Consider the following 57,671-nt stretch of genomic DNA (forward strand, 5'->3'; position numbering starts at 1 on the left):
GTACAACTCGCATCTGGAGTACCTGCTGCAGTACATGGCGTAAAAGTAATGGCTCCTGTTGTGGTATTTACACTCCAAACGCCTTCTCCTGGTGCTACTAAATCATCACCGGGAGTTGATGTTCCTACCAATTGAACACTTGTAGGATCTATAACTCCATCTGGATCGCTATCTATACCACTTCCATTATCGATAAAAGGATCAAAAGTAGCTGCTGTACCTGTAGGTAAACCTGTAATCAGATCGTTGTTTGCAATGGGAGGTTGATTTACATAAGTAACCGTTATTTGAGCAGTATCCTGTTCATTGTTATCAAGGTCAATCAACGCATAGTCGATAGGATCCGGATCGCCTATAAGGGCAGCATCCGGAACAAAAGTTATCGTTCCATCGCCATTGTATGTCCACACTCCCTGATTTGGAACGGTAAGGCTATTCTGTACACCGGGGCTACCTGCATCTAAATCTAAATCGACATCACTAGATGTCGGAGTAGTACCATCTGCTAGCGCATCGTTATTAATAATATTTAAGGTAACTGAAGCTTCAGGGGTATTATCTAAACTTTCGTCATTGTTGGCTGTAGGTTCAGGATTCAGGTCATATGTAATGCTTACTGTAGCAGGTGCTATAGCTTCATTACCATCATCATCATCTACAGTATAGGTAATATCTGTAGGATTGCCCGTAAAACCATCATTTGGATCAAAGCTAAGCAAACCCGTTACTTCATTATACGACCAGACCCCCTCTTCTTCTACAGTAAAACTTATAATGTCATTATTTAAATTGCGGATAATATTTATTACGGTATAGTTTGGCCCTACAGGTGGTATTATAAGATCAACTGTTGCCGTATCAATGGTACCGTCTGCATCAGTATCGTTACTGGTAATAGGGAGATTAACAGTAGTCCCGGGTTGATTTCCTGTACTCAAATCATCATTCGCTATTGGATCCTGTTCTTGATAGGTAACCGTAACTTGCGCACTAGCCTGTGCGTTAGAATCCAGATCAATTAACGTATACGGTATAGGATCGGGATCACCCACTAAATTTGATGTATCAGGAACAAATTCAATCGTTCCGTTAGCGGGATTATAAGTCCAGGTACCTTGATTTACTACTGTTATCGAATTTTGAATTCCGGCTATATTTGGATCTAAATCCACATTAACATCTGTAGGAGCTGGCGTAGTACCATCGGCTAATTCATCATTATTAATGATATTTAGTATAACCGTACTGTTAAACGCATTATTCAAGAGTTCATCATTATTGGCGATGGGGGGATCATCATCATAAGTTATCCGTACTTCTGCCGCATTAGAAATATTACCATCATCATCTAATACGGTATACGTTATAGGACTTGGATTGCCGGTAAAACCATTTTGCGGAGTGAAGGTTAATTGACGAGTCCCCTGATCATAGAACCAAACACCTTCATCTTGTATGGTAAATCCGATATCATCACCATTACCATTGGTTTGTATAGCCGTACTAGTCGTACCAGGATTGGCAATTAAATTCACTCGATTCGGATTAACAATTCCGTCTGGATCAAAATCATTGGCAGTAATAGGCAAACTTACGGCAGATCCGGGATTGTTACCTTCACTTACATCATTAATAGCCACTGGAGATTGTTGATAGGTAACGGTTACCAAAGCAGTATCGGTTAAATTGTTATCAAGATCTCTAAGTTCATAAGTAATAGGGGTGGGATTCGTAGTAAATCCAGGTTCGGGATCAAAAGTAATTTCTCCTGTAGATTCGTCAAATAACCAAGTTCCTTCGTTGGGAACGGTAAATCCAATGGTGTTACTATTGCTCCCGATAACCGGAGTGTTCGCTCCTGCAGGAACCGTAAGATCAATGCTTACATCGTTGGGAACCGGGGTATTACCATCTGCTAACACATCGTTATTGATAATATTTAGAACTGTATTAGCATTTGGTGCAGTAGGTGTCAAATTAGTATCATCATTTGCAGTAGGTGCAACAAAAGTATAGGTAATATCGATAGATGCACTACTAGCAGAAATAGTGCCTTCATTATCCCTTATCGTATACGTTATATCTGTAGGGTTACCTGTAAATCCAGGTTCAGGAGAGAAGGTAACACTTCCTGTATCGTCATCATAAGACCATGAACCCTGATTTTCAACAGTAAATCCTATAAGATCGTTATCTAAGTTTCTAATTTCGTTAGTTATAGTTTCTCCAGGAGGTACAATCAAATTAACACGTTCTGGATCCAAAGAGCCATCAGGATCACTATCGTTTGTTAGAATGGCAACAGTAACATTGTCTCCTTGCGTATTATTCAAATCTTCATCATCACGAACCTCGGGGGGGCTATTAGGTGTTATTGTTACCTCAGCAGTATCCTGATCATCTTCACCAGGATCATTATTATTAGGAGTAGAATCACTATCAAATTCGTTGCTCGCTGTAATTTGAGCAGAATTTTCGTATGGTCCTGTAGTATTTACTGTTGCATCAAAAGTTAAATCCAATGTATTTCCGTTGGGAATATTCAAATTGCTCCAGGTAATCGTTAAATTACCAGCATTGTATACCCCCGAGTTACTTACTGTCCCTGGCACTAGGGTATATCCTGCCGGAAGAACATCTACAACAGCCACCCCAGAAGCATCTGCAGTATTGCTTGCATCGTTATTAAAAACTGAAAGCGTAAAGGTAACAGTCTCACCAACTCTTGCAGCTGTTGGCGATACAGCTTTACTCAGTTCTAGGTCTACAATGGCGTTAATCTGAATGGTTACGCTGTCACGTCTGGGATCGCAGGTTCCATTTCTAATGGTCCATTCAAATACATAGGTTCCGGCGACGGTACCACTCACTTGGGTATTAGGATCTGTAGCATCTATAAAATTAGCTGTTGTGGGTCCTGAAATCTGTGTCCAGGCACCTTCTGCAGGAGCAGATGCCGGAGTAGCATCAAGTATAACAGGAGAAAACTCTGGAATCGTTTGATCAGGCCCCGCTTCAGCCGTAATCGGATCAGATTGAATGACAACTTCCATAACGTCTGATGACGTACAGCCCCCACCTACGGCTGTCCAGGTAAACTCAAAAGTTCCCGGACTCAGATCTAACACCGGACTTTGAGGGTTGTTGGGTGAAGTAATGTTTGGTCCGGCTGGGCCGGCAGTCTGTGTCCAAGTTCCGGTACCACTTGTTAACGGTACGGCATTTAAATTGGTTTCCGTTTCATCACAAAGCTCCTGGTCTGGACCTGCGTTGGCTTCTGAAGGAGGCGCCCCGGTAAACGTAATAGTGACCGTATCAGATTGTGGATCACATGTAGATCCTGGTGATCCGGGAAAAGGCCCTCCGTTAGAAACTGTCCAGGTGAGTACGTACACATCATCAACCCCATCATTCCCTACATCACCAGGAACATTGGATAAAGTAGTCTGTGGATTGTTGGGACTATCGATAACCACTGCGCCACCAGAAGGGTCATCGCTTGGATTTGCGAAGGACCACTGCCCTATTCCTACCGTAGGTGGTCTTGCGTCTAATTGAACGTCTTCTTGACATGCATTAGGTTGGTCATCTCCTGCATCAACCGGTGTAGGTGCCGCAAATACTTCTATTCGCATAATATCTGCCTCTTGTCCGCAATTATCCACTTCAAAATTCCATTGTAGGATATAAATTCCCGGAACGCTTAGACCAGTTACATTGGTATCTCTTTGATTAGGGTTGTCTATATTCGCAACGCCAACACTACCCGAGGGTTGATCTAAAAAGCTCCAGGTCGCTGTTAATCCAGGGTCTGGTGGAGGGGAATTTCCATTTAATGTGGCTGTAGTGGTATCGCCATTACACAAAATTTGATCATCACCTGCATTGGGGGTTGTAGTGGGGCCAGATCTTACTATTACTTCAACATCATCTTGCGTAGAGCCACATGGCGGACCACTATAATCTGTAGTAAATCTATAAATATAAGTACCCGGATCTACAGAAGCACTTGCAGTAGAACTGTTTGCAGGGGATTGTTGAGGATCAAAAGGTGAGGGAACTGATGGAGGATTTCCATCAACAGATACTAGGGACCATGTCCCTGTTGAGCCTCTAGTCGCTTCTAAAAGAATATTGGTGGCTCTACACAAATCTTGATCGGGCCCTGCATTGGCTTCAGAAAATACATTGAATGTCACAGTATCTGTAGTAGACGGACAAGTACCTGAAGCACTTACTGTCCACCTGAAAGTATATGCCCCTGTAATTAAACCGTTTACCTGAGTACCAGGATCATTGGGATCTACAATAGTTGGTGAATTGGGAGCTCCTGGTTCTAATGTCCAAACCCCAGTTGAAGGAGCCGTTATTGCATCTGCATTTAATGTAGCTGAATTGCCGGCACACACATCATTAACCGTACCTGCCTCTGCAGGCGATGCAGGGGTACCTATTTGTATAACAAAAGTATCTGAAACCTCAGTACAGGCTTCTGCGGTAACCGTCCATTGAAATTCGTAAGTTCCTTCTGTAAGATTTGAGAATGTAGCAGTAGGACTATTGATATTATCTATAGTGAAATTGGCGTTTCCCCGGACTAAACTCCAAGTACCTTGACCGCCTGGCGAAGGATCATTGGCAGCAGCGGTATAAGTAGTCGTACATTGAATACCAGCTGGATCGGGACCTGCATCGGCCGTAGCCACATTAGCAATAGTAATTATAACTGTATCTGTGGTAGAAGGACAGCTATTAGTAACGGGAGGTGCATAGGATATTTCCCATTGAAATTCATAAGTACCTGGTACCAGATTGTTAACAATAGTACCTGGATCTGAAGCATCTACAAAATTCGCTGTTGACGGACCAGTAATCTGAGTCCATTGTCCTTGCTCGGTTGATGCATTAAATGAGTTTGCAGCAAGTGTAGTTTCATCTATAGAAGTATCTGTTATACATTGATCAGGACCAGCATTGGCTTGTGTGGGAGCTTGATCTGAATTCGTAACAATATCAACGGTATCTGTGGTAGGAGTAGCACAATTTAGATTAATTTTATCAATGGTCCAGGTAAGCGTATACGTTGTGCCATCTGCGGTAAAACCGCTAGCCGTTGCATTAGGATCATTTACATCAGAAAAAGTGATCCCATCAGGACTCGACCATGTTCCTATTTGATCTTCTGGTGGGGTATTGGCAGCCAATTGTACGCTTGAACCAGTACATACGGTTTGGTCGGGTCCTGCATTTGCTGCTACATTTAATGTTGTAGCTACATTTACTATAACATCGTCAAAATTTACATTATTATCAGGATCAAAAGGACAAATAGGTTCATTATTTACAACATATCTAAATACATACTGTCCTGCAATAAGACCAGTTACGTCGGGTCTGGGAATTGCGGGGTTTGAGATAGTTGCGGTATTAGGACCGCTTACCTGCGACCAGGTGGTGGTATGAAAATTTTGGGTATTTCCTGTAAGAGTTGTATTGTCTATGCCACAATCGAGATTTTGATCGGTTCCTACATTTGCCGGCGGATCTGCATTTCTTGTGATAGTTACATTAATCTGATCTGTAGCCTCCTGACAAGCCGCTAAATTTTGACCATTCTGCCGACTTCTAAATACAAACGTATAGGTGCCATCAATAAGTAAATCTATATTGAGGTTACCACCGCTAAGGTTTTCAAAATTAGTAGGATACGAGGGAAAATCTGGGTTCGTTGGACCACTCACGATCCTATATTGATTAGAACCTCCACCTGTGGTTGTGTAAGGAATATCAATATTAGTATCATCACAATCTGCAACGATGTTATTTCCATTGTTTGCAGTAATAGTAATAGGATTGGTGTTATATCGAATACGAATATTAGATGCGCTACTGGTACAACCTGTAGCAGTATTTGTAATAGTGTATCTGAAACGATAAGGCCCTCCTGTACTACTCAAACCGCTAATCTGAGTAGTATAACTATCATTCGGATCTATAGTCACTGTAGTACCTTGAGTTTGTTCCCATAACACAGTTTCATTAGCGAATTGCGGCGTAGACCCCACCAATGTGGTTTGAGTGACATTTGGATCACAAAAGAAGATATTATTATCCTCTACAGAAGCAGTAGTTACATCTTGAGTGGCCGCAGGTACTTCAACAGTAATGGTATCACTACCCGAAACACAGGGTCCCGTTACCTCCCAACGAAAAATATACGTACCTTCTCGTAAATTACGTATTGACGTAACGTTATTGTTCGGATTGGCTATTTGTGGCGTACTAGGACCACTCACAAAACTCCACGTTCCTTGTTGACCACTACCACCTATATTACGACCTCCAAAAGAACCGTTAACGTTTACTGTTTGTGATACAGTATAACAGTTTGATAATGTTATCGTATCTGGACCTGCGTCTACAGGGTCTGCGCCACCGAAATTAGTTACTGTTATTTCATCAAAACTACTACAGGAATTCCCTGGATTGTCGATCGTCCATCGCAATATAGTATTACCTGCTCTATCGTCACGTAATCTAATCGATGTAGAGGCAGAATTAGGAAAATCTATAGTAACTCCTGCGGCATTACTACTTTCAATACTCCAACTACCACTTTCACCAGGATTAGAAGGATTATTGGCGGTAATCACTATAGAACCAGAATCATCAGGACAACTAGCTATGTCTCCAGAAGAAATCTGCGCTTGCGTAATAGGGTTAACTGTTAGTGTTTTGGTTTGCGATGCTTCAATACCATCGCCACAGACTGCCGAATAACGAAAAGAGTAGGTATTCCCACCTTGTAGACCAAAAACTTGGGGTGTGGGTATATTGGGATTGTCAATTACGACAGACGGCCCGGCAGTTTGCGTCCATTGTACAGTACCAATTATGGGAGTAACCGGCTCGCCATCCAGGTTGTATGGTGTGCCTTCGCAAATTGTTTCGTTAAGACGAGTAATGGTCACCGAACAATTTTGTGCTACAACAGTATTCGTACTTAGTATTATAAAAAAGAAACCTAGAATTGCGATTTTCTTGTATATCGTCAAAAAAGTAGGGTTGTCTAAATGACCTGGGTAAGATTGTTTCATACACTATGATTCAAAAACTAGTAAAAATTATTCATAAAGAAACAAATTGATCCCCTTATCATTTAAAAATTGGGATATACAGTTTGTTCCTTTAAAAAGTTAAATCGGCAGGGGTTTCGCTTTTGACTATCAAAGTGTTTAACACTACATCAAATTTAACATTTATTTTGTAATTGTAAATAAGGTAAAACCATAATAATTAAACGGTTTAAACCATGTAGGAATAGTCTTTTCACTATTCTTACATAATGCCAACGAATCTAAAAGGTTAGGAAGAAATATTCTCAACATATCAATTAAAAGAAGTTAGTATATTCGACAAAAGAACTAAATATTCGACTAAGTGTTATTTTTATAAGTTTCAAAAATGAATATTCGGTATACTACTTGATTTTGAAATTAGTGAATAGTAATTTTCTAATAGTTATATCCTTTAGTAGTGGCCATACAACAGCCTTTTTTCATTATTTACAAAATATTCCTCGCCTAAAAAAGTGAAACCCTAGTCGAGAGATTAAGTATTGCATGGTAATTGTCTTTACGAAAAGAAATATCGATAAGAAATTGTTCAATTAAAAAATCAATTAGTTAACGATAGTTTATTCGTATTAAATCTTTGCAATTCGATTGCAAGTTTCTAGGGTTTTGTTTCGTAAAGCGATAGCAACTTTACTAGGTTTACCTCTATCAAACTTATAATAATCATTTGGTTTTATTCTATAGGTTCTGCCTAATCAGCACTATCCTGTAATTGTAGATCAGACCTTTCATAAATAACGAAACCATCTTGAGTAGGAAGTTGCTTTTTAAGCATCCAATACGTTTTTGCCGTTCGCAATGAAGCTCCTTTATTATCATCAAGAAAATCTCTTATATATTGATTGAACATATTAGGTTTAGCAATTTTACTTTTAAAACTTGGATCCCTCTTTTGTTTTTCAAATACTTTCCATTGTAGTATTGCTTCATTAAGCGTTTTACCTATATTCCTTTTTACCCAACTCATAAAATCACCATGGCAATTAAATGTGTTCCCTATTTGACTTTTCATAAAATTGCGAAAATTGGGCCCAAAAGATACATTGTCGGTAATTACCGTATCCAAAGTTAATTCTGCTTTGGCCCAGTTAAATATTGAAGTAGGCTTGATTTTTACCTTAGTAGGTTTAAGCTCTCCTCTATTATCCAAAGCATACATAATTCTGTCCCGTAATTGAAATTTAGTCCCCGATGATGGTAAATTAGAACGCTTACAAATTTCAACCATTTCTTTCTTTAGCCAATACCAACTATTAAATTCGGTTGCAGAGGTGATATCTTCAAATCTAGGTCTGTTGCTCATGATACTATTTTGAATAAAAAATTGATATCAACAATCTTAGTAAAGATTCGGAAGGATATAAAAATCAGAATCACTTTGCTTCGAAAATCAAGAAACAACTTATCTTTTTGTCTTAACTCTTGGCTCTAAAAGTTTGAGTGTCTATTCCACAATACCCTAAATAGAGCATCCAAAGGAATTACATCAAACTTTATTGACAATGAGAGTTACCACTTTATAATTTTACCTGCGAAGCGCCGCATGAATATTAATAGGTTCAAAATTGTAACGATGTTCATTATTTTCTCCGTTTGAAGCGGCGTATAATTTTCTAAAATAATCTACCGCGCCTACAGAATAATTAATTTTTTCGATCCATTGGTTAAAATAATCTTCTTTTCTATCGGTCGTAGCATAATCAAATACCTTTGATTTCAATTTTTCTAGAGCAACATCAGAAAAAACGGGTCGTGTAGGAAACATCTTTTTGTCTTTTTCTTTTATCTCAAGAAAATTAGTGATCCACTGTACATCAGAATCATATTGTTCAATCAATTTATCTTCTAAAGAATGATACATTTCTTTCTCAAAAATAATTCTAAGTGTACTACGGTTACCAATTAAATCTTCTGTTTTAAAAATAGTACTTCCACCGCTAGGTAAATGGTATTGCCCATCGTTATTACTATTTTCTAATACAATGGTAAAAGGAAGTCCATTAGTACTTTGTATCTCATATTCGCTGTCGCTAACCGATCGAAGAGAAATTAGATCGTTTTGTGCTTGCACACCTGTAAAACAGATGGCAAATAATAGTATAAGTAAATACTTTTTTGTATTTTCTATGTTCATTGCCTGCATAATGTAACGTATAATAGGTTAATTTTTTGGGTGCTTAAAATTATAATTTCGTATGTTATTTTCAAAGTTTTCTATGATCTGATTTAAAAAAACAATTTTTTAGACCATGACGTATATGACAAAAAACATGCCATTTGGTATAACTACGAGGAGAAAATTGATAAATTGCTACGACATTCCTTTCATGGTTAATAATGTAGTTGTCCAAACGATAACAGAAGACAAAAAGATGCCTATACAATTTGCGGCAAAAGCTTTTCTTCTTTTAATACCGAATAGGTAAGCTGCGATGCTTCCTGCATATACTCCAGTGCCAGGAAGAGGAATCATTACAAAAAGAAGCAACCCCCAAAATCCGTATTTTCTAATTTTATCACCAGATCCTACTTTAGCTCTTCTAGCAACGAATAATGCGGATTTTTTGTAAAAATGCCATCGTAGCAAATAGGTATTTATCTTTTCTAAAAAGAAAATCATAATGGGAAAAACCATGAGGTTGGCCAGAAAACAAACTACAAAAACCAGGTAAATATTAACTCCATTAAACATACCATAAGGAATACCAACTTTGGCCTCGCCAAATGGTGATATACTCCATAGCATGGCTATAATAATTTCCTTAATCACTAGCTTACTTTTTTAAAAGACTGCAAAGTTACGGTTATATATTAGGTAATCGATATTTTTGACCATAAAAACTGTAAAAAAGTTTCATCTAATCATTTTATACGTATACTATTTATAGAACTTTTTAATCAAAACTTTCAAACATTTAGTCGCTAGCTATTTTAGGAGCTAACCATAAATACCCCACAGATAGTAAAAATACTACAAACAATGGTAGCGTATTAACTGGCTTTACACTGTATTTTTTATTAGTTAATACTTGCGATGAGGAATTAAATTGTCTTTTATTTTCTTGTAAGCGTTGTTTACTCCTACTGGCTTGCCAATATGAGCTATCGGTTACAAAAAAATGGGAAACTATAGTTGTATCTTGTTTAATCGATAACGTATTCCAACCAGAAGCTATGGGGTAGGTAATACCGGTATATACCTCGGGAATATCTATATTCTGCCTTAACGGAACTTGATAATTGCTATTTATTTCTACCACAGGTTCTTCTGTACTGGTTCTCATAGTAAAGTCAACGGGATGATTTTTGCGAGCAACTCGTTTTATGTCTTCAAACTTTGCGAGAGATGCTTCTCTCTTACTCACTTCTTCGATACTACGAGACCATATATTTTGATACGCTACCGTTTCCCCTTTTAATAGTAATTCATACGTATTTTCTAAGATTGTGGTCGCTATTCTCCCTTTGCCTATTTGTTTATACGCTGTAATCGTAAGATTTTGTACGTCTTTGTGAATAACCTGATTTCTAAAACTGTTGGTAAACACATATTTATATTTGGAAACCTCAATTTTGGGTTCGGTCTTTAGTTGAACAGTTGTTTTTTTATCCTCATCAAAATTGAAAGTTAAAGGATTCAAAGGTATGTTGTAAAAATTACGGTTTGGTTGAATAAATAGTCCAAGTCCTTGGTTTCTAATAGCATTTTTGATACTTTGTAATGATCTTTCTCCTAAATTTTGAAGCGTGGCAGCATCAATAATCAATAGATCGAAAGGTTTAAGAAGTTGTTCTGAAAAATTGCCAATACTTTTTTTTTCGGTATTGAAAAATTCAAATTTGTATCTCCCTTTGGTAATCTGACTTTTTACTGAAACCTGATGCCCACTTTCCGCTAAAAAATTTTTAAGATATTTTGTTTCAAAGGTTGGAAAACGATTAACAATGAGAATATGAAAAGAAATAGGAGCTTCGATAACTAGCGGTACAGGATCTTTGGAAATTACATAACCTGTAGTATCTTTTTCTATCAACGAAAAGAGATACCTTCCTTTTACCCTAGGTTTCATTTTAAACTGAAATTCCTGTGTATCCAAATCATTTAAAAGAATTGAATCTATAATCGATCCCCACGGACCTTCAAAAAATAGTTGATGCCCCTTTGTAGGTTTGCTGTATTTACCTTTAAAAATTGATTCTGCACCAACTTTTTGCTTAGCATCATATAAAAACGACGTAACACCCTGCAAATCTTGTCCCCCCATAAAACTAACTGTCGCATCATCAAATCGCCAAAAATCAAAAGGTGCTATACCATACCCTAGTATAAAAACAGAATCCATGGCTACCTGATCATCCAAAACAGGATGATTAACATCGTACTTAATAATTTTTAAGCGAGGATGTACGCTTTGTAGACTATCTAGTTGCTTCTGATCATATCCTTTGGTTAGTACTGCAACATATGCCTCAACATATGGCATCAAAACTGCAGGACGTAATGCGATTAAAACAAGCATAGTGACTGCCAGAAGCGATACCAACATTCGAATCCAAAATGTTCGAGCAGGTTTATGATGATACTCTTTGAAGATACAAAAACCTAAGAGTAGACATCCACCAAGAATCACATACCAAGTATGTTGACTATTTATAAAAGTAAGTGTATCAATCATAAATTTCAAGTTCTTTTACGACTAACTCATTTATACTACTTGTTACACTCGCTCTTTTCGAAGCCTTATATGTTGCTTTAGGAAGTGCTTCAAAAAGGCCTCTCTGCACGATGGTTAAGCTGGTAACTGGTACTTTTTTAATTTCAGTGATTTGTTTTAAAAGTTGTAAGGTTTTTAAATACTTACCCGGCATTTCAATGGCATGAATAGCAAGTTCATTTGCAGCCTGTTCAAAAAGATTTTTATCGCGTTCTGTTATGCTTTCATTGCCAGCTATTAACTCTTCAAGGCGTAGCATAGCCTTTTTTATAAAAACGTACTCATCTGGCTTTGTTAATTCTTCTGTCTTTCTAAAACTTTTTACTTCTTTTATTTTACCCGTTAATCTTTGATCCTCCTTAATTGGAGGAGGATCAAAGCCAATACGATGTACATAAATACGAGCGCTATTTTTAATATCCTGTATAAGTTTGAGCGCATTATACTGATATGATAAGGATTTTTTAGGTTGGTAAAGCCTCAAATACAGCTCTGCATCCCACATTTGATTTAACGCCTGTCGCAACTTACTCTTTAGCGATTGTGTAAATAGTGTGGCTTCCTCTGGATCTCCATGATTGTGCAGGTATTCATGCAAAACATCTTTTTTCTTGGCTTCGTCATTTTCTTCGGCAACCAAATTGTGTTCATTGTCATGATCATGTTTATGCGTATATGCCTCTAAAGAATAGTCATGGTCGTGATCGTGATCATCGTCGTGCTGATGTTCTTCTTCAAGCGTTTCAGAACGTTCGGGTGATGATTTGTTGGACTCAGTTTCATCTCCCATGAACTGTGCATATTTGAGACGTAGTACTTTTTGATCGAAGCCCAATTCGTTACTCCTTGATTTAAACTCCTGAACTAATAATTTGGACTCTGTTTCCAGCAGTTTTTCAGTATCTATAATAAGTTGTCGTTGACTTCGAAAGTAGTCTGGCATTAGATCAACACCCATAGTCCCTTCTACTGCAAAGCGATCTGAAAGTGTATCCTTAATTACTGCAAAAAAAGTTTCACTTCTTGCTATATTAGGTTCTGGTTGCTTTTGGTCAAAAACCTCTATGTAAAAATATAATTCATCGCCGGGTTCCATTTTCATATGGTCCAGGTTTAAGTTTTTAAAAAGGTTTTGTGTTTTTCCACCCACCACTACTCCGGTATCAAAGTTTAACTGTTCTTCTCTAAATTTTACAGATTCTCCTGATCCTTTACTTACGGTTGCTACAATTCGTGCCTTAGCCACACCAAAATCATCTGTAATTGATGCTTTAAATGATAAACTTTTGTTTTCAGAAAATGAAAAAGAAGAAAATTGCTTTATACCACTAATCTCAATCACAGGGACTTGATCTTTGACAACCTCTATCGCATATAATTTTGAGATAAAAGAAGCTCCGTTATTACTTATAAATTTAAAATTATAAAAGCCAGAAGACTCAGCTATCGAGCTGATTGTATAACTGCTATCGATAAAGCGCATAGCATAACTTTCATCCAAACGTTCTAGAATAACATCTTTAACAAGAGTATCAAATCGTATTTGCCACAATAATTCTGACCCTTCGAGTACCTTACTATCCATTTTTGAAGTTTGAAACGGAGGTACATTGGTGTATCGGGGGTATTTAATCGTGAGTTGCTGCTTTTCGATTTGCGGTGCAGTTGCTTCAAGCTGAGTAGTATCGGTAGGCACAAAAACGATTTGCTCTATAAAGGGATCAGGCAATGATGTTTTATCAGAAACGTGTATGTGATACAAGTAGTGTATCGCAAAACCTGTTAGTATTAGTACTGTCATAATCATTACCCCACGCATTAAACGCCCCGGAGTTTTTAATATATCGAATTCTTCATTTAACTTTTTCGATATTTTATATTGTTGAAGTTTTGCAATATCTGATAAATCCTCTTGTTGAAGTAATACGAGATTAGAACTATACTCTACTCCATCAAAATGTCGATCAACATAGCTAACTACTTTTTTAAAACTGAGCTTATAAGGCTTGAACCACAATGTAAAACATACGAAAACACTTATGAAAGTTAGTACAACAAGTAGGAAATTCTGAAATACAAAAAATATAAAAACCGAAGCTCCTACAGCATACAACACCCCTTCAATCCAAAGTTTTAATTTCCAATTTCTCTTAAATCGGGTAAGTACTGTTTTTCCAGAAACCATCATTGTTTTCTCAGTTTAGCAGTGATACGTTCCACTATAAACAGAAAAACAAACACTACCCAAAACCATTTGGATATATCCATGGTAATACTAGTATCGTTCTTAATTTTGGATGTACCATAAACCGGTTGCAGTTCTTCTATGGCGATAGTGCGTTTATCGTGTTGTACAACTTTATTTTCTATATCCTGATGTAGCTCGAACACATCTAACAATTGTTCAGCAAAGTTCTCTTCAACTATATTTGCGGCAGTAAGCAACTTTGAGAGATAAAATTGTGTGTTTGTGAACCCCGGTTCTATAGTACGAGATGCAAATTCGTCTGGTCGATAAATGATTACTTTTTTTGCTTTTTCTGGTAGCTTTTCTTTACTTAACCAAAACATCAAGTCGGCCTTTGAAAGATCGATAGTGTCACTTTGCTTTATGGATCGCATAGCAATCGGGATCTTTACATATTTTGATAGGGCTTTTAGGGATGCATGTATATAGGTTGACTGATTTGGTAAGTGGTCTGGATCATAAAGCAATACATCGATCTGCTTTTTTGAAAAAAGCGGCAATAGCTCTTGTTTTTCTTCAGACGGAATAGCAATGCTATCTTTTGTTGCGTTGATTTGGTACTTAAAATCTGTTTTGGATTTGAATTCTTTTTCAAAAGTAAGCAGTTGACCATTACTATACTGCGATAACAATTCAATTTTGTTATCGTGTGCTGTGGCTTTAACAACCTTCTTTTTCAGTTTTGTAGGAGATATAGGTATCCAGGTACTATTTTTATGTATTCTAGGTCGAATTCCCCGTACACCAGAAAGAAAAGCATTGGTAAATACAACAATGCTATCGGTATGCAAGGTTTCCATTTCTTTGGCAAGTTGCCAATACCATTCAGTTTCGAAATATTCTTTATTTGCACCGCTAATAGGCATATTACTCTGATAAAGTTTACTAAAATCTTCAGTTTTTAATTTTGGTAGACCAGATGTGAGAAGTCTTATTGGCTCTTGGGTTGTAACCGTATCTAAAATAGTGCGTACTCGCTCGTTACCCAAAACACTAGATTCTACAATATAAGTAATAGGGTCATTTTCTATTTTAGTTTTGAGCCGAGGGGATGCCAAAATCAAAGCTAGTAAACCAACTAATGCCGCTCTCAATAACAATAAGAACCATTCATGAAGCTGAATATGTCTGGATTTTCTTGAGGTAGTTTCATTAAAGAGTTTTATACTTCCTATCTTGATCGTTTTACCTTTTTTTTTACTCCATAGATGTATGAACACTGGTAGTATGATCCCAAGTAACGCCCATAGATATATAGAATTAAGAAAAATCATGCTACATCAATTCACTTCTTCTTTGTAGAAAAAATTGTAGTCCTTCACCTATATTTTCATCTAATCTGAATAAGTGATATGCGATATTACTATCTGCAAGCCTATGTTTTGTTTGTTTAATCATACGCTCTAGAGCCTGTAAATATTCTTTTTTTGCCGATTTTGCATCTACTCGAAGCTTTACACCGGTTTCAAGGTCTTCAAAAGTTATTAATCCCTTATGGCTAAAATTTAATTCTTTTTCACCCATAAGATGAAATACAACAACCTCATTTTTAGATGTTTTCAATTGCTTTAAGAAAGAACTAATTTCATCATCACGCTCATACAAGTCTGAAATAAAAAAAATCAATTCTTTTTGATTACGCTGACGAAAATGTCGAAATTCGTTGGACTGTGATGGCCATTTCCCTTTGCCTTCTATATGAATCAAACTTTGTAATAGTCGATTGTAATAGTGTGTATGCGCTTTTGGATACATGTTGTGTAATTGTAAATCATTAAGTGCATACAGCCCTAACATATCCCCTTGATTTTTTGAGATATACCCCAAAGCAGCGATGATCACTTTTGCAATATCTAACTTTGAAACTCCGTTTTCTGTATGAAGCATCGAGGCACTGGTATCCAAAATAAACGTAACGGCAATATTGGATTCAATCTCTGATTGTTTCAGGTAATACTTGCCTGATCTCGCCAACATTTTCCAATCCAGCAATCGTAAATCATCTCCTGGTTGGTAACTGCGATATTGATCAAATTGCATTCCCGAACCTAAGGTATAGCTATGCTGCCTTCCAGATAAATATCCCTCTACGACTATTTTTGCGATTAATGCCAGTCCAGATACCGTTTTAAGATACTCTGGAGTCATAAATTGATGATATTTTTCTCGTTTCAAGGTCGACTTCAGTTTGTATTAAAAATTGTTTTTATCAACTGTTGTGTTACATTATCAGTGGTTATACCTTCAGCTTCTGCCCTAAAATTTAGAATAATTCTATGTCTTAATACCGGTAAGGCTACATGTTTTAGATCTTCTGGCGTTACAGCTAATCGTGCATGAAGCAGGGCTCTAGCTTTTGCAGTTAGTATCATAGCCTGTCCTGCTCTTGGACCCGCACCCCAGCTCACCCATTCTTTAACATATGGATCTGTTGATGTTTCTGGACGGGTATCTCGTACCAGGTTACTTACGAGCTCGATAAGATGATCACTAATTGGAACTTCTCTTACCAAATCTTGCAGACGTATTATATTTTCTTCACTAATTACTTTGGACAGGCTGACTTTTTGTGTCCCCGTCGTCTTTTTTAATACTGTAGTTTCTTCAGATGCTGTTGGATATTTTATTTTGATATATAACAAAAATCGATCTTGTTGCGCTTCCGGAAGAACAAAAGTTCCTGACTGTTCAATAGGGTTTTGGGTAGCAAGAATAAAAAAGGGGCGGTCTAAAACATAGGTTTTTCCTGAATACGTAACTTCAAACTCTTGCATCGCTTCAAGTAAAGCTGCCTGGGTTTTGGGCGGTGTACGATTAATCTCGTCGGCGAGGATGATGTTCGCAAAAATCGGTCCTTTGTTAAACTTAAAAAACTTCTTTCCCGTACTATGATCTTCTTCTAATATTTCTGTTCCAATAATATCTGACGGCATCAAATCTGGAGTAAATTGTATGCGCTTAAATTTCAAATCAATTGCGTGAGCTAAGGTTCGAATCAATAGTGTTTTTGCTAGTCCCGGAACTCCCTCAAGAAGTGCATGACCCCCAGCAAGAAAAGTAATCAATAATTGTTCTATAGTCTCTTCTTGCCCAATAATAACCTTACCTATTTCTTTCTTTAAACCCTCTAGTTTTTTGGTTAGTATTGTTACTTCTTGATCTATACTCGCGAGTTCTTTACTCATATTTTTGTATTTATAGAACTGATTTTCAAGTTTCTCAGCTTGCTAAAAAAGTTTAAATTAGTTCATGATGTTAATGCATACATCACTATGTTTACTCCAAAACGTGTGTTATCGATTTTATACCATCTTTTATTTCGAAAATCATAATCCCATTCGCATCCGTAATCTTTATTGCTGAATAAAACACCAATTCTATTATTAACCTCTATAGCCTTTAGATAATTGTGCACAATATCATCTCCCCAACCGTTCAGCTCTTGAGAAGTAGTCGGTGGACCCTCTTCAAACTCAAAAAAAATGGTGTAAATTTCATGATCATTCGGAATTTTTTTCAAAGTGCCCTGACCAAATATATCTTCCATTTGTCGTACAAATGATTTTGAAAACAAACCATCAATATCATGGTTGCAGTCATCAGCAAATACGAAACCTCCATTATTTACGTATTTTTCAAAATTCTCACGTTCTTTCTTTGTAAATTCTACCAGTTTATGTCCCGAGATGTAACAAAACGGACTTTCAAATATTTCATCACTACTAAGCGGAATTATTTTTTCTTGAGTATTTACCGGTAGTGTAGTATATTCAACAAGAGAATTTAAAAGATTAGAAGGCATTCTTTGATCTACATCCCAATCCCCCGACTCGTATTGTAACCTGGTAAAAAAGAACTTATTCATTAGTATTGCAGCTTACCAATTTTCTCTTAAAAAATTCCTGTCATAAAACCAATATTATATCCATTACAGTTGATCAGAAGGTACTATCTGTATTTGATATATCAATATCCCTATTCATAAAAGATAGTATATACTATACGGCATCAGACAAACTAGTGAACGTAAAATCTCTAACCTTCATATAGGGTATCAAGTTACCATTTACACGTACCTGTTTACCTAAAGTTTCGAGATTATTAAGCATTATAATAGGACTCTCGTTGAACCTGAAATTTTTAACAGGATACTTTATTTGTCCGTTTTCGATATAAAAAGTACCATCTCTGGTCAATCCAGTATATAGCAGAGTCTGCGGATCAACGGTTCGAATATACCAAAGGCGAGTAACCAAAATACCTTTTTTGGTATCTTTAATAAGATCATCTAGAGAAGCATCTCCACCCTTCATAATAAAACCATTGGGAGAAGGAACAGCTGCTACTTTTTTTTGTTTTGCCCAATATCGATCATAAGCCAAATTTTTAACCTTTCCATTCTCTATCCAGGTAGTTTTTTTAAGAGGTTGCCCTTGCCCATTCCAGGTTCTTGTAGGAACTTCAGGGTGCAAAGGATCAGACCAGATGGTTACGCGTTCATCAACAATCTTTTCGCCCATTTTGGTTCCTCCGCCTTCTTTAGACATGAAACTTCGACCTTCGTCTGCAGTACGCGCGTTAAATGCTCGTGCCATGTTTCTAAGTAAGCCAACAGAGGCTGCAGGCTCTAAAATTACGGTATATTTACCGGGTTCGATGGCCTTTGCCTTTTTTGATAATATAGCTTTATCTATGGCAACTTTTGAAGCTTTTGCTGCATCAAATTTGCTCACATCGTTAAAATCTCTAGATACCCATCCAGAACCCGTACCATCATTACTTCTCATGGTAACTGTAAAATTCATATTAGTAGCCCGATTGTAAGCAAAGAGTCCGTTTGAGTTTAACATAGCTCTAAAACCAGAAGAATCGTCAAAAAATCCAGCCGCAGTAATATCATTGGCTACAGCAGGTGCTATGCTATTGCTCGCTACGCTAGCTCGATATTCTGGTGTTATGTTTGCGGTTTCTTTACTATAGGTGATAGATTCGTCGTACAGTTGTGGTCCCATGGGATCCATAAATTCAGGATTCTCGGGCGAAAGCTTGGCAAGCTCTTCTGCTCGCTTAACAACTTTTTCTAAAGATGCATCATCAAATTCATCGATAGTTGCCGTACCTGATTTCTTTCCAAAATTAGATTGTACCACTAATGTTTGATTAGATCTATGTCCGGCAGTAGAGACTGTGTTTCTAGCATAACGAATATTACCACTTTCGCTACCGCTTAGGTTAATTTCGCAAGCATCAGCAGTAGAAAAGCTAAGTGCTTTTTCCATAATTTGCCTTGCTTCTTCTTTTGTATATATTGCCATGATTTTTTGATATTTTGAAATGAAACCCTATTTAAATATTTCTACCCGTATTGATCACGTTAACGCCGTTAAACCGGGTAGTAGAACTTCCGTGAGAGACAGCACTTACTTGAGAAGGCTGACCTTTTCCGTCAAAGAAGGATCCAAAAAGTCTATAATCACTTTCGTCACATATTTTGGAACACGAATTCCAAAACTCTTGCGTATTAGACTGATAGGCGACATCATCTAGCATACCTACAATCTTACCGTTTTTTATTTCGTAAAATACTGTTCCGCCAAACTGAAAATTATAGCGTTGCTGGTCAATAGAGTAAGAACCTCTTCCTGCGATATAAATTCCTTTTTCAACATCTTTAATCATGTCATTGATCGTATATTTTTCTTTACCTGGCTCTAGGGAAACATTAGGCATACGTTGAAATTGTACGTCGTTCCAACTTTGAGAATAACAACAACCATGAGATTCTTTTTGATCAATCATATGTACTTGATCACGTATTGCCTGGTAATTTGTTAAAATTCCGTTACGAACAAGATCCCATTTTTTGGTTTTTACACCTTCATCATCATAACCTACAGCGCCAAGAGATCCTATTTGTGTTTTATCGGCAACCAGATTTACAATATCACTTCCGTATTTGAAATCTTTAGATTTCCATTTGTCTAAAGTTGCAAAACTGGTTCCTGCAAAATTTGCCTCATACCCCAATACTCTATCAAGTTCTAGGGGATGCCCGACCGATTCGTGAATGGTTAATCCTAAATGATTCGGTTCGAGAACAAGATCATACTTACCAGCCTCGACAGATTTAGCTGATAGCCGTTCTTTGGCTTGTTTGGCTGCCATTGTAGCATCTTCTATAATGTCGTAGCTATTTCTATATAGTGACAATCCTTCAGGACCTTGTAATTTTTCTGAAGCTAATCCATCCATATATTCGTAACCCATCCCCATAGGCGCACTCATCGCTTGTCGGGATTTAAATTTGTTTGATGCTCGATCAATAGCTGTAACCGTAAATGTGGGCCATATACGATGTACATCCTGATCGATATAGGATCCATCTGTAGAAGCGAAATATTTTTGCTCATTTACCATGAACAATGCAGAATTCACAAAATTTGCTCCGTTTTTCAATGCTGCGGCATTCGCCGAAAGTAATAAATCCACCTTTTCAGAAACTGGAACTTCTTTAAAATCTTTTTTTATAGGAGTTTTCCAGGTTACTTCGCCATGTGATTGTACCGGTGCAAGCTTTACAGGAACTTTTTGAATTTTAGAATTAGCCTTGGCAATGGCTATTGCCTGTTCAGTTGCTTTTTTAATGCCCTTTTCAGTTACATTATTTGTCGATGCAAATCCCCAAGTGCCATTGGCAATGACTCGAATCCCAATTCCAAAGGATTCTGTATTTACCACATTTTGAACTTTATCTTCTCGGGTAAATACGTATTGATTTAAGTACCTGCCTATACGGGCATCGGCATAAGATGCACCCATGGTTTTTGCAGTATTTAAGGCGATATCTGCCAAACTTTTTTTGACCGCTACATCCATTCCCGGATGAAGCAGTGTTTCTACTGGAATTTCATTTCCCAATAATAAGGAGGGCATCATTAACGCACCCGATCCTAATCCTGCATACTTGACAAAGTCTCTTCGTTTCATATAAGTCTCGTATTTGATTGAATGAAAATAATTATAAAATCGATAATGATCATCTTAAAAATGATATCACTTCTTCTAGATAAAGCTAATGCTCGTGATACGTAAAGTATATAATGATTTCGATTTGGATTAAAAATAGAAAAATTATATGAATTCAGCAGTACACCCTACTTCAGAAAAATAAAATACCCATCATTCCTAAAGTTAGTTTTTTTTACAAATCTGAATCATACAACACACTGACTTTAAGTAGTATACGTTAATTTTCAATCATAAAATTGAGGTAAAACCAAAATAAATATAAAAATAGACCAATCTTCTTGTTCATATTACTTTATACGTTATTACAAAAAGCTTTCAGAACGCAGGCTATGCAAGAATTTTGAAGCTTTCTGGAAAAAGATGGCAACGGCACATCTTTACCTTATTTTTATATTCATTTTGAGATAAAACCTAATGTTTTTAAAGTTTTGTTAATTTTTTAGGTACATCGCAGCACTTCGAACGTCAAGATTTATAAGGTGTAAGTGCAAAACAACATTTTTTGACAAACTGAAAAAAATGTAAACCAGTTCATAACCCGATGCTACAAATTTGTGAACCTTATTAAAGATCACAGTATTTTTATGCAAATTTTTTCAGATTATACTTCCATTATATTCCTTCCGGTTACAAACTGTAAGTAGAACAATCCCGTATACCGCGTACGTTTATCTATCTACAATAAACTTTTTTTATGTTTTATATAATACATATAAATAAAAATATATAAAAAACTCTTCTCACTTTTGTCCAAAATTTAGAAAATTATGAAACTAGAAAAACCACTTCATAAAAAAGTAAAGAAAACAGTTACCAAAACAACGATCTCAGCTTTTGTAGGACTAAGTATAGTAGGTACTTTTCTAATCTTATCATATATAAATAATCATTTATTTATGGATAAGCTGTTAGTTGCCAGTTTTATACTGTTATGCATATTGGGACTAAAAATTTTAAACGAATCTAATTTTAAATAATGATCAAAATGGAAGTAATGACAAAAAAAGAGCAGCACGTTAAACTTATTGAAGGTACATTTACCCCTTCTGAAGCGGCAGATATTCTAATTTCTATGATAACCAAAAAGATCAACTTTCACAAACTTCAAAGACTTAGTGCTTTAGAGCAATATTGTGATGATGCTACGGTTCATTTAGACGATCGTATTGCGCAATTAAAACGAGCCGAAGAAGAAACGAAAGAATTGATCGTAAATGCGCGAAAAGAAGGTTATCAACTAAAAATTAATGGATCAGTCGAAATCGAGCTCGTGAAAAACGAAGATATTTAGAAATCATTCGTATTGTCGATACGCAAAAATTCAATTTTAAAGTAAGCTGTTAGTTACTAGTTTAAGGATGACAGACGCTTTAGTTTTTTTGAAAATGATAACTTTTTCGACATTTTTTTTACGCAACGATTTTACGTATTAATTATTGACCCTTACCACAATACATGGATTTACATTTATTGATTGATAATCTTACCAACCCTGCACTTCTTTTTTTCTTTTTAGGAATACTATCGGTAAGATTTAAAAGTGACTTAGAAATACCCCCCAACTCTTCCAAATTTATATCCCTTTACCTACTTTTATCTATCGGTTTTAAAGGAGGACAAGAACTATCGCACAGCGACCTTGATTTAGAAATTGTTTGGTCGCTGCTTTTCGGAATTTTATTGGCGCTAATTGTACCTATTTACTCTTATTTTATTTTGAGAAGAAAATTTAGCGTTTACAATGCAGGAGCTATTGCTGCAGCATATGGATCGGTAAGTGCGGTTACTTTTGTTACTGCGATTTCATTTTTAGAAATTGAACAAATAGATTTTGGAGGTCATATGGTGGCGGTCATGGCTTTGATGGAAGCACCTTCTATAATGGTGGGAGTTCTTTTGATGTCTATTTATAATAAAGACAAAGCCAACAAAATAGCGATGAGCAAAGTAGTAAAACATTCACTTACTAATGGTAGTGTTTTATTAATTTTAGGAAGCCTGGTAATAGGGTTTATGGCAAGTGATCAACAAGCTGAAGGTATTAAACCTTTTACAACAGATATCTTTAAAGGTTTTCTTGCTGTATTTTTATTAGATATGGGAATAACAAGCGGTAAAAAACTATCTGCGCTTCTAAAAAAAGGATGGTTTGCACTACTTTTCGCGATTATCATCCCACTTGTAAACGGTACTCTTGTGGCTTTTATAAGTTCTTCGTTTACCGAAAGTATTGGAAATCGTTTCCTTTTTGCGATCTTGGCTGCTAGTGCTTCGTATATTGCTGTTCCCGCTGCTATGCGAATAGCTGCGCCAAAAGCAAATCCGGGACTTTATTTACCTATGGCTTTAGCGATTACGTTTCCGTTTAATATCACATTGGGCATGCCTATTTATCTGTATCTTATACAAAACTTTTGATAGAATAGGTGTACACTTTATTTAAACATATATAATGATCATTTAAATTAAATATTTATATCAAAACTCTCGATTATTAATGCTATTATAATAATCGAGAGTTTTAATTATGCCGGACTGAAAATGATCTTTCTGGTAGGCTAAGTAAAGTCAAAAAAAGTAAGTTATGAGGACTTAGTAATGCCACGAAAGTAGCATTGAAAAAACGCAACGAAGACAGGTACATTAACTGCTTATGTAATCTTCAAAATTGTTTTTCATAATGGTTTCTTTTTCGAGCTCAAGATGATCGAGAAAGGCACTAGCAGCAAGTGAAAATTTCTTATTCTTGAGCCAGATAAGATTCCAGTTCGTCTTTATAGGAAATCCCTTTACTGGAATGATTTGTAATCTGCCGGCACTCAATTCATTTCTAATACCTATAAGGGGCATGATAGAGTATCCTAGCCCGGCCAAAACTGCTTGTTTTACAGCCTCATTCGAGGTAAGCTCCATTTTTTTTCGAACGGGTAAGTTATTCTTTTCAATAAATTTTTCCATCGTATGCCGGGTTCCCGATCCCTGTTCTCTATAAATCAATGGCAATTTTGTAAAAATCGATTTATCATACATTTTTTTTGTAAACTGTTCTTTCGAGTTACCCACCAGGTATAATCGATTTTCTATTAGTTGGGTTTTTTCTATTTGCAAATTTGTAGGTAATACAGATACCAAAGAAAAATCTACATTATTTTGTTCCAGACTTTCCAAAACTTTCGCTTTATTGGTTACATCCAATATCAAATCTATTCCCTCGTGCTTTTTGATAAAATCAGACAAAAAATATGGCATTACATATTTACCAGTAGAAACTACAGAGATTTTAAGTACACCCGATAACTGCCCCTGGTACGCCATGGTTTTGTAATTAATTTCTTTCACTTCTTCTAATATACGTTGAGCAGCCACCGCAATCTCCTTCCCAAAATCTGTTATGTATAATTTTCTCCCAATAACCTCGGTTAGTGGTATAGGAAACTGATCTTGAAAATTTCTTAATTGAATAGATACAGCAGGTTGCGTAAGATGCAACTCTTCTGAAGCTTTTGTGATACTTTGTTTCTCTGCTATTTTCAGAAATATCTGTAATTGATGTAATGTATAATGCATAATTTTTTATTATGTAAATCATAATAAAGATAAATAAAAATAAATGAATATACTTTACTAATTTTATAAAAGATCAATGAGTTTTAAAGAAAATTATACAGAATCTGATTAGCAACCAATTCTTTGTATTGAGGAAAATCTCGATACGTATAAACTCTGATCATCAAATTATAAAAGTAAGTGGTATGCAAATTAGCTTAAAAATTTTCTTAGGGGTTAGCGTGTTCATTCTATACTCAAATTGCGCGGTTATAAGACCGGGAGAAGCAGGTGTTAAACAAACACTTGGTAAATTTTCTAATAAAGTGGCAACACAAGGAACAATAATTTATAACCCGCTTACAAGTAAAGTAATTAAAGAATCAACACAAACCAACAATATTAAACTCATATTAAGTCTGCCCAGTAAGGAAGGATTAAGTGTCAATTCAGAAATTTCAATCTTATATCGTTTACAACAAGATAAAATACCGTCTGTTTTAGAAAACTTAGGACAAGGGTACGAATCTATAATCACAAGCGTATTTCGATCTGCTTCATCAGACGTGTGTGCACAATTTTATGCAAAAGATATGCATTCGGGCATGCGTGCAAAAATAGAAGAAGAGATTAAAATGAAGATGGAAGAAAATCTAAAAAAACAAGCAGACGGTATCGAACTTATTGCAGTCCTAATGAAAAGTATACAATTACCCAGGGGATTAGCTAATTCTATCGAGCGAAAATTACAAGCTGAGCAAGACGCTATGCGAATGGAATTTGTTATACAACAAGCAAAATTAGAGGCCGATAGAAAGATCATTGATGCACAAGGAGAACGTGATGCTCAAAAAATATTGGCCGAGGGATTAACACAAGAAATTATAAAAATACGAAGTATAGAAGCTTTTAATGAACTGTCTAAATCACAAAATAGCAAGATAATTATTACTGATGGAAAGACACCTTTCTTAATTAACACCGATGAATAATAGCATAGTAATCTTAAACATAAGCACATGGAACTATTGATAGAACAAGCGCAGCAATTTCAAAAAAGAAAAATAACTCATATGAGTACTAGCGATAGAGTTTCTGCCTCTAGAGAAGCTAAATCCCTGGTTCTTAAAATCAACGAAATCTATAAAAAAAATAAAGATCCTCAACTTATGGAGGTTATGAAATCCATAACACAAAAAAAACGTAAAATCGAAAAAAAATTGAAAGGATTTATAAATAATCTGTAAAGAGGTATTTATGTAAATTCATGAATACTTCGATGATACAATGTGAACTAAAAACTTGAAATGTACCGTAACAACAACATTGATACGCATCAAAAATGATCGGAGCCAAATTCATTTTACGCTAAACAAACAAAAAAAATAGAGTGACTACATACGTTCTTAATTATGTAATCGAATATTCGTAAAGACTCATAATTTTAGGGACACCCCGAACTTGTATTAAGGACTCAATTCACAGCGTAGTAAATATTAAGTATCCATGAGATGTTGAAATAAATTCAGTATGACACGATTTCAGCGTTAGTATTTACAACGGGGATACTCAATTTTTTTAATTAATTTTTGATTGTCCGTTAATGCACCAAAAATTTAAATGAGAAATCATCCTGAATTCATTTCAGGATCTCATTACATTTATTTTCAGTACATTGAGATGAGAAGCTGAAACAAGCCTGTGCTAAACTCATTTCAGTATTCAGCTTGACGCAAACCATTTAGGTTAAATTACAGATATTCGTAATTAATTTCTGTTGTAATTAACTCCTATTTAAAAAATCATAAGTTAATTACCTCAGCGCAAGGCCCACGAGGCATTCGTTGAAAACAATTTTTCAATTTCGAGGCAAGTTTCGGGGTATTATACCTCTTGACGGTGCCAATAAACAAAAATATAATCATATGAAGACAGTATTTGAATATAGTAACGTTAGCGCAAGTAATCGATTGGAATCCTTTACGATAAAAAAAATGGAAAAAATTTTTAATCAATATCCGTTTGTTATTCGTGGAGATGTATTTTTCAAAAAAGAAAATGATAATCAAAAAGGGCATGTCTGTGGTATTCGCTTAAGTGCGCCGGGGCCTAGATTATACGCATCATCAGATGAAAAAAACTTTGAAAATGCTATCACAAATACTATTGACGATCTTAAAGATCAACTTAAAAAAAGAAAAATGAAACTCTACAGATCCAATTAATGATCAGTTTTCTCTAGCTAAGCTAATATTCAGGAATTAGATCTATGAGCAACAAATTTTTAGACTAAAATATGTTGTACAGGTAATCCAACTTTAGCAAAACTATATCAAGAATAATATTTTCGGGACAAAATATTGTTCTTGATATTTTTCTAATTTTGAAGATTGATTACTTTGCAAGGCATCCACCTGATTTTCAGCTATAATCGTTTCTATTTATAATAAGCTTCAATTTCAATTCATTTCTGTACAAAAAAACTAACGATACACTTCATCTAATTTTAAAAATAAACTTCTTATATTTAACTGCAACAATACAAAAACTAACATTTACATATAATGTCATTTGTAGATGACATTTGACTTAACTAAAAAGTCCATAAGTACCTGGGAAATCATTCATAGCGCCACACTATGTTTATTTTTCAAAATTAGTAGAGTACGATAAAATGTTAAATACAAAGCAACTTAAATGAAAACAATCTTTATGAATGTCGGATTCATCTGTCTTCTCATCTTTGGCAGCTGTAAAGAACAAAAAAAATCTGATAACGAACCTTTGAAGATAGGTGTTCAAAAACAGAACGCTACCTCAAAATCTTCTGAAACCAAAGCTACAGTACCGGTTATGTTAGAGAATAAAGGAATAGGGCCAATTACTTCTATTTCATTTGAACCTAGTATCGATCGAAGTATGGCAGAAAAGGGAGCGCGTCTATTTAAAACCAAATGTACGGCCTGTCATAAAGCGAATCAACCATTTATCGGGCCTCCTATGGCCGGAATATTTGAAAAACGTAGTCCTGAATGGGTAATGAACATGATCATGAATCCTACAGAAATGCTTGAAAAAGATCCGGTGGCCAAAGCACTTTTAAAAGCATACAATAATACTATTATGATCAATCAAAACATCCCCGAATCTGAAGCCAGGGCGATGTTAGAATGGTTTAGAACCCTCAAATAGAGCTATCATTCAAATCTTTAAACACATAAAACGAACATCAAAAAATTTAAACTGTGAAAAATGAACCGCAATACGACGCCATTGTCGTAGGCACAGGGATTAGTGGTGGCTGGGCCGCCAAAGAACTTTGTGAAAAGGGCTTAAAAACCTTAGTTTTAGAAAGAGGTCGCATGATTCGCCATATTGAAGATTATACGACCATGAATGACGATCCTTGGGATTCTGAGTTCAAAGGTCAACCTTCTAGAGCAGAAATTGCAGAGCAAGAAAAGCAGCATCGTACCGGTTACGTTACAGCAAAAGAACATCGTCACTTTTTTGTTAATGATGTGAAACACCCCTATAATGAAACCAAACGTTTCGATTGGATTCGTGGATATCACGTAGGTGGCCGATCATTAATGTGGGGACGACAAACGTATCGTTTAAGTGACATTGATTTTGAAGCAAATAAAAAAGAAGAAATTGCGGTGGACTGGCCTGTTCGATATAAAGACATTGCACCCTGGTATGATAAAGTAGAAGATTTTATTGGTGTTAGCGGTGAAAAACTAGACTTAGAACAATTACCGGATGGAAAATTTTTACCTCCAATGGAACTTAATTGCGTAGAAAAACATCTAAAATCAAACATTTCTGAAAATTATAACGATAGATTATTAACTATTGGTAGAACAGCGCACATTACGGGTACTAAAACTTTTGAAGGCCGAATGAACTGTCAATATAGAAATCGTTGCATGCGAGGCTGCCCTTTTGGAGCCTATTTCAGTAGTAATTCTTCTACCCTTCCTGCTGCAGAACGAACTGGAAACATGACATTACGACCTAATTCCATTGTGCATCACGTACTATATGATAATAAAACAGGTAAGGCTACAGGGGTAAAAGTAATTGATGCCGAAACCAAAGAAACTTTTGAATTCACTGCCAAAGTCATATTTTTATGTGCTTCAGCAATTGCCTCGGCGAGTATATTAATGCAGTCTATATCTGAACGCTTTCCTAACGGAATGGGAAATGATAGCGGTGAACTGGGTCACAATATCATGGATCATCATTTCAAAGCCGGTGCTACTGCAAATTTTGATGGTTTTGAGGATCAATACTACAAAGGTAGACGACCTAATGGGCTTTACATTCCGCGTTTTAGAAATATTGGTGGTGATACCGATCAAAAAACATTCAAACGCGGATATGGCTTCCAAGGCGGGGCAAGTCGTGCAGATTGGAGAGAGACTGTAGCAGAACTGGGCTACGGAACCGAGTTAAAAGAAAGTATTCTAAAACCAGGTAAATGGAGAATTGGATTGCTTGGTTTTGGTGAATGTTTACCATATCATGACAATAAAATGACTTTAGATTATAAAAAACTGGATGAATGGGGGTTACCTACGATTACTTTTGATGCCGAATTTAAAGAAAATGAACTAGAGATGAGAAAAGATATGATTGCCCAGGCCATCGAAATGCTTCAAAAAGCAGGGTTCAAAAATATTGAGCCTTGGGATGATATCGGAGCGCCAGGTCTTGGTATTCATGAAATGGGAACTGCTCGAATGGGAAAAGACCCTAAAACCTCTGTATTAAACGAGAATAATCAAATCCATGCAGTTCCTAATGTATATGTAACCGATGGTTCTTTTATGACTTCTGCCAGTTGTGTAAACCCATCGCTTACCTATATGGCGTTCACTGCACGAGCAGCAGCACATGCGGCAAGACAAATTCAGACAAACGCATAAAAGCCAAACCTATGATAAACCGAAGACAAGCTTTAAAAAATATTGGCCTATCTGTTGGATACATCGCAGCAGCGCCTACCATTTTAAGTGTACTGCAGAGTTGCACTAGTGAAATTAAACTGAATTGGACTCCACAACTACTTTCAGAAGATGAAGCAAAAGTGATGGATCAACTCGTAGATTTAATTATTCCTGAAACTGATATTCCAGGAGCAAAATCTCTTAATGTACCTATGTTTATTGACAAATTTATGAACCAAGTTGCAAAAAAGGAAGAAGCCGAGATGTTCAAAAAATCTGCCGGTTTCGTTCTGGACGAGCTACAAATTAATGAAGATAAACCTGTCAAAGAAGTTAAGATTGAAGAATATGAGGCACTACTCTCAAAATACCTAAAATCTACAAAAGAGCAACAAAAGACTTACCAAAGAGAAATAGCTCAAATCAAAGGTCTTAGGGATTTTGAAAATTTACCGACCGAAGTAAACATTTTTTCATTTCTAAATGCCGTGAGAGATCTATCCATTTGGGGTTTTAAAACAAGTAAAGAAATTGGAGAAAATGTACTGGCATATGCACCGGTTCCGGGAGAACAAATAGGATGTGATTCTGTTCAAAATTTAACTGGTGGCAAAGCTTGGTCGCTCTAAAAATTTGTATGACAATGACAAATAAATATATATGCGTAAGTTTCTTACTACTTTTTGTTCTGGGAGCCTGTAAAAATGATACTTCTAAAAAACCTGAAACCATAACTGAAACTAACCGTCAAAATACAACCGAAAATATCGCTGAAAAAAACAAGCCATTCTTTAAACTATCCCTTGCACAATGGTCTCTACATCGAACGATTGCTTCTGGTGAGATGAGTCCGTTAGACTTTGCGCAAAAAGCAAAGGAATTAGGGTTTGAAGGTTTAGAGTATGTAAATCATCTGTATAGTGATGAATTAAAGAAGAATGCGGATCCAGAAAAGGCAATGCAGATACTCTTACAAAATTTAAAAGAAAAAAGTCAAGAACATAACGTTCAAAACTTAATTATTATGGTCGATGGGGAAGGCGATCTAGCAACAACCGATGTAGAAGAAAGAGATCAAGCTGTAGAAAACCATAAAAGATGGGTAGATGCAGCACAATTTTTAGGATGCCACTCTATACGAGTTAATCTCTTTGGGACTAATGACCCTAAATTTTGGATAAATGCCGCAGTAGATGGTCTCAGCAAATTATCTAAGTATGCCGCCAAAAAAAACGTAAATGTAATTGTAGAAAATCATGGCTATTTATCTTCTAACGCCAAATTATTGATAGAAGTCATACAAAAAGTGAATCAACCCAATTGTGGTACATTACCCGATTTTGGTAATTTTTGTCTTCAACGAGAAAAAGATGCTCGGTGGGATGCAAAATGTATCAAAGAATATCCAAAATATCAAGGGGTAGAAGAAATGATGCCTTATGCCAAAGCCGTAAGTGCTAAATCTTATGATTTTACTAGTGAAGGTACTGAAACGACTATAGATTATAAAAAAATGCTTGATATTGTAAAAAATTCTGGGTACAAAGGTTTTATTGGAGTAGAATATGAAGGAAGTCGCCTTAATGAAATAGAAGGCATCATCGCTACACGTGATCTTTTGATCAATACGGCAAAACAGCTCGATTAAGCATATTAAACACACACTAATGAAAATTACTACTCAGTTTCAATTATCGCTAATGATGTTTTTAGAATTCTTCATTTGGGGAGGCTGGTTTGTAACCATGGGGCTTTACTTACCCAACTCCTTAAGCACAAGTGGTAGTGAAATTGCAATGGCGTATTCTACGCAATCCTGGGGTGCTATTATTGCACCGTTTATCATCGGTCTTATCGCAGATCGTTTTTTTAATGCAGAACAAATTTTAGGTATTTTACATCTTACAGGCGCATTTTTGATGTATCAAATGGCCAATGCCGAAAGCTTTGTTACTTTTTACCCCTATGTATTAGGGTATATGATCGCCTATATGCCAACCCTGGCCCTAGTAAACTCGGTATCGTTTCATCAAATGAATGATCCTGCCAAACAGTTCTCATTTGTACGAGTATTTGGTACAATAGGCTGGATTGTTGCTGGTCTTGTTATAAGTTATGTCTTTCATTGGGATTCTGAAGAAGGTATAGCCGGCGGAATGCTAAAAAACACTTTTATAATGACAGCTATTGCTTCAGTTGTACTTGGCATTTTCAGTTTTACATTACCCAAAACCCCTCCAAAAGTAGGTAAAGATCAAAAAATAAGTGTTTCAGACATTTTGGGACTGGATGCATTAAAATTACTAAAGGACAGTAATTTCCTATTCTTTTTCCTGTCCTCTATTTTAATTTGTATCCCATTAGCTTTTTATTACCAACACGCAGGACAATTTTTGGGCGAAATTGGGGTGTCAAATCCAGCAGCAAAGATGACATTAGGGCAAGCATCCGAAGTTATTTTTATGCTACTCCTCCCCTTTTTTTTCAAAAGATTTGGTTTCAAAAAAACACTTCTGGTGGGTATGCTCGCCTGGGTAATTCGGTACGTGCTATTCGCATATGGCAATTCTGGCGAGTTGGCTTTCATGCTTATTATAGGTATCACACTGCATGGTATTTGTTATGATTTCTTTTTTGTATCAGGACAGATTTATACCGATAGTAAAGCGGGCGAAAAATTCAAAAGTGCTGCTCAGGGTTTAATCACATTGGCAACTTATGGTTTAGGCATGCTTATTGGCTTTTACGTCGCCGGTAAGATTACTGATGCAAATTTACTTTCAGAAGGGCAACATGACTGGACAAGCATTTGGATCTTTCCAGCGATTTTTGCAGGTGTAGTACTTCTACTTTTTGCAGTATTCTTTAAAAATGAAAAAATACAATATAAAAAATAATATATGGCTCGACTTAAAATGGGAATGGTGGGTGGAGGAATAGATTCTTTTATAGGCGATGTTCATCGTAAAGCCGCCAGTATCGACGGGATGATTGACATGGTATGTGGAGCTTTTTCGAGCAGTGAAGAAAAAAGCATCGCTTCTGCAAAAGCTTTAGATGTACCCAGAGCTTATGGTAGTTTTGAAGATATGATAAGGGCTGAAGCGAAGCTACCTAAAGATGAGCGCATGGATTTTGTGGCTATTGTGACACCAAATTATATGCACTTTCCTCCTGCAAAAATGGCATTGCAACACGGCTTTCATGTGATTTGTGATAAACCGGTTACCCTTACACTAGAGGAAGCTATAGCACTTCAAAAAATTGTAAATTCAACTGGCAAAGTGTTTGCTTTAACGCATAACTACACAGGATATCCCATGGTGAAACAGGCAAAAGCTATGATTTCTAAAGGAGATTTGGGAGATATCAGAAAAATTAATATCCACTATTTACAAGGTTGGTTATCGACTGCTATAGAAAAAACAGGACAAAAACAGGCGGCTTGGCGTGTTGATCCTAAAAAATCTGGTATTGGCGGTGCTTTGGGAGACATTGGCACACATGCTGAAAATCTAGTAGAATACATCACCGGATTAAAGATCAATGAACTAGCGGCAGATGTTACTGCTTTTGGCGAAGACAGAATTCTTGATGATGATGGAAACATTCTACTGCGTTATACTAACGGAGCAAAAGGAACAATGACCTTTTCGCAAATTGCTACCGGGGAAGAAAATAATTTGGGCATCAGGATTTATGGTACCAAAGGGAGTTTAGTTTGGCATCAAGAGAACCCCAATCAACTGGTGGTTCGCTGGCTAGACCGACCTATGCAAATTTATACTCCGGGAGGGAATGATATCTATCCTGAAGCGGCTAAATATGTAAGAATACCGGCAGGTCACCCAGAAGGTTATCTCGAAGGTTTTGCGACAATTTATAGCAATTTTGCCAAAGAAATTAATCAGATAAATACAGGCAAAAGCCAATCGACCTCACCAGATTTCCCGACGATTAATGATGGGGTACGCGGAATGAAGTTTATTTATGCAGCCGTAGAAAGTAGTAAACAAAACGCAAGTTGGATAAAAATTTAACAGGTATATGGCCAAAACAACTCAACTACTCAAAAACGTAAACAAATGAAAACAATAAAAGGCCCTGCAGTATTTCTAGCACAATTCATAGATGATAAAGAACCGTTTACTTCTCTTGACGGATTATGCCAATGGGCTTCTAAGTTAGGGTATAAAGGCATTCAAATACCGACTTGGGAATCGAGATTGATAAATTTGGATCTGGCAGCCGAAAGTCAAACCTATTGCGATGAGCTAAAGGGTCAAATATCCTCACATGGGTTAGAAATTACCGAATTATCTACACATCTTCAGGGACAATTAGTAGCCGTACACCCGGCCTATGATAGTATGTTTGATAATTTTGCACCCGATCCCTATAAAAATAATCCTAAAGAACGAACAGCCTGGGCCATTGAGCAAGTAAAAAATGCAGCTGTAGCCAGTCAGAGACTAGGACTTAAAGTTCATGCTACATTTTCGGGAGCTTTACTATGGCATACTATGCATCCGTGGCCGCAAAGACCAGCCGGTTTGGTTGCAATGGGGTTTGAAGAACTTGCCAAACGATGGCTACCCATTTTAAATCATTTCGATGCGCATGGGGTCGATATATGCTATGAGATTCATCCCGGAGAAGATCTGCATGACGGTGTTACTTTTGAGCGTTTCTTAGAAGCTACCGGTCATCACAAGCGAGTGAATATTCTATATGACCCTAGCCATTTTGTGCTGCAGCAATTAGATTATATTGAGTACATCGACCATTATCATGAATTTATCAAAGCATTTCATGTAAAAGATTCAGAATTTAATCCTACCGGAAAAAAAGGTGCTTTTGGAGGGTATAGTGATTGGATCGATCGTGCCGGTCGATATAGATCGCCTGGTGACGGTCAAGTGGATTTTAAAACTATCTTTTCTAAACTTACGCAATATGGTTGTGATGTCTGGGCTGTAATGGAATGGGAATGTTGCATAAAATCTCCTGAACAAGGTGCCAGAGAAGGTGCTACGTTTATTAAAAATCATATTATCGAAGCTACCCAAAAAGCTTTTGATGATTTCGCAGGAGCAGATATCGATAAAAAACAACTTAAAAAGATATTAGGACTATGATGATATTTATATTGCGACTTAAACTAATAGTTGGGCTTTTTTGTACGATACTACTATTTCATTCCTGTCAAAATCATAAACAAACTAACAAACTTCAAGATGAAGATGAAGTTATTGAATTGGAAAATTCAGAAAAAAAAATTAAGGATCCTAAAGCGACAGAGGTGTGGGAACCAGAACCAAAAGTAATTACATTTAGTGATCAAAATGTACCTTCTGATGCCATTGTATTGTTTGATGGCTCTAACCTCGAAGCCTGGGTCTCTTCAAAAGATAGTATATCAGAAGCAAACTGGAAGGTGTTACCCGACAAAACTATGGTCGTCGAGCCAGGAGGTGGTGATATCCAAACCAAGCAGCAGTTTGGTTCTGTTCAATTGCATCTCGAATGGAGTGCACCTGATGTTATAAAAGGTGAAGGTCAAGGTCGTGGAAATAGTGGTATCTTTTTTCAAAATAGATACGAAATACAAATTCTGGATAGCTATCAAAATAGAACGTATGCCAATGGGCAAGCTGCTTCACTTTATAAACAACATATTCCGTTGGTCAATGCAACCAAGGCACCAGATCAATGGCAAACATATGATATCATTTTTCATAGCCCAGAGTTCGACAAAAAAGGGCGAAAAACCAAGTCGGGAACAGTTACTGTAATTCATAATGGTGTAGTAGTACAGGATCATGCTGAAATCCTAGGTACTACAGAATATATCGGACCTCCTAAAAATAGTACACATGGCAAAGGTCCACTAAAACTTCAGGATCATGGCAATTATGTTCAATACCGTAATATTTGGGTAAGAGAATTATAAGATGGAATGGTCTTCTAGAAATATCGGTATACTAATTTTTATGGCAATCGTAACGATTATAGGACTCATTACAGGGTGGTACTTCTTCATTTTTATGGTTTTTCCCTTTGGATTTTTGTTTAAGAAAAAATAGACTTATACTACTTGATAATTTGATATGCTTGAGAAAAAACTATGAAAAAATTCTAATTTATCGATACGCAGTGAATAGTACGATGACTCCTTCACTATTTATATCGGTAGGTAATACATTTTGAGAAGCATTATCTACGACTCCGTTTTCGTAATTGACATTGATTGTAAATCCATCAGTATTAAAAGTTGCAACACTACCAGTTATTCTACCAAGCAGTCTTCCATTTTGATCTCCGTAGCGTAAACCGATAGCATGAGAACTTGAAGCATATCGGGATATATCGTTGATAGAGTTACCATGAGCACCGACATAAATAACCTGTTGTGTAATTGTACCCCCATCATCTCGAGAAAATCCATTCATTGTACCAAAAGAATTACGTATACCTCGATCATTATCAACAGTACCATTATCACTGTCTAAATCGAAATTTTCAACATTGGCGTGTGCAACAAAACTAATCGAAGTAGGTCGAAAGGGAATACCTGTTACATTAATTGCTCCGGAAGCCGAAATTTGAAAGGCACCTGTATAAATATTACCGGTTGTTAATAGTTCTTGCCAGCCAGAAGCTGTAAATTCGTATACCCGATTAACATCGCTATCGTATACCATAGCTCCTTCTCTAGGGCCTACTATTGCGTTTCTTTGCGCTGTAGTTGCTGAAGGTAGTCCTAATAATGAATTAGCATCAATTTGACAATAAAGACCATGGCCAATGCTTAAGATAAACACGGCCAACCAAGTAGCATTCCTCATAGTGGGGTAATTTGAGGGTTTGACGAATATGTTTATGTGTTTAACGTAAAAAAACTATGTTAAACACAGTTAAATAAATATATGAAAAAATTCTGAATGTGCTAAATCAACAAAAATTGAACATACAATTCTTTGGTAATGTATTACTTATTTTCAAAAATTTATACCCAATGCTGAATACCTTTGACTCATAATCTGAATTGATCATACATCAAAAATTATCTACCGCTTACCACTGCTTTAAGCCCCAAGCTTAAATTGGATTTTATCGTAAACTACCTCGGGACAAGCCCACGAGGCATTCGTTGAAAACAATTTTTTAATTTCGAGGCAAGCCTCGGGGTATTATACCCTTTGGCGGTGCCAATAAACAAGGAAAGAAAATTGATTTTTCTTTCCTTGTGGTATCACTTTATTTTTAATAAGATAATTTATTCTATAACTAACTTTCTTACTTGGCTACCAGAAGAGGTTTCTAAGAGAATAAAGTAAATCCCAGAACTTAAGCGAGTCATTTCATAATCGAAAATGTAAGTTTCTTTTCCGTTGTCCTCGCGCTCGTCAATAAGGGTGTTATTGATCATATTGAAAATTTTCACATTTATAGATGATGTCTTTGATAGTACGACATCTACGGTAAATTTACCATGTGATGGATTTGGATATACTTTATATTCAATAGATGAATTTATGATAGAGGATTCATCGTCTTCATCTGTAGTATCATCATCAAATTCTTTATCGACAACGATAACTTTTTTTGTTTGAACTGCCTTACAAAGACCTCTAAAGGTAGTAACCGTTATTTCATATTCCCCGGGGGTATCAAAAATGAGCTCTGCATAATTGTCGTCTACTGAAACAACTTCTGCTTCTTCAGGAAGATCCCATTCTAACAAATCTGGTATTGGATTACTCACATTAACCATCACAAAACTTTCTCTAACAAATACTTGTGTCGAAGCAATAAACTCTGCTGATACGATATCAGATGTTCTATCTATAAGAATGCCGTCTGTAGCTGTACATCCCTGAGCATCTGTAATTTTGATGGTATAAATCCCTACTTCATCAACCTCTATAACAGGATCAGTGCTAGAAAAACCATTTTCAGATGTCCAAAGATACGTGGCTCTCGCATCGAGTACGGTAACATCGAGAGTCGCTGTTTGATCTTTGCATAAAGTAATATCTTCACCCAAATCAACTATAAATTCTTCTGGATTATTTACCACAATATTTTTAGTTATTTGACATCCCTTTGCATCTGTAATAGATACGGTATAGGTACCTGCGCATACACCCGATAGATCTTCCAGACGACTTCCATTATTCCAAGAGTAGGAATACGGTGGGGTCCCTCCAGTTGTTGTTAACGTTATTTCTGCATCACATCCTTCGTAGCAGGTAGGTATACTTACCGAATGTTCTGATGATAATGCCACCGGTGCATTTACGGTGATATTTCCGGATACAGTACATCCCCTCGAATCGGTAATCAGAACTTCATAAGTACCCTGAACAACCTCTGTCAATAGATTTGTGTTGGCTCCAGTGTTCCATTCATATAAAAATGGTGGTGTTCCCCCACTTATCTCTGGAATAATAGTCCAATCATTTTCATCACCACAACTGCTAAAGTCAGAACGCATGTTGACTGATAATAATCCCGGCTCTATTAATTCAAAAATATCACTTGTTATTACTTGCGAAATTGCATCAGTAATTTTAACATAATAATTACCGGCTCCTATATTCTCTAGCAAATAAAGGTCTGTTCCCATTTTTATATTCGTATCGGCATTAAACCATTCATATATATATTGCTTCGAAGAACTAAAAGGAACTCCGCCTTGTACAATTGCACTTATACTTCCAGATCGCATATCCCCAAAACAAGTAATTACGTTAATCGGAACAATGTTCACTTCTAAAACAGGTGGCTCAAATAAATCCACATCTTCTATTTCTAGAACACAATTATTTGCATCGGTTACTGTAAAACTATACTTTTCTGCTCCGATATTATACAGAACATTTGTAGTAGTAGCAAGTTTAACCCCGTCACTATCGAACCACTCATATACGTAAGGTAACGTACCTCCTTCAATATTTACAGTTATTCTTCCGTTTCTAAAACCAGGAGCTGAAGGATATATTCTTTCTATAACTCCGCCCCTTACAAATAATAATCCGGGTTGCTCAACCTCGATCTCCTTTTGAACAATACATTTGTTTTTATCTGAGACGGTAATCGTATATTTTCCTGCGATAAGACCTGAAAGATCTTCTATCGAACTTCCATTACTCCAGCTATACGTATAAGGTTCAACACCTCCTGTCACCGTGATGTCAATAGCACCATTAGTATCTCCGTTACATTGTAAATGTGTAGTAGTTTCTGTAATTTCTAGTGTTTCAGGTTGTTCAACTAGATATGTATCTGTATCCCGATTTCCATTTTCGTCCACTACTAAAACAATATATTCACCTGCAGGTACACTTTCTGGTGTACTAGATGTGGTAAATAAGACTTCATTACCTTGAGATGTTTCGAACCAACTATAGCTATATGCTCCAAATCCTCCTGTTGTAGTGGTTGTTAACGGTACAGCAGTTTTTTCACCAAAACACTGTATTTCTTGAGAAGATTGTAAGGGTTCAATTGTAATGATTAATTCTTCTGGCTCAGTAACTTCTCTTGTAATTTTTGCAGTACAGTTATTACTATCGGTTACTGTCAACTCGTAATTACCGCTATCGAGTGCGCTTATATCTTCGGAAGAAGCTGTAAACGCCGGATCGCGAAGGTTTTTCCATGCATATGTATAAGGTCGGGTACCTCCTGAAACCTGGAGTGATATACTACCATTACCCGTTTGAAAACCAGTAAGATTTACAACATCAATATTAGAAATCTGTAATGCCTCTGCTGGTTCTAAAATTGTAACGCTTCTAGGCAAAGAAGTTGTACATAGATTATCGTCTATAACGACAACCTTATACACTCCAGCTTCTATTCCGACTAAATCTTCTGTTTCAGCCTCAAAATCCGGATCGCCTACTTTACTCCAACTAAATGAATATGGGAGATACCTTCCTGTGGTTTCATTTTTTGGTCCTCCAGTTACCCTAATATTGATAGCTCCTGTGGATTCTCCTTTACATTTTACATGGGTAGGCGTATCTTCTAGAGAAACAATGAGCTCATCGGGCTGTGTTAATTCAAAAGTTGTGAAGGTATCTGCTCCTTTTACATCATTAACTACTATTTTATAGGTTCCGGTGCCTAGATCTGAAATTTTATCTAGGGAGAAATCTGTATTCAAAGCATTTTCAACTCCTTCGTCAATTCGAAACCACCTGTATTCAAAATCTGCCGGAGTTGATTCGATTGGAAAACCTCCGGTAACTGTTGCCAATAATTCACCAAATTGATCATTATAACATAAAATTGGATTTTCAACAGTTATTTCTACCCTTATCGGAAGCGGTTCTTTAATTTCAAATACTTTTTCTACAAGGCACATTTGTTCGTCTATAACCGAAGCCTTATAAAATCCATATGATAAGTTATCTATTCTATTGGTAGTTGCATTAAAGGTTGGATCCCCTTCTTTACTCCAGCGCAACTGAAGTATTCCTGTGCCTCCTTCGATATTCACAGTTAAATTTCCATCTGATCCCCCTACTGTTGTAGCATTTTCAAATGAAGTACGTGTAATGCGTATCTCATTAGCCTGATTTACAGTAATAACTTTAGGGGTTTCTAATTCGCATCCGTTCGCATCTTTGAGCCAGACCTCGTATCTACCTTCACGAAGACCTTGATACGTTAAGTTGGTAAGGTCATTTTCTGATACATAAGTTACTCTGTTATCTATAGAAAAGTAATACGGTCTGGTTCCTCCTTGGGGGTCAAAAATAAGCGCGCCTGTCGCATCTCCAAAGCAAGGAATATCTATTTTGTCTAAATTTATAGATAGAGGCTCGGGATCTATAAATACAACGGTTGCTTCTGCAGCTGTGTAACTATCTCTAACTACTACCTTATAAGTTCCTTTAGAACGATTCGTTAGTCTAACTTGTTCTTCTCCATTAATTTTGATAGCGACTGCACCTTCTATTTTGAACCACTCATAACGATAGGTACCCAAACCTCCTTCGGGCCTCGCAATAAGTGTTCCTACACCTTCATCGCACAAAATAGAAGCTTCTTCAGCTATAGCAACCAATAACTCATCTGGCTCGGTTACTTCGATGATTCCAGATCTTACGGTACAATGTTGATCATTAACAATAGCGACGTATTGACCTGCTCTAAGATTTTGCAGCGTTAAACCTTCATTAGGTATAGAAACTCCATCTTTTTCCCAAGAAACTATATAGGGATCACCTGTTGTTCTAGGGGTACCTCCGTAGATGCTTATCGTAATTCTCCCTTGGTTATCACCAAAAATAGTATTCCCCACGAGTTCGTCTGGTATGATTTCTATTTCATCAGGTTCATTGATCCTCTTAAATTCTGATGGTGAAGAAACACAAGAGTTCACACCACTTGCTCTGGCTACAAATCGATATCCGGGTATTGCGTTTGCAAGCACGTTGAAGGTATTTTCAGATTGCCATATAGTGCTGTTCCCGGCAAAAATTCCATACTCGTAATCGTCTTTTCCTCCTTCAGCAGTAAGTGTAACTTTTGCTGTGCCCCCTGCACATTTAATTTCTTCGATTGCAATGTTTGAAATCGTTACCGGATCGGGAATGTTATCAAATGTTATATTTTCCAGTGCTCTAGAAACATTTCGGGAGTCGGTTACTACCACTTTGTAAATTCCGTCACCTACAGTTATACTTGATGCAGTTTGCGGTAGCCTAGTAGTGTTATTGTACCATTCGAATGTATACTCGGGATATCCTCCATTTATAGTAATAACTTCGATTTTACCATCGACTCCATCGGGACAACTTGGATCTATCTTATTGATAGCAAAAGTTATAGGATCTGGATCTATTATTTCGGGAAGCGTTATAAGTTTTTCGCATAAATTTTTATCTACGTATTTGATTTTATGAATGCCCTTTGGGAGTCCCAAAATGATAAAGCCGGTGACATCTGCGCGCCCACCAAAATTACCAGGATCGGTTGAATCGCCATTAAGATGCACCGTATAATTCATATATTGCAAACCTGAATCCTCTAAGGGAAAACCACCTTGTATTTCGTCAACTTCGATTTCACCATCGCTAGCATTTTGTTGACTTGGATGAGTAATATTTTCTGAAGTAATACTATGCGTAATATCCTCTGCCTTTTCTATAACAACAGGCGTTTGCGTATCACTTCTGTCTTCACAATTTTGAAAATCTGTAACGCTAATCGTATAATTGCCATTTGGCAAGTTTTCTATTTGATGAGGGGAAGAGGTAAATTCGCCTGAAGTATAAAAATTACCATCTTTATTAATAGTATATTTATATTTGGCTGTGCCAGAAGGCGGATTGGTACCTCCCGATGCTGATATTTCTAAACGCCCATCACTTTCATTAAAGCAAGTTTCATCTTGCACATGCGTATAAGAATATGTAAGAGGATCAGGAGCTGTAATTTTGAAAAAGTAGAAAAATTCTTCACATAAAGGGGTTATATTAGTATAGGAAGTACCAGGGTTGAGTTTATATCCAGACACGATCAAAACATATTCTCCTTCGGCAACTCCCCCATTCCATTGATAACTTTTTTCAGTTCTATTAAATCTTGGGTGATTATTCGTAATATCAGTATTGTTTCCTACAGATATTCCATATCTTGAATTTACCAGGTTAAGATATTGTGGTCTTGTCATTGCTAACTGTGCAGGAGTTCTATCATTGGGTAGCGCATCTTTACCTTCTTCTAATTTTTTGAGTCGAATATTCAATTCTTCATTATCATATAACAAACGATCAAAAAGTACCTTAAAACTACCATCGGAGTCATATGAGCACGTTGGCTGTTCTATGATAGGATTTCTCGAAATACGTGGTGGTTCTGGTAAAAATTGAACTAGTACAGCATTGGATTCTCTATCACTAGTACCACAACTAGGTTTAGCACGTATTCGTATAGGTTTATTTACACGGCTGTTAAAACCTTCAGTTCCTTCGGCATATAGGTCGGTAAGTTTAAGATTAATTTGAGGATCTCCATCAAATTTAGGGATACGTTTCCAGGTGTATACCGGAGTGTATTGTTCTCCACTATCAATTATTCTTCGCACATCATCCTGTGCTTCCTGCCACATCATGCAGTAAAATATACAGGGACCTTGAGGGCAGGTTGGGATGAGATTATTTCGTATACCAATGGGTAAATTTGTATTTACAGATTTGTCTAAGGTACTTTTTGCAGCAACAGGCAATAGTATACCGCCCCCATCTCCTTCAAGGCACCTCCTGTAGTCTTCAGAAGCTCTATTAGCCCTGTTAACAGCATTAATATATCTTTGAGATAAGGTTTGCGACGTACGTTCTACATATTCCCATCTATATATCCTATTCCAATTTGGAAAATCTGTAGAGGCCTGAATCCCTATACCTTCAGAAACACAGGCTATAGGAGTCCGGCTTGTAGGCGTCCCGTCAGAAAATCGAATTTTCAGTATGGGTTCTACAAATAATTTTATACTCGCCCCACCTATTGCCTCTCCAAAACCACTTAAATTATAACTATAGGTTCTACAATAAGAATGGTTTACATCAACTTCTCCTGTCCTACGCTGTCTTCTTCCACATTGTTTTCCGATACTTCGTTGTGCGCGAAAATGGAATTTTTCTATCCTTCTTCTTGGGTCAATATTAGTTAACTCTCCTCTTAGCGTGCCATTTCTATTACCACGCCAGACTCCACTTCCTATTGTTGTAAAATCTCGTTCCCCAACAAACTTTACTCTTACTTCATATTCATTACAATGATATTGTCTACCAAAGTCTGAATATTTCCACTCATACCTGATTTTATATTTTCCATCTTGAGCAAAAAGTTCTTGCCCGTAAAACGACAAAAAGATACTAAGTAATACTATTACTTTTTTCATAATTTCCCCATTTAGTATTCCACTACTATTTTTTTGATTGGAGACTTAGCTCCTGTACTAAATACTGCCTGCAATAAGTACGTATATTTAGAGTTGATTCTCAATTTTTTATCCGTAAAGCGCTCTTGATCAGCCTTAAAAACTTTATACAGTGTAGGTTTGTTTTCTTCTTCGGCTTTGTATAAAGAAAATTCTATTACTCCATCTACTTTATATCTCCAGCTTAAGTCAATCTTTTTTTCTTCTCGATTTACCAAGGCGCTAAATCTATTTATATCCGGCTTTGGTTGGTTATCGGGCAAGGTGATTGTTAACGGTGTAATGGGTTCAGACTCTAAACCCGATTCATCCATAGTCACCATAGTATAGAGATATTTAATTGTTGGTTTCGCAGAGATGTCATTAAAACTGTTATCTGGCAGGTTTACATCTGCAATTAATTCCCAAGGTAATTCTCCTCCCTTTTCTTTGCGATATATTAAGGTTTTTACAGCGTCATCACTACTGCTTGTAATCCATTCTAATGAAATAGCTCCTTTATCTGCTTTAAATGACTTAAATACGGGTTGTGTTGGGGGTATAATGTCTGGTTTTTTAAGAGTGAAAACTTCAGAAAAGTCTGAGGGATTGTAGCGTTTATCAAAAGCTTGTACTTTATAATACACTTTACTATTTAATGTCTTTATTTTAACAGTATCTATGAACTCACTTTGAGGAATTGTTCGAAACGTAATTTGTGTAAACTCTTCATTTTCGAGGTTGGCTCTAAATACACGATATCCCAAAAAATCGGCTTCGGTGTTCATTTGCCAATTAAGCTGCACGATCCCGGTAGAATCTACGGTTCCTGTTAATCCTATGGGAAGTGAAGGAGGAATATCATCTTCAGGTTGCACCATTTGTGGGAAAGATGTTCGTTTTTCTCCATTAATTCCAACTGCGGTAATCGTAAAATAATTAATAGATTCGAGGTTCGAATACTGAATACTTCGAGTATTTTTTGAAATATTAGGAACAATTACCTGATACTTGTTTTTTACCTGATTGGATCTATTAAGCTCAAAATATGCGATAGATGCTAAACCCTCTTCGGGAAATTCCCAAGTGATCATGGCACTGGTGTTATCAGACATTAGTTTAACCTCAGTAATCGCCGGATTGTATACCAAAGCTTTTGTTCCAGAACCTGAAATAGTTTTTGATGCAGGTCCTACCTCTCCAAATGGAGAAATGCCTTTGATTCGATAAAAATATTCTTTATTATTACTCGGTAAGCTATCTACATAGAACATACGGTCAGAAGGATTTTTATCTCGTTCACCCATATTAGCAATCGGGATATCTTCTATCGCTTTAAATGTATTGCCACTATCGTCTGACCGTTCTATCACATAATTATTATACTGTTTTTTAAGTAAGGTATAATTCCAACTTAGCATCACGTTTTTATCGTTAAAAATACCTACAAAGTCTTTTGGTTCTGGAAGGGGTTGAAAATCATCCAACCCCAAATACACACCACCAAATTTTACACTTATTTTTTCTGAAGGAATTGCTGTATATACCCTATACAAATATTTTTCTCCGGCTTTTACATCATTATCTACATAGGCTAGTCCAGAAAATTTTGCTACTTCATAATTTTGATCGGCAGCAAATAATGCAAATGAAAATCGCTGTTCTAATTCTTCTGCCTTATTGATAATACTAATAATATCATCTCCTCCTTGTTCTAAATCTACATTAAAGCTTTCTCCATAAATAGCTTGCGCCGCTATTGCTGCATTGGTATCTCGATTTGTAAAGGCCTCCCATTCCGTCAAGGGTTTAGGCAATATGGGGCTGGTAGTTAACTTTTTCACTTCGGGGGTTGTAAGTATAACCCCCTCTCTTACAATTGTTTTTCTTTCAATAGTGAAACCATATTGATTTGCATATTTCCAGGCCAATGGAGTAGTTACGCCCCAACGTAGCATAATAGCATCTTTAGTTACATTACCTATTACCTTTACTTCAGGCTTTTCATTTCCTATAGGCTTTTGACCAAATATTGCCGAAGCATATAGCAATATCACAAATATGATTACAACACCTTTACTATTTTGAATTACTTTAATCATATAAAGGGTTTGTATATTTTACTGTATGCATTTTACCCGATTGTACCTGACCAGGTAGCACATATCGTAGTTCAGTTTTATATTTACCTTTTCTCATTACTGGAAAAGGCTCTGTGATTAGTTTCAGGTATTTATTTGATGCACCTTGAGATTCTGAGTTAACTAATTGATATCGCAGATCTTCAAAGTCTTGGTGATAATAGTGTGTTAAATTATACCTAAATGGATTATGCACATCAATATCACTAGTATATCCATTCTCTAAATATGTTAAGTACCATGACTGCGGTTCTACGCCTTCTAGTGGAGGAACCCCAACTTTATCAGTATCTCTACTTACGGTAATTGTACCTTCAAAAGGATAATGTTTATATAAAAGCGGATAGATTTGATCTGTGTAATATGAATCATCGGGTATTGCTTTTATAAGTACAAGAGGAACATTTGCTGTATACTCATTCCCAACCAATTCTGAAAGATCAAAGGGTTCTATCGGATCAATTCCTAGAGATAACGTAAGTCCGTAGGGGTATGTAAAATAATCATAATAAGTTTCACTTTCTCTCATTGCACGCATCTTGCGGTCAAATGTAGTATACTCGCTTGTTCTGAACTCAAATGAGAGTAGCTCTCTCTCTTCTCCTTGAACAATGACGCCCTCTACTTTTCTATTTTTAACTTCAACATCAGATTCGGTGACATTTTTTCCAGACTGCCCTTTAAAAGATCCTGTCTTATCATTTTCAGAAGCTGTATCACCATTCAACTCTTTACTAGAATACGTATCTTTTACGTTAGCGCCAATATCTCCATCAGACGGTGGTATAAGTAAAATTTGAACTGCGTAATCAGTTTGCGTATTAATTTCTTGCGGAATCGTAAATGTGAGTTGTTTTTTACCCGAGTTATATCCAAAGTCTTTAGTAAGCGTACTACCTGCAGAAGAAGTCATCGCCATAGACTTAGTCCATCCTGGAACAGCATCAAATAAGTATGATTGCCCTCTTTTTAAGTTGATATATCCGGTATTGTATTCTTTAGCAAAGAAATTTTGCTGCCCAATAACGGGATACATATATGCGATATTATGTTCGGGTATTGTTTTAGGTGCCTCGCCTGTCGTAAAGTTCACTTCTTTACTTTCTATAGCTACCTTACCTTCATCTAAAATCTTTTGCCAGTTTCCGTTTACAAATTCTTCAAAATGAACCTGTATGTATCCTTTTATATTCGAATTTGGTGGTAAGATTTCATGGGAGTAAAATACGGCGACATCATTACGATCGTTCCATTTAATCTCACCTTCGATAGGCTTGCCATCTTTGGTTACGTCAAACTGATCTAATAGTATTTTATACTTTCTATCTCCTGTTTCATCGGGAATTTCAAAAACCTTATTGATTTGGAGATTAAACGCTACTTGAGGAGCTGCAAATACATCTACATCTGCAGCTCCTTCTTTTGGAGTCATATCACTAATAACAACAATACCATCCAGGACACTTCCTCCTACAATTTCACATTTTTCGCCTAATTCTATTTTGAATCTGAAACGACCTTTGATAAGCCCTCCTAAAAGGTTGTAATGCCCACCTAAATATCCCTGAAACCATGCAGGGTTAGGCAGTCTAGCCTGTAAAATTACGGCTCCACCCCCTTTAATAATGGGTATCTTCTTTTTAATGCCAAAAAGTTTGAAATTTAGTCCAAGTTCACCTTGCAAATATGCATAAGACTGCCCGTTGGCATACCAGCCGTTAAGTCCTATTTGTTCTGTACTTCCTTTACAGCGAGCATCTCCATAGTCTTTAATCATAATATCGAAACCGATACCTGCATCAAAACGTGCATAAAAGATCAAGAATCGTAAATCTCCAGTAGTTACACTAAGATGTGCACCAAAGGCTAAACCTTTTCCGGCCTCAAGAGCGTTGAGATCTCGCGTATAGTCTAACTCTGAAGCATCTATTCCTAGAATCTCGGCTACAATGGCAGGTGGTGGCGGGCTTCCAGGAAGACCGTCGCCTGCCATAAAATAACTATTCGTTTCTAATTTAAGAATACCCAAATTGAGAGCAATACCAATAGGATCTTCTGGAGTTCCTATTAGAATATGCCATTCATCAGGTGCTACGTATAAATCCATCCACCCAGCTCTACCCGAAGGCCCTACACCCTTTAAAATACCAAAATTGATATAGATTTCTGAGGTGGAATGTAGAATATCATTTTCAAAATCGTACCCAATAAATACGTCAACACTCATGGCACCGCTAGGTGGAGAAGCTGGTAATGCGATTGTACCCCCAACACTGGCAATATCTCCTAAATTATCTTTAAGGGTATCAAAAAAGTCACCTGGTAATGCTGCTACCAACTCTCCGTGACCTTTGAAGTAAATATCTCGAAGTCCGCCAGACTTTTTAAAAGTCATTCCAAATTCTACAGTAGCGTGAAAAAGTTCTTCCGAATTTTGTGTAATAATACCTACTGAAGCTTTTACACCTAATCCACTATTTTTATCGGGTTCATATATCACCCCAGAAGAAGATGCTCCTATTTGAGTAAATGCAGCATTGGGATTATTGGTTACTCCGGCCATTTTCATACGGTTAGAGGCGCCACCTCCAAAAGAATTAAGGGCAAAACCTGTAAATATGGGTATTCCTGATGGTATGGTTACACTAGCATCAGCGAACCAATATCTAAATTCTGGTGTTCTACCAAATAGCGCTTTGGCCTCTACATCTAATTGTACTCCTTTGGTAAATTTTGCTGCGATTGACCCTGCAAAACCTTTACCATAGGTAGGATCATTTTCAAAAATAAAAATAGCCCCTTTGAGTTCCATACCTGCTACTTCCATCTCAATAAAAACACGCTCTAGCTTAACGCCATCGAATTTCCATTTATCACGACCATCGGTATCATCTAGCTTTGCTTGAATTACTAAGGTCGAACCACCTCCATTACCTCCATCTGATGCAGATGTGAGGTTAATATTAAAATTAAAGAGCAATTCTGCGGTTTTACCCCCTGGAGGAGTTCTTAAACCTATTTCATTCACTGTTAGCGGAAAATTAGCAATTTTCATCTCTCCTCGATACCCAAAATAGGTAACCGAAAATTTTGGTGATTCTGTCTGCAACAACAAGTTTTCAAAAACGATACCTTTAAAATCAACAGTTTTATCATTAGATTGTGCTACACCTTCTGAATCATTATTTCCAAGTCCCGAAGCTATATTTACTGTTCCATGAAGATTAGCTTTAGGTCTAAATTTACCATCTTTAACCTTCATTTCAATGTATGACTCTTTGGTGAGCACTACCTGTGCGTTCCAAACATCAAAAGCTATATCTTTAGTACTTGAGACTTGAAGAGTATACTCATCAGGTTGAATAATTGCAGCGTATTCTAAACGATCTACTTTGGATACGGGTAGTATAATTTCACCATTAAACTCCCCGGCTTTTATAGAGTTCGTCTCTATTTCTATCAAAAATCTGTCTAATGAAAATTGCCATTTTGAAGCCGATCCTTCATCGATATTAATGATATTTTCTGCATAAAATCTTCCTGTAATTCCTTGTGAATCTATAATCAGGTTCGTGGCACCAAAGGTTGTTCTTTTATTGCTATTTTTTTTGCTAAATTCTTTAGGTAATACAACCTCTAACGTATTGATATATACCCCGCGCCACAGATCAGGATTTTCACTGTAATACTTACTCAGATAGTTAGAAGGCATAGCCGGATCATTACGCAAATCACTTAAATCAAATACAGCTGTATTTAATCTAAATGTAGTTCCTTTAAGACCTCGTATTCCGAATTCTGGCAGAGAAATATTCACTACGATATCATTCCAGTCTCCTACTACCGTAGAGAAATCTGATTCTACATATCCTAATCGTTCTTTTCCATCGGCATCTACCGGATATAAAAAAGAATTTGCAAATTTAATATGAGCATCAATACCTAATTCTTTAAAACCAGAACAATCGATTAATGCATATGTTGCCGGATCCTCAAAACTACCATTAAGAGTCACTAAAACTTTACCGCTATCAAAATTAAAAGTGAATTGTGAAATTAGAGCTAATTTAGCATCACCTACGATTCCCCCCTCGTGTGAAAGCTTAATATTATTTCCTCCAAGTATTAATGTTCCTTTGGGAGTATCGATTTTAAGAAATACGGTAAGTTCGGTATATGCTGGTTTAAAAACGGCTTTAGCAACTCCTACAGTGTAGGTTACATTACTGATCGTTTGAGGCCTAATAGCTACAGGTAATTCTCCTAAGCCATCTTCATCTAATAAGTCTACATAGTTTCCGGTCTCATCGATAGTAGCAAAGGTATTGTTTGCCATATCTAACCATTTCTTGTTTATTAAAGAATCCTGAGTGTTAAAAGCATATCCTTCTTCTTGAAATTTTTGGGTTACAGCCGTCGAAACCACTTCGGCAACATCAAACTTCTCTAAAGACTCAAAATTGCGAAATGTTTTTACAGAAAGTGCCGTTTTGTTTGTTGTATTAACAGAAGAAGTATGCGTTTCTTCTGTTTTTTTATCAACCTCAACATTACTTTTATCTTCTGAATCTACGGTATTTTTGTCATTATTAGCATGAGCTAGTATTGCTGAAAGCCATAAAAAAGAAAATAATATATAAAAATGTAATTTTTTTGCCATAGGCTTAAGGCCAATTAATTTGTATTCTAATTCCGTTTTGTTTTCTTGCTTTAGCTCTTTATGCTTTTTATTCTTTCAAAACATATTCAGCGAGTCTAAATCCTCTCATAAAATCAGGACCGCCATAGCTAAACCCATTATCTGTTGATCGAAACCAATCCTGATCCTTGAAAATAAAATCTCCGTTTGAAAGTACCAGCAATGAGCTTTCTACCAAACGTTCTACTTCTTCCTTTTTATAAAATTTGGTCGTAATCGTTCTATCGCTTCCATTGTTATTATCAGTAATGATAACTGTAAAATCTCTTTTCACCTCTATTGAGACCGGTAATATTCCTTCCCATAGTGCTAAATACTCATCTTCCGGTCCGGGTTCGTAAAAGCTTTTAAACCTGTAAAGTCCAGGGAATGGCTTTTCGGTTTTCTTAAACAATTGAATACTGTGATATTGAGAAGGTTTCGATTCTGTAAAAGAACTTTTATGTAAAAATTCTATTTGATCAGGGTTCCAATTTGAATACTGTCCGTCTATACTCTCTACCTCTATGTAATATGTTTGGTCACTCTTTATAATGCCAGCGGGAAATTCAACAGTTTCATCATCTGAAATAGTTGCCGTATAAATTGAATTACTCTGACGTAACCAATCCTCTTGAGATTCGTAAATGACTAATTGATAGGTCAAAGTTGAAGCCTCTATATTTGAAGTAAATATTGCAAATCGAATATCAATTCCATTATCAAAAGAGTTTTGATAATCAGCGTCATTTCCTCCACAGGATACAGTGGTGATGACCAATAAAGTAAGAATGATTTTTTTCAGTATAGTGTTTTCTAAAGAATATAGCCTATTCACAATAAAAACAACTGGTATCGATAACAATAAAATAAATGCAATCATAGTTTTCTGGGGCGAAAATTAGAAGGACGAATATACAAAAATTAACTATACGTTAACAAAAATTTTTGATTTTTAATTAAAGTCGGTCCCAAGATTTGATAAGTCTTTAGTCTGTAAAGAAAAAAGTATTTAAAAAATTAAATATTTAGACACTTATAAGATATTGAATATGTTTGATAATTATCCTTTTTATGCTATGCTCGATATTACAAATGTATATCCTTTATTTCTTTTTCCCGTTTGACTTAAATATACCCGAAAAACCTTTTAAAAAATTATTAATTCCTTCATATCTATTTGGAAAACCTGAGGGTTTTACTCCTTCTTCTCTGTAATCCTTAATTTGAAAATAAGCACTAATAGGAATAATTATTAAACCCAAAAGACCTGAAATTGTTAGTAAATATCCTAATATAATAGTGATCACACGTCTAAATTTGACATTATGACCTTTGATTTTATGATCATTTATAGAACAAAAGTTTATTGAACTGTTTAAGTCGTTTTTATCTTCTAAGATCAGTTTTACACTAGTAATAAATCTGAGATCCTTTTTAGTAATTTTTTTAGGTATTTCGTTTTTGTAGCTCTGTTTATTTGAGATGATATTATATTCATACAATAGATTCATCAGTGCTTTTTCATCCCTTTCCGGAGTATAAAATTGCATTAAAAAACTCATTGTATCTTTCTTTATTCTTAGGTTCAAATAATTATTATTTGCGTTATGAAAATTAAGCGCAATAGAATCTATGGTGCTAAATTCAAAAGTAGCTGTACCAACACTTTTCCCTCCTATAATAATATCTGGACCTAATTTAAAAGTGATCATTCCTGCTAATAGAAAGTAGAATATGGTTGTTATTATAAATTTGTTTTCAATCATAACACATCACACTTGAAATTATTCATCTTTTTTAAAAATATGTAAAACGTTTTTATTATCCATTACAAATAAGTATGGGTCGAAATATTTTAATGGTTGACCAGCAGGAAAACTAACACCTGTTTCTTCATGCATCCAATCAAAAACCAAAGTTTTGGTATTGAATGCTCCAATTTGTCCTTTACGCCAATCGGTAGTGATAATATGATCGCCGACCAATACGAAATTATCGCGTTGAGAATCAAATATTGTTGGATCGTGTACTTTTTCAAAATCCATAAACAAAGTTCGATTATAAACTCCATTTACTATATCAACCTCGAAATACCCAATACTAGTAATACCTTTCAATTTACCGTCGGACTCATCTAATGCATAGTTTGAATTGTTACATTCTTCTATTTTCCATAATAAACTTCCATCTTCTATATTCACTCCTATTAAAATATCATCTTGTAATCCTATTACAAGTACGGTTTTATATACTGTCAAGAGGATTTGTATACAGACTTGTTTCCTGAATTGATCTTCGAAATCAAACTTCCACAATATTTGTCCTTTGTCGAAAGAGAATTTTTGTATTTCGTTAGTACTAATTCCAAACAAATAACTGTCGAAAATTTTAATGCTTACCGCTGTTTTATTGTTCCATATAATTCTATCTTGTTCAAAATCATAAAACACGTACTCAGACTTAGAATATATGTCTCTTGATTTATATAAAATTTTCTTACCTTCATAAACACCACTATCATGACCTACCTTATAATCTTTTACCTCAACAGGCATGTTAATTTTATCATTTTTCAGGTTCAATGTATGTGCTCGACCGTTAGTGCTATCCTGAACGAGTATAATATCATCTACTAAATTTTCAATTAAAAACAGCTGAAAGGAAGTTGATATAGTTTTTAAAAGATTCAAATTTTTGATTGAATATATTAGAATTTGATCCTCTATTGCATGATAAAAATAACTATCACAAACCCCAACAGAGTAGATTGATTTTACATCATGTATTTCTTTTATTTTTTTCATTTAATAAATAAAGTCAAAAAGTGAATGATTAATTAATAAGCCATCATCTGCTAGGGACTTAACTTCTTCCCAACTACGAATCCGAGTACCGTTGGGGAGACTATGTTTTGTAAAAAATCCTGGTCTCACTTCGAACAACTCCTTTGCTTTATCAGAGTTCTTGAATATATTTTGAAACGCAGTTTTCGCTTGTTCCGTATTACCATTAAAATAGTATCGAAACTCTTTTCCGCTTTGTAAATATTTATAGAATTGACTGTTTGATCCTGAAGGTATAGCACTAACATTTTTCCAGTTTTTTAATTCTATTGCACGACTTTTTAAAGTATTCGGATTAAAGAACAAGACATCTAGTTTGTGGCCTGTATCTATGTCTGGAATATTACCTTCAAAACGACTAAATTTATAACCTCCGCTTGTTAAATCAGTCCATTTAGCATTTAAAGTTTTTAAGGTAAATGTCCCAGCTTTTGCTTTTTTTGCAGTTTGCCCCATTTCCCTTAGAAAATCGCCTAAACCTGTAGCATTATCGCCTACCTTCACAATTACCTCATCAAGATCCTCGATAATATCTTTGATCATACCTACTCCATCATCAATATTACTATTAGAACTTGGGCATGATGTACACCCTCCTCTGGCTTCTGCCAATTTATCAAATATCTTAGTTAGTTCATCAGAGTACCCTTGTACAAAGCCTTTATGGTTTTTTACAAGAACTCGTAAAGAGCTAAGTATCTCATCATCTAAGCGCATTTCGGCTCTTTTTGAAATCAATGACCATCCTTCAATAAAATCTGGATCTTTAAATTTTATCTTTAATCCATCAGAGAATCTCTCAAAATCAGAAGCCAATTTTAATAGTTTATCTTCAGGAAGAAGATTTAGAGTATGCAAAGAAGGGTCAGAAATATCTAAATCATCAATAAACTTCTTAATTTTACCATATTCAGTCGTTGGTATTTTAGCTAATAAATCTGTCTTGGCAGCACCAACATTATATATTTTCGCTTCATCCCAAGCTTTTCGTAAATTAGGATCTGATGAATCTTCTAAACGCTTAATACTACGGGTTATAATATCATCTAGCTCTTGTACGGATATTTCTTTTCCTTTATTATTAACTAAATTATAAGCTTTTATTAGTTCCTTCTTCTGGTTGGGACTTGCCTTACTCATTGTGGCAAGGCCTTTCAATCCTCCGTTCACTAAATCATAAGCTCCTTTGGCTGCAAAAAAGTAACCTACCCACTGAAATTCTTTAGGAAGATTATCGCCTGTTCCAAACTGATATGCCGTTGATCCTACAGTAAATGTAAAATCCATTAAAGCAAATGCATTTCTACCGATTGTTCTTAATAATATTTTGGAGCCTGCGTTTGCGGCCAACCTAGATGAAGCAGCTGCAACCCTAACAGCCGAAATAGCGGCAGCTCCTTCTCCAAGTGTAGCGACAGTTATCACTATATTGAAAGTATTCCAAGCCGTGTTTTTTAATCTTGCTTCAGAAATGTTATTCTTTAAGTGTTCAATAAAGATAACCGGAACTGCGTAACCCTTCCCTTCTATTGCAGGTCTATCCTGATAGATCGAGTTTTCTGGGATAGGACTAAATGGAGAAACATCTTTAAAAAAATGAATCATTACGAGATCAAAAGGAGAAGAATTAGCTGGTATAAGGTTTACCGGGGCACCACTGCAATTCCCCAAAGTTTCTTCTGGGTTTTCACAAGTGACTATGTTTACCTTATGAGTACTATTATCATAGCTATACTTATAATTATTTCTATCTCTAACATATGAAACTAAAACATAATTCTTGTTCTCTACGTCCCAAGTCAAATCTCCAACAACAGTATACGTATCTGGACTCTCTTCTGCTCTAGCACCAGTTAATCTAAGTAACTCTTCGAAAAATTTAGTGTACGAGTTATTTGATAAAAAGTTAGTCAACCTTTCTTTCAAATGAAAAACCAAAGGATCATCATCAAAACTTTCTTTTGGATCTTCTAAAGCTTTTAAAAATGCCCCGGCTTCTTCATTTGATACTGATTTAAGCAATTTGGTAATTATATCTTGGTAGTTTGTACCAAAGAGAGTGAAAAGATTTCCGTTAAGCATTCTACTTAGCGCCTCTACTTTGATATTTATATTGGTTTGCTGTAGTCTTTCAAACTCTAAGGCATTGATTATTTCATACAGCACGTCTCTCTTTTGTTCAAGTCCACTTTCTTCAGAGGGTTTATGCCTTTCACTACCGTTTATAATTTTATCTAATAATCCATCAATGTATGCATCATCAATACTTCTGATTACTTTCTTTATCAATGAGACATCACTCTTTCCTTTTATGAAGAAATCATCACCAATAAATATATTATGCTGGAATATATTTTCTAATAAATTTTCCTTTTGATCATAAGTTAACGTGTTAATGAAATCATCATTCAAGTAGTATAACGCAGAATAGAATTCTTCTTTAGAAGCATTTGAGCCTAGTTTTTCATTGTAAGATCCTATATTATTATTGACTGTTTGTAACGCTTTTAAATAAATAGTCAAAGCTCCATCTTGTTCCCAAAATTTGTCTCTAGCTTTTATAAAAAGTGCTCTATCGCTACCCCAAAAAACATTACTCAATTGATCAGAAAAATCCTTATTAATTTGTGCAACCAGGATGTCGTAATCAATTTGATCATCTCCTTTAGAACATAACATCTTTGAAATACCGGTCAAGGCCTGTGAATCCTCATCTGTTTTGATTAAATAATTATACTTGTTAAAAAATTTCTCTCCATCAGCACATAAATCGCAAGCTTCGGGTGATGAGATTCTTTCTTTCAGTAATGCAGCTCCATTTCTAAAATCTATGGTTGTAAAAGGCTCTAGCTTACCTCCACTATTCCAACTCCCCTCTGCTTTATTTTCAAAGGTTTTAGTATATAAATCTATACCACAAAAACCGCTATCTCTATTAAGCTTTCCGACGTATACATTTGTATTGGCTGATAAATTTTTTGAATCTATATCTCTAAAGATTCTTTCATTTCTGTTTTCATCATTTCCAAACTTCTTTATATACCCCGTGAAAGTTTCACTGCCGGATTTCACTCTTTTACCTCCTATGTAACGTTCTTCTTTGCCATTTTCATTGACTGTGAATGCTAACAAAACACCTCCACGACCAAAGGTTATATCTTTTACAGTATTTGGGACAGTGAAAATTTTTCCTGCTGGAGAAATAAAAGAAAAAGGGCTACCCTTATCCTTTTCTTCGACATAGGCATTAAATATACCAGGAATAACATTATATCCTACAAGATACTGATAGCTGCCAAACTCCCCATCTTCATCACCCTGAAACATATACAACTCAATACCTGCAGCATGCATTTTTTTCCAGTCCATATGGTTAAGTACGGTACCATTTTCTCTATTATCCATTAACCAATTGGTACTCTCACTTGAAAATCCATAGGTATCCCAGGGGTGCTCAAGCCCGAATACACCATGTCCAAGTTCATGAGCAATAGTTTTGGCCATATTGCTGGGATCAAAAGCAAATCCATACTGCCTTTTCAAAGGCATAAAACCTTCAATACTTTTTGATGGACTTATTGAATTGCCTAATACAAAAACATAATATCGCTTTTTATCATACGATTTTTTGGAAGTATAGTACTTATAAATAGCACGTTCTTCTTCTGTATATTGCGCGAGCAAACTACTATCCCCTACGTCTAGCTGATTGTTACCATTAAGATCCCAATCAGTCTTTTCGATAGTCAGCGGTTCTTCAATGGTAATATTGAAATTAACTCCTGCTTTATTATAGATCTCATTGATTTGTGTTTTCAGATCGGTTGACAATACACCTCTGTTAATCGGCACGAGAGTGACATTAATCTCTTTTAACTCTTGGGATGCAAGATGCACCATATTGAACACACCTGCTATTTTATATTGCTCGCTTGTGTCTTTTGGCTTTACAGTTGCTAGAACTTCTTCTACCGCATAGTCGAATTTTCTCGTTAAAGTAAGTGTGGCTACGTCTCCGTTCCAGGTAGCATCTACCTTTACCCCATTTTTGGTTTTAAAAATAATGTCATCTTTGGTTAAGTCGCTATCTGCAAACGTAGCTCGTGCTGTGAGTACATCCTGGGTATATCCTGATATATTTGAAACCGCTTTAAACGGTATTGTATAATCCCCACCTCCGGCAATGGTAATTGTTTTGTATTTTTCGGTTAATTTGCTAGCTACAGCGTTAGGTACTTCATCAAAGTAATAATATCCAGAATCCTCAAAATCTACACGAACACCTTTGGCCGATATTTGAGAAGCACCGTTTTGATCTACACCTGTAGTATTACTGGTGGTAGCTGCTCCGCCTTCTGCGGCCTCACCTTCAGTAATGGTACCATCTTCTCCCACAGTCCAAGGCGTACCTTCGCTATCGGTTATAGTTATA

The 57,671-nt window shown here is 36.1% G+C and carries 34 protein-coding genes and 1 pseudogene (1 of these 35 running past the window's edge); 14 read left to right on the forward strand and 21 right to left on the reverse strand.

The annotated features are described in order from the left end of the window. The 12 genes and pseudogenes from J8281_RS17530 to J8281_RS17585 all read right to left on the reverse strand — a co-directional run. A pseudogene (locus J8281_RS17530) lies at positions 1 to 7,097 on the reverse strand (hypothetical protein); the annotation flags it as partial. A 730-nt stretch (positions 7,098 to 7,827) separates the two neighbouring features. Then, on the reverse strand, positions 7,828 to 8,439 hold the full coding sequence (locus J8281_RS17535) for a DUF6434 domain-containing protein (protein ID WP_210198964.1): 612 nt from the start codon (positions 8,437 to 8,439) through the stop codon (positions 7,828 to 7,830). A gap of 222 nt (positions 8,440 to 8,661) precedes the next feature. Continuing rightward, entirely contained in the window at positions 8,662 to 9,270 is a 609-nt protein-coding gene (locus J8281_RS17540) for a hypothetical protein (protein WP_210198965.1), read from the reverse strand. Between the two features lie 177 nt (positions 9,271 to 9,447). Continuing rightward, entirely contained in the window at positions 9,448 to 9,906 is a 459-nt protein-coding gene (locus J8281_RS17545; protein ID WP_210198966.1) for a small multi-drug export protein, read from the reverse strand. 145 nt (positions 9,907 to 10,051) lie between these two features. Continuing rightward, positions 10,052 to 11,812: a hypothetical protein gene (locus J8281_RS17550; protein ID WP_210198967.1), complete on the reverse strand. Its 1,761-nt coding sequence runs from the start codon at positions 11,810 to 11,812 to the stop codon at positions 10,052 to 10,054. Continuing rightward, on the reverse strand, positions 11,805 to 14,039 hold the full coding sequence (locus tag J8281_RS17555) for a tryptophan-rich sensory protein (RefSeq protein WP_210198968.1): 2,235 nt from the start codon (positions 14,037 to 14,039) through the stop codon (positions 11,805 to 11,807). Before J8281_RS17555 ends, J8281_RS17550 begins: the two co-directional genes overlap by 8 nt. Further along, positions 14,036 to 15,373, reverse strand: a complete 1,338-nt coding sequence (locus tag J8281_RS17560) for a BatA domain-containing protein (protein ID WP_210198969.1) — start codon at positions 15,371 to 15,373, stop codon at positions 14,036 to 14,038. The genes J8281_RS17555 and J8281_RS17560 overlap by 4 nt, the downstream gene beginning before the upstream one ends. Position 15,374: 1 nt before the next feature. Then, positions 15,375 to 16,274 carry a DUF58 domain-containing protein gene (locus tag J8281_RS17565; protein WP_246849152.1) on the reverse strand — a complete coding sequence of 300 codons (900 nt, stop codon included), beginning with the start codon at positions 16,272 to 16,274 and terminating at the stop codon, positions 15,375 to 15,377. Positions 16,275 to 16,282: 8 nt separating this feature from the next. Next, entirely contained in the window at positions 16,283 to 17,284 is a 1,002-nt protein-coding gene (locus tag J8281_RS17570) for a MoxR family ATPase (protein ID WP_210198970.1), read from the reverse strand. A gap of 62 nt (positions 17,285 to 17,346) precedes the next feature. Next, positions 17,347 to 17,964 (reverse strand): DUF4159 domain-containing protein, encoded by a 618-nt coding sequence (locus tag J8281_RS17575; protein ID WP_210198971.1) that lies wholly within the window; start codon positions 17,962 to 17,964, stop codon positions 17,347 to 17,349. 133 nt (positions 17,965 to 18,097) lie between these two features. After that, positions 18,098 to 19,414, reverse strand: coding sequence for a TldD/PmbA family protein (locus tag J8281_RS17580; RefSeq protein WP_210198972.1), 1,317 nt, complete (start codon positions 19,412 to 19,414; stop codon positions 18,098 to 18,100). Positions 19,415 to 19,445: 31 nt separating this feature from the next. Beyond that, positions 19,446 to 21,086, reverse strand: a complete 1,641-nt coding sequence (locus J8281_RS17585; RefSeq protein WP_210198973.1) for a TldD/PmbA family protein — start codon at positions 21,084 to 21,086, stop codon at positions 19,446 to 19,448. Between the two features lie 809 nt (positions 21,087 to 21,895). On the opposite strand from J8281_RS17585, the gene J8281_RS17590 reads away from it, so the two are divergent. The 3 genes from J8281_RS17590 to J8281_RS17600 all read left to right on the forward strand — a co-directional run bounded on the left by J8281_RS17590 (position 21,896) and on the right by J8281_RS17600 (position 23,546). Beyond that, on the forward strand, positions 21,896 to 22,105 hold the full coding sequence (locus J8281_RS17590) for a hypothetical protein (protein ID WP_210198974.1): 210 nt from the start codon (positions 21,896 to 21,898) through the stop codon (positions 22,103 to 22,105). Positions 22,106 to 22,122: 17 nt separating this feature from the next. Next, on the forward strand, positions 22,123 to 22,419 hold the full coding sequence (locus tag J8281_RS17595) for a hypothetical protein (RefSeq protein ID WP_210198975.1): 297 nt from the start codon (positions 22,123 to 22,125) through the stop codon (positions 22,417 to 22,419). Between the two features lie 164 nt (positions 22,420 to 22,583). After that, positions 22,584 to 23,546 (forward strand): sodium-dependent bicarbonate transport family permease, encoded by a 963-nt coding sequence (locus J8281_RS17600; protein ID WP_210198976.1) that lies wholly within the window; start codon positions 22,584 to 22,586, stop codon positions 23,544 to 23,546. Between the two features lie 225 nt (positions 23,547 to 23,771). On the opposite strand, the gene J8281_RS17605 is transcribed toward J8281_RS17600, so the two are convergent. After that, on the reverse strand, positions 23,772 to 24,695 hold the full coding sequence (locus tag J8281_RS17605; RefSeq protein ID WP_210198977.1) for a LysR family transcriptional regulator: 924 nt from the start codon (positions 24,693 to 24,695) through the stop codon (positions 23,772 to 23,774). Positions 24,696 to 24,880: 185 nt separating this feature from the next. On the opposite strand from J8281_RS17605, the gene J8281_RS17610 reads away from it, so the two are divergent. From J8281_RS17610 to J8281_RS17660, 11 genes are all read left to right on the forward strand, one after another. Then, the gene (locus J8281_RS17610; protein ID WP_210198978.1) at positions 24,881 to 25,666 is read left to right on the forward strand and encodes a prohibitin family protein; all 786 of its coding nucleotides are present in this window, start codon (positions 24,881 to 24,883) and stop codon (positions 25,664 to 25,666) included. Positions 25,667 to 25,693: 27 nt separating this feature from the next. Then, positions 25,694 to 25,921 carry a hypothetical protein gene (locus J8281_RS17615; protein WP_210198979.1) on the forward strand — a complete coding sequence of 76 codons (228 nt, stop codon included), beginning with the start codon at positions 25,694 to 25,696 and terminating at the stop codon, positions 25,919 to 25,921. Between the two features lie 678 nt (positions 25,922 to 26,599). After that, on the forward strand, positions 26,600 to 26,899 hold the full coding sequence (locus J8281_RS17620) for an HPF/RaiA family ribosome-associated protein (RefSeq protein ID WP_210198980.1): 300 nt from the start codon (positions 26,600 to 26,602) through the stop codon (positions 26,897 to 26,899). A 472-nt stretch (positions 26,900 to 27,371) separates the two neighbouring features. Continuing rightward, positions 27,372 to 27,866, forward strand: a complete 495-nt coding sequence (locus J8281_RS17625; protein ID WP_210198981.1) for a cytochrome c — start codon at positions 27,372 to 27,374, stop codon at positions 27,864 to 27,866. Between the two features lie 53 nt (positions 27,867 to 27,919). Beyond that, positions 27,920 to 29,611, forward strand: coding sequence for a GMC family oxidoreductase (locus tag J8281_RS17630; RefSeq protein WP_210198982.1), 1,692 nt, complete (start codon positions 27,920 to 27,922; stop codon positions 29,609 to 29,611). Positions 29,612 to 29,622: 11 nt separating this feature from the next. Next, on the forward strand, positions 29,623 to 30,261 hold the full coding sequence (locus J8281_RS17635; protein WP_210198983.1) for a gluconate 2-dehydrogenase subunit 3 family protein: 639 nt from the start codon (positions 29,623 to 29,625) through the stop codon (positions 30,259 to 30,261). 14 nt (positions 30,262 to 30,275) lie between these two features. Then, the gene (locus J8281_RS17640; protein WP_210198984.1) at positions 30,276 to 31,280 is read left to right on the forward strand and encodes a sugar phosphate isomerase/epimerase; all 1,005 of its coding nucleotides are present in this window, start codon (positions 30,276 to 30,278) and stop codon (positions 31,278 to 31,280) included. A 19-nt stretch (positions 31,281 to 31,299) separates the two neighbouring features. Next, entirely contained in the window at positions 31,300 to 32,529 is a 1,230-nt protein-coding gene (locus tag J8281_RS17645; RefSeq protein WP_210198985.1) for a nucleoside permease, read from the forward strand. A 3-nt stretch (positions 32,530 to 32,532) separates the two neighbouring features. Continuing rightward, entirely contained in the window at positions 32,533 to 33,672 is a 1,140-nt protein-coding gene (locus J8281_RS17650) for a Gfo/Idh/MocA family protein (RefSeq protein ID WP_210198986.1), read from the forward strand. 45 nt (positions 33,673 to 33,717) lie between these two features. After that, positions 33,718 to 34,770 (forward strand): sugar phosphate isomerase/epimerase, encoded by a 1,053-nt coding sequence (locus J8281_RS17655; protein WP_210198987.1) that lies wholly within the window; start codon positions 33,718 to 33,720, stop codon positions 34,768 to 34,770. Next, the gene (locus J8281_RS17660; protein WP_246849153.1) at positions 34,767 to 35,585 is read left to right on the forward strand and encodes a DUF1080 domain-containing protein; all 819 of its coding nucleotides are present in this window, start codon (positions 34,767 to 34,769) and stop codon (positions 35,583 to 35,585) included. The genes J8281_RS17655 and J8281_RS17660 overlap by 4 nt, the downstream gene beginning before the upstream one ends. Before the next feature lie 190 nt (positions 35,586 to 35,775). Here the strand turns inward: J8281_RS17660 and J8281_RS17665 are convergent, their stop codons facing one another. From J8281_RS17665 to J8281_RS17700, 8 genes are all read right to left on the reverse strand, one after another. Next, positions 35,776 to 36,480 carry a hypothetical protein gene (locus J8281_RS17665; RefSeq protein WP_210198988.1) on the reverse strand — a complete coding sequence of 235 codons (705 nt, stop codon included), beginning with the start codon at positions 36,478 to 36,480 and terminating at the stop codon, positions 35,776 to 35,778. A 431-nt stretch (positions 36,481 to 36,911) separates the two neighbouring features. Then, on the reverse strand, positions 36,912 to 43,556 hold the full coding sequence (locus J8281_RS17670) for a T9SS type A sorting domain-containing protein (RefSeq protein WP_210198989.1): 6,645 nt from the start codon (positions 43,554 to 43,556) through the stop codon (positions 36,912 to 36,914). Positions 43,557 to 43,567: 11 nt separating this feature from the next. Continuing rightward, positions 43,568 to 45,676, reverse strand: a complete 2,109-nt coding sequence (locus tag J8281_RS17675; protein ID WP_210198990.1) for a hypothetical protein — start codon at positions 45,674 to 45,676, stop codon at positions 43,568 to 43,570. Continuing rightward, positions 45,669 to 50,375: a hypothetical protein gene (locus J8281_RS17680; protein WP_210198991.1), complete on the reverse strand. Its 4,707-nt coding sequence runs from the start codon at positions 50,373 to 50,375 to the stop codon at positions 45,669 to 45,671. Before J8281_RS17680 ends, J8281_RS17675 begins: the two co-directional genes overlap by 8 nt. 67 nt (positions 50,376 to 50,442) lie before the next feature. After that, positions 50,443 to 51,276 carry a hypothetical protein gene (locus tag J8281_RS17685; protein ID WP_210198992.1) on the reverse strand — a complete coding sequence of 278 codons (834 nt, stop codon included), beginning with the start codon at positions 51,274 to 51,276 and terminating at the stop codon, positions 50,443 to 50,445. A gap of 223 nt (positions 51,277 to 51,499) precedes the next feature. After that, positions 51,500 to 52,162 (reverse strand): hypothetical protein, encoded by a 663-nt coding sequence (locus tag J8281_RS17690; RefSeq protein WP_210198993.1) that lies wholly within the window; start codon positions 52,160 to 52,162, stop codon positions 51,500 to 51,502. 18 nt (positions 52,163 to 52,180) lie between these two features. Next, positions 52,181 to 53,200 carry a hypothetical protein gene (locus tag J8281_RS17695; RefSeq protein WP_210198994.1) on the reverse strand — a complete coding sequence of 340 codons (1,020 nt, stop codon included), beginning with the start codon at positions 53,198 to 53,200 and terminating at the stop codon, positions 52,181 to 52,183. After that, positions 53,201 to 57,671, reverse strand: the 3' portion of a protein-coding gene (locus J8281_RS17700) for a fibronectin type III domain-containing protein (protein ID WP_210198995.1). Its footprint extends 1,694 nt past the window's final position; 4,471 of the gene's 6,165 nt are visible here — the last part of the coding sequence; the start codon falls outside the window, past its right edge; the stop codon is at positions 53,201 to 53,203.

The sequence above is a fragment of the Aquimarina sp. U1-2 genome (assembly GCF_017897595.1).
Lineage (GTDB): Bacteria > Bacteroidota > Bacteroidia > Flavobacteriales > Flavobacteriaceae > Aquimarina.

What these genes read in the sequence shown, in the direction of transcription:
- J8281_RS17535 (WP_210198964.1), bottom strand. Translation starts at nt 8,439, where the DNA reads ATGAGCAACAGACCTAGATTTGAAGATATCACCTCTGCAACCGAATTT.
- J8281_RS17540 (WP_210198965.1), bottom strand. Translation starts at nt 9,270, where the DNA reads ATGAACATAGAAAATACAAAAAAGTATTTACTTATACTATTATTTGCC.
- J8281_RS17550 (WP_210198967.1), bottom strand. Translation starts at nt 11,812, where the DNA reads ATGATTGATACACTTACTTTTATAAATAGTCAACATACTTGGTATGTG.
- J8281_RS17555 (WP_210198968.1), bottom strand. Translation starts at nt 14,039, where the DNA reads ATGATGGTTTCTGGAAAAACAGTACTTACCCGATTTAAGAGAAATTGG.
- J8281_RS17560 (WP_210198969.1), bottom strand. Translation starts at nt 15,373, where the DNA reads ATGATTTTTCTTAATTCTATATATCTATGGGCGTTACTTGGGATCATA.
- J8281_RS17570 (WP_210198970.1), bottom strand. Translation starts at nt 17,284, where the DNA reads ATGAGTAAAGAACTCGCGAGTATAGATCAAGAAGTAACAATACTAACC.
- J8281_RS17575 (WP_210198971.1), bottom strand. Translation starts at nt 17,964, where the DNA reads ATGAATAAGTTCTTTTTTACCAGGTTACAATACGAGTCGGGGGATTGG.
- J8281_RS17580 (WP_210198972.1), bottom strand. Translation starts at nt 19,414, where the DNA reads ATGGCAATATATACAAAAGAAGAAGCAAGGCAAATTATGGAAAAAGCA.
- J8281_RS17585 (WP_210198973.1), bottom strand. Translation starts at nt 21,086, where the DNA reads ATGAAACGAAGAGACTTTGTCAAGTATGCAGGATTAGGATCGGGTGCG.
- J8281_RS17590 (WP_210198974.1), top strand. Translation starts at nt 21,896, where the DNA reads ATGAAACTAGAAAAACCACTTCATAAAAAAGTAAAGAAAACAGTTACC.
- J8281_RS17595 (WP_210198975.1), top strand. Translation starts at nt 22,123, where the DNA reads ATGACAAAAAAAGAGCAGCACGTTAAACTTATTGAAGGTACATTTACC.
- J8281_RS17600 (WP_210198976.1), top strand. Translation starts at nt 22,584, where the DNA reads ATGGATTTACATTTATTGATTGATAATCTTACCAACCCTGCACTTCTT.
- J8281_RS17605 (WP_210198977.1), bottom strand. Translation starts at nt 24,695, where the DNA reads ATGCATTATACATTACATCAATTACAGATATTTCTGAAAATAGCAGAG.
- J8281_RS17610 (WP_210198978.1), top strand. Translation starts at nt 24,881, where the DNA reads ATGCAAATTAGCTTAAAAATTTTCTTAGGGGTTAGCGTGTTCATTCTA.
- J8281_RS17615 (WP_210198979.1), top strand. Translation starts at nt 25,694, where the DNA reads ATGGAACTATTGATAGAACAAGCGCAGCAATTTCAAAAAAGAAAAATA.
- J8281_RS17620 (WP_210198980.1), top strand. Translation starts at nt 26,600, where the DNA reads ATGAAGACAGTATTTGAATATAGTAACGTTAGCGCAAGTAATCGATTG.
- J8281_RS17625 (WP_210198981.1), top strand. Translation starts at nt 27,372, where the DNA reads ATGAAAACAATCTTTATGAATGTCGGATTCATCTGTCTTCTCATCTTT.
- J8281_RS17635 (WP_210198983.1), top strand. Translation starts at nt 29,623, where the DNA reads ATGATAAACCGAAGACAAGCTTTAAAAAATATTGGCCTATCTGTTGGA.
- J8281_RS17640 (WP_210198984.1), top strand. Translation starts at nt 30,276, where the DNA reads ATGACAAATAAATATATATGCGTAAGTTTCTTACTACTTTTTGTTCTG.
- J8281_RS17645 (WP_210198985.1), top strand. Translation starts at nt 31,300, where the DNA reads ATGAAAATTACTACTCAGTTTCAATTATCGCTAATGATGTTTTTAGAA.
- J8281_RS17650 (WP_210198986.1), top strand. Translation starts at nt 32,533, where the DNA reads ATGGCTCGACTTAAAATGGGAATGGTGGGTGGAGGAATAGATTCTTTT.
- J8281_RS17655 (WP_210198987.1), top strand. Translation starts at nt 33,718, where the DNA reads ATGAAAACAATAAAAGGCCCTGCAGTATTTCTAGCACAATTCATAGAT.
- J8281_RS17660 (WP_246849153.1), top strand. Translation starts at nt 34,767, where the DNA reads ATGATGATATTTATATTGCGACTTAAACTAATAGTTGGGCTTTTTTGT.
- J8281_RS17665 (WP_210198988.1), bottom strand. Translation starts at nt 36,480, where the DNA reads ATGAGGAATGCTACTTGGTTGGCCGTGTTTATCTTAAGCATTGGCCAT.
- J8281_RS17670 (WP_210198989.1), bottom strand. Translation starts at nt 43,556, where the DNA reads ATGAAAAAAGTAATAGTATTACTTAGTATCTTTTTGTCGTTTTACGGG.
- J8281_RS17675 (WP_210198990.1), bottom strand. Translation starts at nt 45,676, where the DNA reads ATGATTAAAGTAATTCAAAATAGTAAAGGTGTTGTAATCATATTTGTG.
- J8281_RS17680 (WP_210198991.1), bottom strand. Translation starts at nt 50,375, where the DNA reads ATGGCAAAAAAATTACATTTTTATATATTATTTTCTTTTTTATGGCTT.
- J8281_RS17685 (WP_210198992.1), bottom strand. Translation starts at nt 51,276, where the DNA reads ATGATTGCATTTATTTTATTGTTATCGATACCAGTTGTTTTTATTGTG.
- J8281_RS17690 (WP_210198993.1), bottom strand. Translation starts at nt 52,162, where the DNA reads ATGATTGAAAACAAATTTATAATAACAACCATATTCTACTTTCTATTA.
- J8281_RS17695 (WP_210198994.1), bottom strand. Translation starts at nt 53,200, where the DNA reads ATGAAAAAAATAAAAGAAATACATGATGTAAAATCAATCTACTCTGTT.